51 protein-coding genes, 1 tRNA gene and 4 pseudogenes (2 of these 56 running past the window's edge) are annotated in these 57216 nt (G+C 65.8%); 39 read left to right on the top strand and 17 right to left on the bottom strand.

The genetic code is table 11. The annotated features are described in order from the left end of the window. The 4 genes and pseudogenes from QP164_RS13590 to QP164_RS13575 all read left to right on the top strand — a co-directional run. Positions 1 to 306, top strand: a pseudogene (locus QP164_RS13590) (pyridoxine 5'-phosphate synthase); it begins 422 nt to the left of the window's first position. A gap of 176 nt (positions 307 to 482) precedes the next feature. After that, positions 483 to 916 (top strand): annotated as a pseudogene (acpS, locus tag QP164_RS13585) (holo-ACP synthase). Then, positions 913 to 1893, top strand: coding sequence for a signal peptidase I (gene lepB, locus QP164_RS13580; RefSeq protein WP_333923484.1), 981 nt, complete (start codon positions 913 to 915; stop codon positions 1891 to 1893). Before acpS ends, lepB begins: the two are co-directional and overlap by 4 nt. A 1-nt stretch (position 1894) precedes the next feature. Continuing rightward, positions 1895 to 2971: an AI-2E family transporter gene (locus tag QP164_RS13575; protein WP_333923483.1), complete on the top strand. Its 1077-nt coding sequence runs from the start codon at positions 1895 to 1897 to the stop codon at positions 2969 to 2971. A gap of 170 nt (positions 2972 to 3141) precedes the next feature. On the opposite strand, the gene QP164_RS13570 is transcribed toward QP164_RS13575, so the two are convergent. Further along, positions 3142 to 4200 carry a glycosyltransferase gene (locus QP164_RS13570; protein WP_333923482.1) on the bottom strand — a complete coding sequence of 353 codons (1059 nt, stop codon included), beginning with the start codon at positions 4198 to 4200 and terminating at the stop codon, positions 3142 to 3144. A gap of 54 nt (positions 4201 to 4254) precedes the next feature. Here QP164_RS13570 and QP164_RS13565 point away from each other — a divergent pair, with 54 nt between their 5' ends. Genes QP164_RS13565 through QP164_RS13555 form a run of 3 tightly spaced genes read left to right on the top strand, consistent with a single transcriptional unit; the run spans position 4255 to position 6978 of the window. Beyond that, positions 4255 to 5271, top strand: coding sequence for a hypothetical protein (locus tag QP164_RS13565; protein ID WP_333923481.1), 1017 nt, complete (start codon positions 4255 to 4257; stop codon positions 5269 to 5271). Next, positions 5268 to 5783, top strand: coding sequence for a DUF2141 domain-containing protein (locus tag QP164_RS13560; protein WP_333923480.1), 516 nt, complete (start codon positions 5268 to 5270; stop codon positions 5781 to 5783). The genes QP164_RS13565 and QP164_RS13560 overlap by 4 nt, the downstream gene beginning before the upstream one ends. Before the next feature lie 10 nt (positions 5784 to 5793). Beyond that, positions 5794 to 6978: a glycosyltransferase gene (locus QP164_RS13555; RefSeq protein ID WP_333923479.1), complete on the top strand. Its 1185-nt coding sequence runs from the start codon at positions 5794 to 5796 to the stop codon at positions 6976 to 6978. Here the strand turns inward: QP164_RS13555 and QP164_RS13550 are convergent. Together QP164_RS13550 and ubiG are read right to left on the bottom strand one after the other, a co-directional pair. Next, positions 6920 to 8344 (bottom strand): DUF2029 domain-containing protein, encoded by a 1425-nt coding sequence (locus tag QP164_RS13550; protein ID WP_333923478.1) that lies wholly within the window; start codon positions 8342 to 8344, stop codon positions 6920 to 6922. The two genes, QP164_RS13555 and QP164_RS13550, sit on opposite strands and share 59 nt — an antisense overlap. Positions 8345 to 8562: 218 nt before the next feature. Further along, positions 8563 to 9300: a bifunctional 2-polyprenyl-6-hydroxyphenol methylase/3-demethylubiquinol 3-O-methyltransferase UbiG gene (gene ubiG, locus QP164_RS13545; protein ID WP_333923477.1), complete on the bottom strand. Its 738-nt coding sequence runs from the start codon at positions 9298 to 9300 to the stop codon at positions 8563 to 8565. A 52-nt stretch (positions 9301 to 9352) separates the two neighbouring features. On the opposite strand from ubiG, the gene QP164_RS13540 reads away from it, so the two are divergent. From QP164_RS13540 to QP164_RS13530, 3 genes are all read left to right on the top strand, one after another. Next, positions 9353 to 10606, top strand: coding sequence for an aspartate kinase (locus QP164_RS13540; RefSeq protein ID WP_056054666.1), 1254 nt, complete (start codon positions 9353 to 9355; stop codon positions 10604 to 10606). 241 nt (positions 10607 to 10847) lie between these two features. After that, positions 10848 to 11867: an NAD(P)H-dependent flavin oxidoreductase gene (locus QP164_RS13535; RefSeq protein ID WP_333923476.1), complete on the top strand. Its 1020-nt coding sequence runs from the start codon at positions 10848 to 10850 to the stop codon at positions 11865 to 11867. 414 nt (positions 11868 to 12281) lie between these two features. Next, complete coding sequence (locus QP164_RS13530) at positions 12282 to 13040, top strand: hypothetical protein (RefSeq protein WP_333923475.1); 759 nt, start codon at positions 12282 to 12284, stop codon at positions 13038 to 13040. On the opposite strand, the gene QP164_RS13525 is transcribed toward QP164_RS13530, so the two are convergent. Beyond that, the gene (locus QP164_RS13525) at positions 13041 to 13445 is read right to left on the bottom strand and encodes a VOC family protein (RefSeq protein WP_333923474.1); all 405 of its coding nucleotides are present in this window, start codon (positions 13443 to 13445) and stop codon (positions 13041 to 13043) included. It lies immediately after the preceding gene. A 115-nt stretch (positions 13446 to 13560) separates the two neighbouring features. Here QP164_RS13525 and QP164_RS13520 point away from each other — a divergent pair, with 115 nt between their 5' ends. The 6 genes and pseudogenes from QP164_RS13520 to pal all read left to right on the top strand — a co-directional run bounded on the left by QP164_RS13520 (position 13561) and on the right by pal (position 18602). Next, entirely contained in the window at positions 13561 to 14019 is a 459-nt protein-coding gene (locus tag QP164_RS13520; protein ID WP_120301555.1) for a YbgC/FadM family acyl-CoA thioesterase, read from the top strand. Beyond that, complete coding sequence (tolQ, locus tag QP164_RS13515; protein ID WP_056053223.1) at positions 14016 to 14708, top strand: protein TolQ; 693 nt, start codon at positions 14016 to 14018, stop codon at positions 14706 to 14708. The genes QP164_RS13520 and tolQ overlap by 4 nt, the downstream gene beginning before the upstream one ends. Positions 14709 to 14889: 181 nt before the next feature. Then, complete coding sequence (gene tolR, locus QP164_RS13510; RefSeq protein WP_056053220.1) at positions 14890 to 15327, top strand: protein TolR; 438 nt, start codon at positions 14890 to 14892, stop codon at positions 15325 to 15327. A gap of 13 nt (positions 15328 to 15340) precedes the next feature. Continuing rightward, on the top strand, positions 15341 to 16414 hold the full coding sequence (locus QP164_RS13505) for a cell envelope biogenesis protein TolA (RefSeq protein ID WP_333923473.1): 1074 nt from the start codon (positions 15341 to 15343) through the stop codon (positions 16412 to 16414). Positions 16415 to 16619: 205 nt separating this feature from the next. After that, a pseudogene (gene tolB / locus QP164_RS13500) lies at positions 16620 to 18022 on the top strand (Tol-Pal system beta propeller repeat protein TolB). 52 nt (positions 18023 to 18074) lie between these two features. Further along, positions 18075 to 18602, top strand: a complete 528-nt coding sequence (pal, locus tag QP164_RS13495; RefSeq protein WP_132734603.1) for a peptidoglycan-associated lipoprotein Pal — start codon at positions 18075 to 18077, stop codon at positions 18600 to 18602. Between the two features lie 167 nt (positions 18603 to 18769). On the opposite strand, the gene QP164_RS13490 is transcribed toward pal, so the two are convergent. From QP164_RS13490 to QP164_RS13475, 4 genes are all read right to left on the bottom strand, one after another. Beyond that, positions 18770 to 19621, bottom strand: coding sequence for a S1/P1 nuclease (locus tag QP164_RS13490; protein ID WP_333923472.1), 852 nt, complete (start codon positions 19619 to 19621; stop codon positions 18770 to 18772). Beyond that, a complete protein-coding gene (locus QP164_RS13485) occupies positions 19618 to 20538 on the bottom strand; it encodes an isoaspartyl peptidase/L-asparaginase family protein (protein WP_333923471.1) in 921 nt (306 codons plus the stop codon). Before QP164_RS13485 ends, QP164_RS13490 begins: the two co-directional genes overlap by 4 nt. Continuing rightward, entirely contained in the window at positions 20535 to 21674 is a 1140-nt protein-coding gene (locus tag QP164_RS13480) for an acyltransferase family protein (protein ID WP_333923470.1), read from the bottom strand. The genes QP164_RS13485 and QP164_RS13480 overlap by 4 nt, the downstream gene beginning before the upstream one ends. A 68-nt stretch (positions 21675 to 21742) precedes the next feature. Further along, entirely contained in the window at positions 21743 to 22264 is a 522-nt protein-coding gene (locus QP164_RS13475; protein WP_132734594.1) for a DUF1993 domain-containing protein, read from the bottom strand. A gap of 115 nt (positions 22265 to 22379) precedes the next feature. On the opposite strand from QP164_RS13475, the gene ispG reads away from it, so the two are divergent. The 5 genes from ispG to QP164_RS13450 are packed head-to-tail and all read left to right on the top strand — an operon-like array spanning position 22380 to position 25586. Further along, positions 22380 to 23516, top strand: coding sequence for a flavodoxin-dependent (E)-4-hydroxy-3-methylbut-2-enyl-diphosphate synthase (gene ispG / locus QP164_RS13470; protein WP_333923469.1), 1137 nt, complete (start codon positions 22380 to 22382; stop codon positions 23514 to 23516). Positions 23517 to 23552: 36 nt separating this feature from the next. Continuing rightward, on the top strand, positions 23553 to 23840 hold the full coding sequence (locus QP164_RS13465; RefSeq protein WP_333923468.1) for an AbrB/MazE/SpoVT family DNA-binding domain-containing protein: 288 nt from the start codon (positions 23553 to 23555) through the stop codon (positions 23838 to 23840). After that, a complete protein-coding gene (locus QP164_RS13460; RefSeq protein ID WP_333923467.1) occupies positions 23837 to 24217 on the top strand; it encodes a type II toxin-antitoxin system VapC family toxin in 381 nt (126 codons plus the stop codon). Before QP164_RS13465 ends, QP164_RS13460 begins: the two co-directional genes overlap by 4 nt. After that, on the top strand, positions 24214 to 25113 hold the full coding sequence (locus tag QP164_RS13455; RefSeq protein ID WP_333923466.1) for a DMT family transporter: 900 nt from the start codon (positions 24214 to 24216) through the stop codon (positions 25111 to 25113). The genes QP164_RS13460 and QP164_RS13455 overlap by 4 nt, the downstream gene beginning before the upstream one ends. Next, complete coding sequence (locus tag QP164_RS13450; protein WP_333923465.1) at positions 25110 to 25586, top strand: GNAT family N-acetyltransferase; 477 nt, start codon at positions 25110 to 25112, stop codon at positions 25584 to 25586. Before QP164_RS13455 ends, QP164_RS13450 begins: the two co-directional genes overlap by 4 nt. 36 nt (positions 25587 to 25622) lie before the next feature. Here the strand turns inward: QP164_RS13450 and QP164_RS13445 are convergent, their stop codons facing one another. The 4 genes and pseudogenes from QP164_RS13445 to QP164_RS13425 form a co-directional block, all read right to left on the bottom strand. Beyond that, positions 25623 to 26285, bottom strand: coding sequence for a TIGR02466 family protein (locus QP164_RS13445; protein ID WP_333923464.1), 663 nt, complete (start codon positions 26283 to 26285; stop codon positions 25623 to 25625). Positions 26286 to 26289: 4 nt separating this feature from the next. Then, a complete protein-coding gene (gene ppa, locus QP164_RS13440; protein ID WP_132895682.1) occupies positions 26290 to 26868 on the bottom strand; it encodes an inorganic diphosphatase in 579 nt (192 codons plus the stop codon). 76 nt (positions 26869 to 26944) lie between these two features. Next, positions 26945 to 28857: pseudogene (locus QP164_RS19875) on the bottom strand (M61 family metallopeptidase). A 132-nt stretch (positions 28858 to 28989) separates the two neighbouring features. Beyond that, a complete protein-coding gene (locus QP164_RS13425) occupies positions 28990 to 29925 on the bottom strand; it encodes a DUF808 domain-containing protein (RefSeq protein ID WP_333923463.1) in 936 nt (311 codons plus the stop codon). Between the two features lie 133 nt (positions 29926 to 30058). Between QP164_RS13425 and QP164_RS13420 the strand changes: the two genes are divergently transcribed. From QP164_RS13420 to QP164_RS13405, 4 genes are all read left to right on the top strand, one after another. Then, positions 30059 to 31069, top strand: coding sequence for an adenosine deaminase (locus QP164_RS13420; protein WP_333923462.1), 1011 nt, complete (start codon positions 30059 to 30061; stop codon positions 31067 to 31069). Continuing rightward, on the top strand, positions 31069 to 32034 hold the full coding sequence (locus tag QP164_RS13415; RefSeq protein WP_435368382.1) for a bile acid:sodium symporter family protein: 966 nt from the start codon (positions 31069 to 31071) through the stop codon (positions 32032 to 32034). Before QP164_RS13420 ends, QP164_RS13415 begins: the two co-directional genes overlap by 1 nt. Positions 32035 to 32121: 87 nt before the next feature. Continuing rightward, entirely contained in the window at positions 32122 to 34281 is a 2160-nt protein-coding gene (locus QP164_RS13410; protein WP_333923460.1) for a histidine kinase dimerization/phosphoacceptor domain -containing protein, read from the top strand. Positions 34282 to 34379: 98 nt separating this feature from the next. Continuing rightward, positions 34380 to 35582 carry an MFS transporter gene (locus QP164_RS13405; RefSeq protein ID WP_333923459.1) on the top strand — a complete coding sequence of 401 codons (1203 nt, stop codon included), beginning with the start codon at positions 34380 to 34382 and terminating at the stop codon, positions 35580 to 35582. Between the two features lie 318 nt (positions 35583 to 35900). On the opposite strand, the gene QP164_RS13400 is transcribed toward QP164_RS13405, so the two are convergent. After that, a complete protein-coding gene (locus QP164_RS13400; protein ID WP_132895677.1) occupies positions 35901 to 37232 on the bottom strand; it encodes an MFS transporter in 1332 nt (443 codons plus the stop codon). A gap of 217 nt (positions 37233 to 37449) precedes the next feature. On the opposite strand from QP164_RS13400, the gene QP164_RS13395 reads away from it, so the two are divergent. From QP164_RS13395 to QP164_RS13345, 11 genes are all read left to right on the top strand, one after another. Continuing rightward, positions 37450 to 38481 (top strand): COX aromatic rich motif-containing protein, encoded by a 1032-nt coding sequence (locus QP164_RS13395; protein WP_443027443.1) that lies wholly within the window; start codon positions 37450 to 37452, stop codon positions 38479 to 38481. 168 nt (positions 38482 to 38649) lie between these two features. Next, on the top strand, positions 38650 to 40650 hold the full coding sequence (gene cyoB / locus QP164_RS13390) for a cytochrome o ubiquinol oxidase subunit I (RefSeq protein ID WP_333923458.1): 2001 nt from the start codon (positions 38650 to 38652) through the stop codon (positions 40648 to 40650). A gap of 4 nt (positions 40651 to 40654) precedes the next feature. Then, positions 40655 to 41293, top strand: a complete 639-nt coding sequence (gene cyoC, locus QP164_RS13385; protein WP_248524002.1) for a cytochrome o ubiquinol oxidase subunit III — start codon at positions 40655 to 40657, stop codon at positions 41291 to 41293. Next, positions 41290 to 41664, top strand: a complete 375-nt coding sequence (gene cyoD / locus QP164_RS13380) for a cytochrome o ubiquinol oxidase subunit IV (RefSeq protein ID WP_332756165.1) — start codon at positions 41290 to 41292, stop codon at positions 41662 to 41664. The genes cyoC and cyoD overlap by 4 nt, the downstream gene beginning before the upstream one ends. Continuing rightward, positions 41661 to 42386 carry an SURF1 family protein gene (locus QP164_RS13375; RefSeq protein WP_333923457.1) on the top strand — a complete coding sequence of 242 codons (726 nt, stop codon included), beginning with the start codon at positions 41661 to 41663 and terminating at the stop codon, positions 42384 to 42386. The genes cyoD and QP164_RS13375 overlap by 4 nt, the downstream gene beginning before the upstream one ends. Then, complete coding sequence (locus QP164_RS13370; RefSeq protein ID WP_435368376.1) at positions 42383 to 43696, top strand: ATP-binding protein; 1314 nt, start codon at positions 42383 to 42385, stop codon at positions 43694 to 43696. The genes QP164_RS13375 and QP164_RS13370 overlap by 4 nt, the downstream gene beginning before the upstream one ends. 187 nt (positions 43697 to 43883) lie before the next feature. After that, positions 43884 to 44417 (top strand): response regulator transcription factor, encoded by a 534-nt coding sequence (locus QP164_RS13365; RefSeq protein WP_056490014.1) that lies wholly within the window; start codon positions 43884 to 43886, stop codon positions 44415 to 44417. A gap of 36 nt (positions 44418 to 44453) precedes the next feature. Beyond that, on the top strand, positions 44454 to 45521 hold the full coding sequence (locus QP164_RS13360; RefSeq protein ID WP_333923456.1) for a spore photoproduct lyase family protein: 1068 nt from the start codon (positions 44454 to 44456) through the stop codon (positions 45519 to 45521). A gap of 76 nt (positions 45522 to 45597) precedes the next feature. Beyond that, positions 45598 to 46392: a DODA-type extradiol aromatic ring-opening family dioxygenase gene (locus QP164_RS13355; protein WP_333923455.1), complete on the top strand. Its 795-nt coding sequence runs from the start codon at positions 45598 to 45600 to the stop codon at positions 46390 to 46392. A gap of 10 nt (positions 46393 to 46402) precedes the next feature. Beyond that, the gene (locus QP164_RS13350) at positions 46403 to 46966 is read left to right on the top strand and encodes an NADPH-dependent FMN reductase (protein WP_333923454.1); all 564 of its coding nucleotides are present in this window, start codon (positions 46403 to 46405) and stop codon (positions 46964 to 46966) included. A gap of 10 nt (positions 46967 to 46976) precedes the next feature. Next, positions 46977 to 47831, top strand: coding sequence for a pirin family protein (locus QP164_RS13345; protein WP_333923453.1), 855 nt, complete (start codon positions 46977 to 46979; stop codon positions 47829 to 47831). Here QP164_RS13345 and QP164_RS13340 read toward each other — a convergent pair. Continuing rightward, positions 47828 to 48697, bottom strand: coding sequence for a peptidylprolyl isomerase (locus tag QP164_RS13340; protein ID WP_333923452.1), 870 nt, complete (start codon positions 48695 to 48697; stop codon positions 47828 to 47830). The genes QP164_RS13345 and QP164_RS13340 overlap by 4 nt on opposite strands. 88 nt (positions 48698 to 48785) lie before the next feature. On the opposite strand from QP164_RS13340, the gene QP164_RS13335 reads away from it, so the two are divergent. After that, a tRNA-Ser gene (locus QP164_RS13335) sits at positions 48786 to 48876 on the top strand. Positions 48877 to 49285: 409 nt separating this feature from the next. Here the strand turns inward: QP164_RS13335 and QP164_RS13330 are convergent. The 3 genes from QP164_RS13330 to QP164_RS13320 form a co-directional block, all read right to left on the bottom strand. After that, on the bottom strand, positions 49286 to 50311 hold the full coding sequence (locus tag QP164_RS13330) for a TIGR03032 family protein (RefSeq protein ID WP_333923451.1): 1026 nt from the start codon (positions 50309 to 50311) through the stop codon (positions 49286 to 49288). 191 nt (positions 50312 to 50502) lie between these two features. Beyond that, positions 50503 to 55236, bottom strand: coding sequence for a beta strand repeat-containing protein (locus tag QP164_RS13325; protein WP_333923450.1), 4734 nt, complete (start codon positions 55234 to 55236; stop codon positions 50503 to 50505). 117 nt (positions 55237 to 55353) lie between these two features. After that, entirely contained in the window at positions 55354 to 55596 is a 243-nt protein-coding gene (locus QP164_RS13320) for a hypothetical protein (RefSeq protein ID WP_165911347.1), read from the bottom strand. Between QP164_RS13320 and QP164_RS13315 the strand changes: the two genes are divergently transcribed. After that, positions 55595 to 56584 carry a TonB family protein gene (locus QP164_RS13315; RefSeq protein ID WP_333923449.1) on the top strand — a complete coding sequence of 330 codons (990 nt, stop codon included), beginning with the start codon at positions 55595 to 55597 and terminating at the stop codon, positions 56582 to 56584. The two genes, QP164_RS13320 and QP164_RS13315, sit on opposite strands and share 2 nt — an antisense overlap. Before the next feature lie 321 nt (positions 56585 to 56905). Continuing rightward, on the top strand, positions 56906 to 57216 hold the 5' portion of the coding sequence (locus QP164_RS13310; RefSeq protein ID WP_333923448.1) for a hypothetical protein. The gene runs 115 nt beyond the window's last position; the window shows 311 of its 426 coding nt (coding positions 1–311); its start codon is at positions 56906 to 56908; its stop codon lies beyond the right edge, outside the window.

The raw sequence follows: 57216 nt of genomic DNA, 5'->3' as shown, positions 1-57216 counted from the left end.
ATCGAGGCGGCGGTGCGGCTCAAGGTGCCGGTCATCGAACTGCATACCGGATTGTATGCGGAACTGTCGGGCGAGGCGCGGACGGTGGAGTTGCGGCGGCTGACAGACGCGGCGGCGCTGGCGGCGAAGAACGGCATCGAGGTGCACGCGGGGCATGGGCTGACCTACGACAACGTCGCGCCGATCGCGGCTATCCGGCAGGTTCGGGAGCTGAATATCGGTCACTTCCTTGTCGGGGAAGCTTTGTTCGTCGGGCTTGGCGAGGCGGTTCGGCTGATGCGCGAGGCTATGGATGCGGCGCGGTAGTAAGGCAGTTTTGTTCGCGCAGAGGCGCAGAGGCGCGGAGCAGAAGAGGGGCTAGCCCGTGGCTGGATTCTCTCGCTGCCTCACTCGATCTTGCCGCCCTTGCGGCCCTCATACTCTCCGCGCCTCTGCGCCTCTGCGCGCAAATCTAATTTTGTCTTCCGACTCCAGGCCGTATCATGATCATCGGGCTCGGGTCCGACCTGTGTAACATCGAGCGGATCGCGGCGTCGATCGAGCGGTTCGGGGATCGGTTCGAGCAGCGCGTGTTTACCGATGTCGAACGGGCGAAAGCGGCGCGGCGGCCCTTTACCAAGGCGGGCACGCTGGCGAAGCGGTTCGCTGCCAAGGAGGCGTTTTCCAAGGCCGTCGGCACCGGGTTTCGCGCAGGTGTGTTCATGCGCGACATCGGCGTGGTCAACGCGCCCAGCGGCGCGCCGACATTGGCGTTGACCGGGGCGCCAAAGCGAGGCTTGACGCGTTGACCCCCGAAGGCCACGCCGCGCGCGTGCATTTGACGATGACCGATGATCATCCGTGGGCGCAGGCCTTCGTGATCATCGAAGCTATACCTCTGATATCCCCGGACATGCGCCAGGATACGAATCGATGAAGGACGCGGCGTTGGACGGCAACGAGTTCCAGGAAAAGCCCCTCGCGCAGACCTCGGCGGTCGATCCCGCGCCCTCGGTCACCACGACCCCCGAAACGACCCGCCGCCGCGGCACCGATTGGTGGGGCGAGGTGAAGGGGATATTCTGGCTGATCCTGGTCGTGCTCGGCTTCCACAGCTTCATCGCCAAGCCCTTCTATATCCCTAGCGAATCGATGCTCCCGGGCCTCCGCATCGGTGACCGGCTGGTGGTGACCAAGTTCGCGTATGGCTGGTCGTTCGTGTCGCCGACGATTCCCGACCCGATCGCGATCTTCAAGGGCGTCGTGCTGCGTCAGCAGGAAGAGAGCTGGAGCGTGCAATTGCCGTTCATCCACGGCCGCCTGTTCGGCTCGCTGCCGACGCGCGGCGACGTGGTGATCGTGACGCCGCCGGGGACGCACAACGACTATATCAAGCGCGTCATCGGGCTGCCCGGCGACAGACTGGCCGTGCGCGGCGGGATCGTGTTCCTGAACGGCGTCGCGGTGAAGCGCGGCCCCTTGCACGACACGTTGATCCCGGTCGACACCAACAGCCCGTGCAGCGAGATCGACTATCCCGGCGCGCGCGAGACGCTGCCCGACGGTCGCGAGATGTGCCGCCTGCCGACCTATACCGAAACGCTGCCCAACGGCCGCCGTTACGAGACGATCGATCTGGAATCGGACAGCCAAGGCGACAATTTCGCGGAGATCACGATTCCCGCGAACCACGTCTTCCTGATGGGCGACAACCGCGATCGCTCGGCCGACAGCCGGTTCGCGCTGAGCCAGCTGGGGCTCGGCGGGCCGGTGCCGTACGAGAATCTCGGCGGCCGTGCGGAGTTCATCACCTTCAGCCTCGACGGCGATGCGACGTTCAATCCGCTGAGCTGGTGGAGTTCGCTGCGCCCGGATCGCTCGGGCACCTCGCTCCATCCCGCCAAGGCGAACTGAGATGGCCGAGACGATGACCGTCGACGAACTGAGCCCGGTCGAGATGCGCGATCCGTTCCTGCGCAAGGAACTGAAGCGCGCGATGATCTGGCTGGGCTTGGCCTGCGTAATCGCGTTGCTGATCGTGCTGGTGCAGCCGTTGCTGATCATCTTTGCCGGTGTCGTGTTCGCGGCGTTGCTCGATGGCGGCGTGCGGCTGCTCGGGCGGGTGCTGCCGATCGGGCGCGGCTGGCGGTTGCTGATCGTCGTGCTGCTGACGTTCGCGTTCCTGGTCGGGACGTTCATCCTTACGGGCGTGCAGGTGACCGAGCAGGTTATGCAGCTCCGCTCGACGCTCGAATCGCAGGCCAATCGCTTCACCAGCTATCTGACGTCGCAGGGGCTGATGCCGGGGGCGTCTGACGTCAACGGAATCGTCAAGCAGGCGCTGGGCTCGGTCGGGCGGGTGACGTCGTGGGTCGGCAGCGCGATCGGTGCGATCACCAGCATGTTCATGATCCTGATCCTCGGGCTGTTTATCGCGATGGACCCCGGCACCTATTCGCGCGGGCTCCAGTGGATGGTGCCGGTTGACCTGCGCCCCGAGTTCGCCAGGACCTTGCTCAAGATGGGGGCGACGTTGCGGCGGCTGCTCGCCGGGCGTCTACTCGGGATGGCGGTCGAGGGTGTCGCGAGCGGCATCGCGCTGGCGGTAGGTGGCGTGCCGATGGCGATGCTGCTCGGCATCATCGCGGGCATCCTCGCGTTCATCCCGAACGTCGGTGCGATCGTGACCGGCGTCCTGATGGTCGCGGTCGGGTTCAGCGCGGGCGTGGACACGGGGTATTGGGCGATCGGGACGTATTTGATCGTGCAGACGATCGACGGCTATGTGATCGTGCCGATGGTCGCCAAGCGCACGGTGGACCTGCCGCCGGCGCTGACTTTGGGCGCGCAGATCATGGCGAGCGCGCTGTTCGGGATTCTTGGGTTGGCGCTGGCCGATCCGATGACCGCGATGATCAAGACCGCGCTCGAGCGGCGGTCGGAGCGGGAAGAGGAAAAGGCCGAGTCGGGTGAGGGTGAGGCTACGGCCTGATCCAGTTTAGCGCGCCCTCCAACCTAATCCGAGTCCAAGCTCCCATTCCGTCATCCCCGCGGACGCAGGGACCCATACTGGCAAACCTCGGAGGATATGGGTCCCCGCTTCCGCGGGGATGACGGAAGGTAGGGGCCGGACCGCCAATGAGGCGGGGAAGACGTAAGGCGCTACCGCCTTACCAATTGGTCGTAGAGCGCGAGATAGCGGTCGGCCGAGTCCGCACCGGGCTGCGGGACCGGTTCCGGCCGTTGCGCAGAGGGCGCCAGCCATGCATCCAACGCTGCGATCAGCCCGGCCGCATCGTCCCGCGCAACGATCGTACCGCGATCCGCGCGGTCGATGATCTCCGCCACCGCAGCGCTCGAATCGGTCGAAACCACCGGCGTTCCAACCGACAGCGCCTCACGCAACACGCCGGGCACACCTTCATAGTCCGAGGTCAGCACGACCACCTGCGCGCGGGCCATCACCGGCAGCGGGTCGGTGCTGTGCCCGAGCAAGCGAACACGGTCCCCCAAACCCAGCGCGCGAATCTGCGTTTCGAGCGCCCCCCGCTCGTCGCCTTCGCCGAGGATCATCAGCGGGATGGTCCGGTCCACCAGCAGCGGAAGCGCGGCGATCAGGCGGTCCCAGCGTTTCTGCGGTTCGAGCCGCCCCACGCCGAGGATGTAGCGCGCGGGCAAATCCGGCGTCTCCCCCGGGATCGGCACCGCCGGCGGGTTCGGGATGATGCTCGTGCGGCCGACCATGCGCGTCGCCCGCGCCGCCTCGTCCGCCGTTGCCGGAGTCATCGCGACGAGGTGATCCAGGAAGCTGCCATGGCGCGCGAGCCAGAGCTGGTGCGCCGCGTGCATCAGCCGGCCGTGATCGGCGCGCGCAGGGGCATTGGACATCTTGGCGACGATCGGCGGGCAAGCCTTGCCGAGCCGAAGCCGGGTCCACGCCGCGATGCCGGTATAGAAATTGCCCGGGCAGAAGATCACGTCCGGGACGAGCTGTCGCACGACCTTGGGTAACGCCAGCAACCGCGAGGGTGAAACGATCTCAAGCCCCTCCGGCAGTTCCGCCGCCAGCGGCCCGGCAATATCCTCGATCGCCAGCGTCACGCGCCGCCCCGCCGCCAGCCAGCCGCGCGCGAGCCGCAGCTGCGCGCGCTCGACCCCGCCGCCGCGCAGATCCTCGGCATAGGTCAGGATGTGCCGGGCGAGCGGCGGCGGGGACGTCACTGAAATATGGCGGTCATCATAATGCGCGATTGGTAGAGCGGAGATCGCGACCGAATGAAACCGACTTTGCGTGCACGCGTGCCGACGGGCGGCTATTGGGCCGATCGAGGGGCGACGGAATGGCTTGAGGACCGGCGATTGAACACGCGTGCGAACACTGCCGATACCGAGGGCTATGCCGATATCGCCCGTGCCGGCCTGGAGCCGCTGAAGACGATCGGCAGCCGCTGGCCGGCGATCATCGGCGCGGTTCTCACGCTGGCGATGATCGCCGGGCTGGGACGCGAATTGCTGGGGCATGGGCTGGCGGGACTCACGCGCTCGGTGCCGAGCGATCCGCGCTTCTATCTGTGTTTTGCGCTGCTCTACATGTCGCCGCCGACCGGGGATTACGTCATCTTCCGCCGCCTGTGGGGCATCCCTCTCGGCGGCCTCGTCGCGCTGATCAAGAAGCGGATCGCGAACGAGGTCGTGTTCGGATACTCCGGCGACGCGTATTTCTATGCCTGGGCGCGGGCGAAGGCGCGGATGGTGGCGTCGCCGTTCGGTGCAGTGAAGGACGTCACGATCCTGTCGGCGATCGCGGGCAACGCGGTGACATTGCTGCTGGTGGCGATCGCCTTGCCGCTCGGCCGGCATCTGCTGACGCACGACCAGTTCCGGACGGTGCTGGCATCGGCGGGCGTGACGTTGGCAATTTCGTTGCCGTTCCTGATCTTCTCGCGCCGCGTATTCTCGTTGCCGAGGGCGAAGCTGTGGTGGGTGTTCGGGATCCACTGTATCCGGCTGCTGTGCGGATCGGTGCTGATCGCGTTCGCGTGGCATTTCGCATTGCCGGGCGTGCCGATGGGGATGTGGCTGTTCCTCGCCGCCGGACGCCTGCTCGTATCGCGCCTGCCGCTGGTGCCGAACAAGGACCTGTTGTTCGCCAATATCGCGATCCTGTTGATCGGGCAGGATCAGGCGCTGTCGGAATTGATCGCGTTTACGGCGGCGGCGACCTTGCTGGTGCATGTCGGGCTGATCGTGCTGTTCGGCATCCACGCGGCACTCGATCGGTTTCGTGCATGATTCGGTATGGGTTGGCTCTGGTTGCTTCGGTCGTTTCGGGGGGATCGGCGGGCGCGCAGGTTCTGGGCAGCGATGCGGCGGCGTGCCGGCCGGGGGAAGGGCCGGCGATAGCGGTCGAGATCACCGGGCTGAAAAATCACACGGGAGAGTTGAAGTTGGAACTCTATCCGGGCGAGGAAGCGGATTTTCTCGAGGACGACCGCGTGCTGCTCGCGGCGGGCAAAACGTTTCGGCGGGTCGTGGTGCCGACGCCGCCGACCGGGTCGCCGATCCTGTGCATCCGGGCGCCGCGGCCGGGCCGCTATGCGCTGTTGCTGACGCATAATCGCGACGGGAAGAACAAGTTCAGCTTCTGGTCGGATGGCGCCGGATTTGCGAGCAATGCAAAGCTCGGGCGGTCGCGGCCCAAGGTCGAGCAGGCGCTGGTCGAAGTCGGCGCGGGCGTCACGTCGGTGCGGATTACCGTGCAGTATCTGCGCGGGCTCGGCGGGTTCGGGCCTGTCACGCCATGAGAATGATCCCGTGAGAATCGTCGACGTCAACGAGTTCTACTCGCCGACCGGCGGCGGCGTGCGGACCTATGTCGATCGGAAGATGGGGATCATGGCCGACATGGGCCATGAGTTGATCGTCGTTGCGCCGGGCAAGGAGAACCGCGTCGAGGAACGGCCGGGCGGCGGGCAGATCCTCTACCTCAAGTCGCCGGGCATGCCATTCGATCGTAATTACGGGTTGTTCTGGGACCGGGCGGCGATCCACCGCGTGCTCGACGATCTCGATCCGGACGTGGTCGAGTGCTGCTCGCCGTGGCGGCCCGCATGGTTCGTCGGCGACTGGCAGGGCCGCGCGGTGAAGTCGTTCTTCATGCACAACGACAATATCGCCGCCTATGCGCAGCGCTGGTTCGCGGGGGTGGCCAGCCATGACCAGATCGAGCGCGGGTTCGCCTGGTATTCTCGGTACATGAACCGCTTCCTCGAGAAATACGACGTCGTCGTCACCAACGGCCCGGCGCTGGAAAAGCGATTGCGCGCGCGAGGGGTGCGGATCGATGCGGCGATGCCGCTGGGGATCGAGCGCGGGCATTTCTCGCCGGAGCTGCGCGATACGCGGTTGCGCGGGGCGTTGCTGCAGCAGTGCGGGTTGCCGGAGGACGGCATGCTGCTGCTCGGGCTTGGTCGGCATCACGGCGAGAAACGCTGGCCCTTGGTGGTCGATGCAGTGGCGCGGGCGGGAGCGACTTTGCCGGTTGGGCTGGTCCTGATCGGTGCGGGTGCGCAGACCAAGGCGATTCAGCGGCGGATCGGCGGGTCGCCGCATATCCGGATGTTCGCGCCGGTCTATGATCGCGAGCGGCTCGCGCGGATCATGGCGAGCTGCGATGCGTTGATCCACGGGTCGGAGGCGGAGCCGTTCGGCCTGGTCGCGTCGGAGGCGATGGCATCGGGCCTGCCGCTGATCGTGCCGGATACGGGCGGGTGCGCGGAAGTCGCGGACCACCATGCGAGCGAGCTTTACGCGGCGCGCGATGCGGAGAGTGCGGCGGCGGCGATCGGGCGGTTGTTCGCGCGCGACCCCGCGTTGCTGCGGCGCGCGGCGGCGGTGGCGGCGCGGCACGTCCGCAGCGACCGCGAGCATGCGGTCGAGCTCATGGACTATTATGCGGGGCTGGTCGCGGCGAAGCAGGCGCGCGGGCTGGCGGCGTGAACGCGGTGAAGCGCGTGCCGGGGATCGGGATCGGCTCGTAACCGGCGTCGCGTGCGGCGGTGGCGAGGGCTTTGTCGAGGCTGGCATCGCCGCTTGTCGCGGGGCCTTCGCCTCCGGTTAGGATCGTCGATCCGTCGAGTTTCATGCGCGCTCGCGAGATCAGGTGGAGCGCGTGTTCTTGAGTTGCGACGAGCAGCTTGGTGCTGCGGAAATAGAAGGGGCCGGTCGCGAAGGCGGGATCAGGCTGGCGGTTCGCTGCAGGGAGGATTTGTGGGGATAGCGTCGCGATCGGTCCTGCGAGTCCGTGTTGGTCGAGGACGCGGCCGACCGCTCGGCCTTCGCGGAGGGCCTGTGTGAGCGACAGGCCATCCGAATCTGCCAGCGCTGCGATGGAGGGGGCGATGCTGGCGGCGGCGAATACGGCGAACGCGATTCGCCACGCGCGGCTTGGGGGCGGGATCAGCGATAGGCGGACGAACAGGGCTGGCAGGGCTGGGAGGAGATATTGCCGCCAGGTTGGAAACGGCAGGAGTGCGGCGATCAGGCCGGCGAGGATCAGCCAGTCGAGCAGGTCTACCGTGCGGCGGCGCCATGCGTCGCGCGCGACCAGCGCGAGCGCGGGCAGGGCTGCGCCGAGCGCGAGGAACTTGAGCGTGTCGATTGCTTTTGCGGAAAGCGACATCTTCCACGGGCGCAGCGCGTAATATTCGGCGGGGCCGCGCGCCGGGAAGGTGAAAGTGCCGAACACGAAACCGGCCGGGCTGGTGGCATAGGTCCAGGCGACGAAGGCGATAACCGGGAGCGTGCCGAGCAGGACCGCGGCGGGGCGATGGCGGCGGTCGACCAGCGCGTAGAGGCCGTAGGCGAGCGCGGGAAACGCATAGGAGATCTTCGCGGCGGCGGCGCTGGCGAGGAGGAGGCCGGCGAGCGCGGCGGTTTTGCGCGTGGTGGCGGGGCGGACGATCAGGGGGAGGGCTGCGGCGAGCAGGGCTGCGGGGAGCGCGTCGTTACGAGCTGTGCCGATGCTGAAGAGGAGGATGTCGCAGGTTGCGAACAGCGCGGCGCAGGTCAGGGCAGCTTTGGGTTTGGCGCCGAGGGTGCGGGCGGCGGTGTGGACACAGGCTATCGTTGCGATGCCGAGCAGGGCGTTGAGGATGCGTAGGGCTGGCCAGGTCCAGCTGCCGGCTAGAAATGCGACGGGCGCGAAGAGATAGGGTTGGAGAGGGGTCTGTAGGTACGCGAAGTCCCGGTAGGGGAGGAGGCCGTGGGCGGTCAGCGCGGCGGCGGCGACGTATTGGCTTTCGTCGTGGTCTACCGGGCGGAGAAGGGCGAGGGTGGTGAAGAGGATCGCCAACGCTGCCAGCATCAGAAGTATGTTCACCCGCAAAGGCGGGTGCCCAGTCTGGGCACCCGCCTTTGCGGGTGAACAATTTTGGGGAGTGCTTCGGCTCGTCATTCGGCCCCACCCCGGCGGAGGCCGGGGCCCAGTTGGGGGACGGTGATGATTAGCGATCGCGCTCCGTTACCCCGGCCTTCCCAACTGGGCCCCGGCCTTCGCCGGGGAGGTGGCGTGTGGGCCACGAGTCAGGCTTTTACCGCGGTCAGGAAGTAATCGAGGCTCGTCGAGTCACTCAGTGTGAAGCCAGTCGCGGGCGAGAAGCTCAGCCCCCGCGTATCCGTCACGCGGAGACCCGCGTCTTTCAGCAGCGCGGTCAGTTCCTCGGGCGTCAGGAACTTGTTCCAGTCATGCGTACCCTTTGGAATAACCCCAGCACCCTCCGCCACCGTGATCATCGCGAGCCGCGACAACGGCGTCCGGTTGGGCGTCGAAAGAATCAGCAACCCGCCCTCCGCCAACGTCCGCGCGAGACCGCGCACGAAGCCGGCAGGGTCACTGACATGCTCGATCACCTCAAGGCTGGTGACGAGGTCGAACTGCCCGACCAGTCCCTCGACGCCCCCCGCGCGGTAGTCGATCGCCAAGCCGCTCTGCGCCGCGTGGATCTCCGCGACCGCGATATTCTCGGGTGCCGCATCGATCCCCGTAACCTCTGCACCGAGCCGGGCGAGCGGTTCACACAGCAACCCCGCGCCGCAACCGACATCGAGCGCTGTCTTCCCCTCCAGCGGGGTGAAGGTCGAACCATCCCCCCAATGCGCGTCGACCTGCTCGCGAATATAGCGCAACCTCGGCGGGTTGAGCTTGTGGAGCGGCGCGGACGAGCCTTTAGGATCCCACCAGTCCTTCGCCATCGTGCCGAAATGCGCGGCCTCGCGCGGATCGATTGTTGCGCCGTTTACGGTGTCACTTGCCAGTATCATGCGCGCTACCTATCAGGGCCGCCGCTTCGACCCAAAGGGATTTGCGCTGCCAATGGCCCGTATCGTGATGAAATTCGGCGGGACGTCGATGGCTGGGATCGAGCGTATCCGCAACGTCGCCGCGCGCGTGAAGCGCGAAGTCGACGCCGGCAACCAGGTCGCCGTCGTCGTCTCCGCGATGGCCGGCGAGACCGATCGGCTGGTCGGCTTCTGCCGCGAGGCGTCGTCGCTGTACGACGCGAAGGAATATGACGTCGTCGTCTCGGCCGGCGAGCAGATCACGAGCGGCCTGCTCGCGATCGCGCTCCAGGCGGCGGGCTGCAAGGCGCGTTCGTGGCTTGGCTGGCAGTTGCCGATCAACACGTCCGACGCGCACGGATCGGCGCGGATCGGCGAGATCGATACGGCCGCGCTCGATGCGAGCCTCGCCGACGGTGTCGTCGCCGTGATCCCCGGTTTCCAGGGCGTCGCGGACGGCCAGCGCGTCACGACGCTCGGTCGCGGCGGCTCGGATACGTCGGCGGTGGCGATGGCAGCGGCGATGAAGGCCGACCGCTGCGACATCTATACCGACGTCGACGGCGTCTACACGACCGACCCCCGGATCGTGCCGCGCGCGCGGAAGCTGAGCAAGGTCACGTACGAAGAGATGCTGGAACTCGCCAGCGTCGGTGCCAAGGTGTTGCAGACGCGCTCTGTCGGCCTGGCGATGAAAGAGAATGTGCGCGTGCGCGTATTGTCCTCGTTCGAGGATGGCGACACCAATGACGGACACCGCGGCACGTTGATCGTGGGCGAAGAGGAAATCGACGATATGGAACGCCAGCTCATCACCGGCATCGCGCACGACAAGAACGAGGCGAAGATCACCCTGACGCAGGTCAGCGATCGGCCCGGCTCGGTCGCGGCGATCTTCGCGCCGCTCGCGGATGCCGGGATCAACGTCGACATGATCGTGCAGAACGTCGCGCATTCGACCGGCTCGACCGACGTGACGTTCACGGTGCCGGCGGCCGATCTGGCGCGCTCGCTCGACGTGCTCGACAAGGCGAAGGACGCGATCGGCTATGCGACGATCGTTCACGACACGCGCGTCGCCAAGGTCTCCGTGGTCGGCGTCGGCATGCGCAGCCACGCGGGCGTCGCCTCGACGATGTTCACGACGCTCGGCGAACGCGGGATCAACATCCAGGCGATCGCGACGTCGGAGATCAAGGTCAGCGTGCTGATCGAAGAGGATTATACCGAGCTGGCGGTGCGTGTTCTGCACACGGCTTACGGGCTTGATGCTGAGGATGCGGCTTGAGTCACAACCCCGTCCTCGACGTGGTCACCCCAGCCCGAGGCGTCACCGCAACTCACGCCGTCATCCCCACCCGTGCCGTCACCCCAGCGAAAGCTGGGGTCTCCCGCGGCAAGGGCGCACGCTATCACCGGGAGATCCCAGCTTTCGCTGGAATGACGGACGTTGTTGCGTTGACGGACGTGGTTGTGATGACGGATGTGGTTACGAAGATGCGCAAGATTGCGACGACGGGGATGGATGCATGACGATCGGTACTGAGCGGCTGGCCCGCCGGATGGCGCGTGGCGCCGCATTTCTGGGCAGCGAGGTCGCGATTCTCGGCGGCGCGATGTCCTGGGTGAGCGAGCGTCATCTCGTCTCGGCGATCTCGAACGCGGGCGGGTTCGGCGTGATCGCGTGCGGGGCGATGACGCCCGCGCTGCTCGATACCGAGATCGCCGCGACCAAGGCTCTCACGACCAAGCGTTTCGGCGTGAACCTGATCACGATGCACCCCGACCTGTTCGAGCTGATCGCGGTCTGCGCCAAGCACAAGGTCGGACATGTCGTGCTCGCCGGTGGCCTGCCGCCCAAGGGCAGCATTGAGGCGATCAAGGAAACCGGCGCGAAACTGATCGCGTTCTCGCCCGCGCTGGCGCTCGCGAAGAAGCTGATCCGCAGCGGCGTCGATGCGCTGGTGATCGAGGGGATGGAGGCCGGCGGCCATATCGGTCCGGTCTCGACCAGCGTGCTGGCGCAGGAGATGCTGCCCGAGATCGCCGAACAGGTGCCGGTGTTCGTTGCGGGCGGGATCGGTCGCGGCGAGGCGATCGCGGGGTATCTCGACATGGGTGCGGCGGGCGTCCAGCTCGGCACGCTGTTCGTGTGCGCGACCGAATCGATCGCGCATGCCAATTTCAAGAAGGCGTTCATCCGCGCGTCGGCGCGCGATGCGATCGCCAGCGTGCAGATCGATGCGCGGCTTCCGGTCATTCCGGTGCGCGCGCTGAAGAACGCGTCGAGCGAGTTGTTCACGGCGAAGCAGCGCGAGGTTGCCGGGCATCTCGATGGTGGTGTCGTCGAGATGGCCGAGGCGCAGTTGCAGATCGAGCATTACTGGGCGGGCGCGCTGCGTCGTGCGGTGATCGACGGCGACGTTGAGCATGGCTCGGTGATGGCGGGCCAGTCGGTCGGCATGGTCAAGCGCGAGGAGCCGGTCGCGGACATCATCGGCGGCTTGATGGCGCAGGCGGCAGCGGCGCTCGAGGCACGCGCGGTTTGACACACTTCTGATCCTCCCCCGGCGGGGAGGTGGCAGCCCGCTTGGGCTGACGGAGGGGTGATCCGCTATCGAGAGGGCATCACCCCTCCGTCTGGCAAGCGCCAGCCACCTCCCCTTGCAGGGGAGGATTGCAGAGCACGCGTGTAATACGCTTGGTCATGCCTCGCTCCTAGACATTCATCAGCACCACCCCGGCGAAGGCCGGGGCCCAATTAGGGACGTTGCTGATCCACGTGGCGTTCCGTTACTGCTACCTTTCCAATTGGGCCCCGGCCTCCGCCGGGGTGGACCAGTCGAGCGCGACCACCCCCAACGCCGTCCCCTCTCCACTCGCCGCAAAGCGCGTACGGCTTACGTCTCGTTAACCTAATCCCGGCAAGAGTGTCCCGTCGGGGGACGTTACGAGGTGTTGTGATGAGTCGTCGGTTTGCTTTGCTGTCCGTTACCGCGCTGGGCCTGCTGGCCGGCTGCACGTCGAAGCCGCGGACCGTGGCGCAGGTCGCGCCGCCTGTGATCATGGTGCAGGTGCCCGCGCCGACGATGCCGAAGGGCGCGTCGCCGACCATCGTCATTCCGGTCGCGCTGGCCGACGGCACCTATCCCACGCCGAATCGCAACCTGACGACCTCGGCAAAGGTCTGGCATCTCCGCGCCGCGCTCAACGTCGCCGCGCTCGCCTGCCGCGGGCCGCAGGAATTAACGATCGTCGCGGGCTATAACGCGCTGCTCTCGGCCCAGAAGCCGGTGCTCGCCAAGGCCGAGGCGACCTATGCCAGCGAGTACAAGTCGGGCGGTGGCGACTGGCAGGATCGCTACGACGATCTGATGACGCGTCTGTACAACTTCTTCTCGCAGTCGCCCGCGCGCGACGAATTCTGCGCGGCGGCGCAGACGGTTCTCGCGCAGAGCACCGGTCTGACCGCCGAGGCGTTGCCCGCGTTCGCCGCTCAGAACCTGCCCGTGCTCGAGCGGCCGTTCACCGATTTCTACCGCGCGGTCGACGCGTGGCGTGGCCGCGCCGTGCGTCCGGTTCAGCCACAACTGGCCGTCTCGCGCCAATATGCGTCGAACATGACCGTGCAGACGATCACCCAGGCGCGGCTCCAGCCGATTTCGCAGCCGGTGCCGCCGGCGCAGCCCCGCTTGAAGCTGGACCCGAGCGTCTTCCAGTAATCAGGTCTTGATGGGCGATCCGATCGACCAGCTATGGCCGAACGGATCGCGCACCTGACCGTAGCGATCACCCCAGAACTGGTCGGCGACGGGCATCGTCACGATCGCGCCCGCTGCCACCGCGCGGTCCATCCAGGCATCGGTATCGTCGACCTGCAAGTGCAGCGTGATACCGGTGGGTTCGGGCTCTGCGTGCCCGCGCCATTCGGGAAACTCGTCGCACAGCATCAGCCAGCCATCGTTGATCCGCAGGCTCGCCTGCATCAGCCGGACGCCGTCCTCCGCGACGTTCGTCTCGACCAGCGTGGCGGCGAACGCGGCTTCGTAGAACGCCAGCGCTTCGCGGCCGCGCTTTTCGCGGATGATGAGGAACGGTGTGATTCCGCTGGTGGGACGATCGGCCATGCGAGTCTCCTGCGTTTGAAGCCGGCACGCTAGGCGCGTCGCGCGGCACCGGCCAGCGCGAACGGCGAAGGCAAAGCTTGGCTTCATGGCAAAGACTGGGTTAACAGCCGCGGGAATGGCTGAGGTTTCAGATCGTCCGGCGGAAGGCCGCTTCGAAGGGCGCGAGCACCGGTTTCCGGTGCGCGTCTATTTCGAGGACACCGATCTGTCGGGCGCGGTCTATCACGCCAATTACCTGCGCTACATGGAGCGCGCACGCTCCGACATGCTGCGGCTCGGCGGGATCGACCAGCGCGCGACGTTCGAGGCGGGCGAGGGCTCCTACGCGATCGCCAGCGTCGCCATCCGCTACGCCGCGCCGGCGAAGCTCGACGACGCCTTGCTGGTCGTCTCGCGGATACGCCGTGTCCGCTCGGCCGGGGTCACCATTCATCAAAGGGTCATGCGCGACGGGCTTGTCTTGGCCGAGGCGGACGTGGTGGCGGCATTGGTCGCTCCCAATGGCCGCCCACGCCGCCAGCCGCGCGCCTGGATCGATATCTACGAACGCCTTGTCTGGCAGGGGGAAGCATGAATCCGGTGTTGACTATGGATAGCGCGACGCTGTCGCCGATCCACTTGTTCCTCCAGGCCGACTGGGTGGTGAAGGGCGTGATGATCGGGCTGCTGCTCGCCAGCATCTGGACCTGGGCTCTGATCGTCGCGTTCTGGCGGCGGATCGGCAAGACGCGCAAGGGCATGACGCGGTTCGAGCGCGATTTCTGGAAGGCCGAGGATATCGACGTCTTCTACAAGGCGGAGGGCGAGAACGACCTGCCGTCGGCGCGCGTGTTCGCGGCCGGCGTGACCGAGTGGCGGCGCTCGACCGCGGGTGGCACGATCGACAAGAGCGGCACGCGCGAGCGGCTGGCGACGACGATGGGCGCAGCCGTCGCAGGCGAGATCGACAAGCTGTCGGATCGGCTGAACGTGCTGGCAACGGTCGGCTCGGTCGCGCCGTTCGTAGGGCTGTTCGGGACGGTCTGGGGCATCATGCGAAGCTTCACCAGCATTGCGGCGGCGCAGAACACGTCGCTCGCGGTGGTCGCGCCGGGAATCGCGGAGGCACTGTTCGCGACCGCGATCGGCCTGTTTGCGGCGATCCCCGCGGTGATCGCGTACAACCGGTTCTCGCACGGCATCAACCGGATCGAGGCGAGCCTCAACCGGTTCGCCGACGGTTTCCACACGACCCTCTCGCGCCAATTGGACGGCTCGCGATGAGCGCGACGCAGATCCTCCCCGGCACGGGGAGGGGGACCGCGACGCGCAGCGGCGTGGTGGAGGGGTTCTCCACGTCGCACGGCGTCCGTGGGACGAGGCCACCAACGTAGCGCAACGCATGACGTACGCCCCCACCACCAGCTTCGCTGGTCCCCCTCCCCGCGTGCGGGGAGGATTTTAAGTGGCGATGAACCTTCCTTCGTCGCGGGGCCGCGGTCGTCGCGCGCCGATGGCGGATATCAACGTCACGCCGCTGGTCGACGTGATGCTGGTGCTGCTGATCATCTTCATGGTGACCGCGCCGCTGATGACCGCGGGCGTACCGGTGAACCTCCCCGACGCGCGCGCGAAGGCGCTCGACCAGGAGCAGAAGCCCGTCGAGATCTCGATGGATGGCACCGGCGCGCTGTTCATCGACAAGGATCAGGTGACGGACGATGCGCTGCCGGTTCGGCTTGCCGCGATCGCCGCCAGCCGTGCGGTCGGCGACGAGCCTCAGGTGCTGCTGCGTGCGGATCGGAAGCTCGATTACGGCCGCGTGATGCGCGTGATGGGCGAACTCAACCGAGCCGGGCTGAACCGAGTCGCTCTGGTCACCGTCGAGGGTAATCAGAACTGATGGCGCTGGCCTGATGGATCGTTCGGAGAAGATCGGCCTTGGCGTTGCCGTCGTCGGGCATGTCGTGCTGTTCGGCCTGTTGTCGCTCGGCTTTCTGAGCGCGCCCGAACCGCCGAAGATCCAGCAGCAGCCGATCGACGTGAGCCTGGTGCCCGACGTCGCGCTGGAGGCGACCGCGCCGCAATCGACCGAAGCGCCCGCGCAATCGATCGCGCCGGACGAGGGCGCGCCCGAGGATGCGGCGCCGCCCGCTCCGCAAGAGGCCGAACCCGAGCCGAAGCCCGATCCGACACCGCCTGCGCCGCAGCCCAAGCCCGCGCCGCCGAAACCGGCGCCCAAGCCGCAGCCTGCACCGGAGCCCGTGGCCAAGCCGCAGCCCAAACCCAAGCCCGCGCCACCAAAGCCCGCCGCCAAGCCGGCCCCGGTCGCGAAGCCTGTCGTGAAGCCGCAGCCCAAGCCCGAAAAGGCGCCGCCGACCAAGTCTGCTCCGGCGAAGGCAGCGCCGGCAAAGGCCGCGCCGAGCAAGGCTACGGCCAAGCCGAGCACTGCGCCGGCGAAGACGTCGTCCACTACTGGCAAGACGTCGTCCGCGTCGTCGGCCAAGCCTGCGAAACCGTCCTCGACCAAGGGCAGCGGCTCGACCGCGGAGGCAAAGACCTCGCGTCCGCGTGGCTCGCGGCTCGGCGACAATTTCCTGAAGGGGCTGTCGGCCGATCCGTCGCCGAGCAAGTCGGAAGCCCCCAAGGCGGCCAAGCTCGGCGCGCAGGCGGCGGCCAACATCGGTTCGGCGATCCTGCGGCAGGTACAGCCTTGCGCCAACCGGCAGGTCACGCCTGGACCCGGCGCGGAGCGGATACGCGTGACGATCAACCTGAAGCTCAACCGCGACGGCACGCTGAAGTCGCGGCCGACGATCACCGGTCATGCCGGTGTCGACGACGACAACCGGCGCTATGTCGACCGCGTCGACGATCTGGCGATCGCGACCTTCGTCGGGTGTTCGCCGTTACGCGGTTTGCCCGACGACCTGTATGACGTGCAGAACGGCTGGAGCAATTTCAGCCTGCGCTACAAACTTCCCGGCTGAGGATGTCCGTTATGACTCGATCGATCCTGGGGTTTTCCCTTCGCGCCAGACCGTCCCGGTTGCAGGTGACCACTTGTCGCACGGTAACCACCCCGGCGAAGGCCGGGGCCCAATTGGGAAGGTCGATGTAATGATGCGCAACGTTCCCTCAGCGGCGTCCCCCAATTGGGCCCCGGCCTCCGCCGGGGTGGTGTTAGGTCGGCGTATGACTCGATCGGTTCTTGCTTCGGTTGGGCTGCTCGCGTTCGTCTCCGGCAGTGCAGCGTATGCGCAAGACGCACCAGCGCCGGCACCGCAACAGGCTCCCGCCGATCCTGCAGCGCAGGCAGCGGCCGGCGATCAGTCCGGCGGACTCGTGGTCGACGTCACCGGCGGCATTTCCGCACCGATGCCGATCGCGATTCCCGTGATGCCGACCGCTGCGGTGGTGTCGACGCCCGCAGGCTCGACCGACGTGCTCGGTCGCCAGCTCGCCGACATCGTCACCAACGATCTCCGCAATTCCGGTCTGTTCACGCCGCTGTCGCCTGGCCAACTCCGCCCGATCACCTTCCCCGAAGTCACAGCACCCGGGTTCGATTACTGGGGCAGCACCGGCGCGCAAGCGCTGGTTCAGGGCTTCATCCGAGCGAACGGCGACGGCAACCTGACCGTCGGCTGCTACCTCTACGACGTATCGTCGAAGGCCGAACTGACCCGCACCGGATTCGTCGTACCGCCCTCGGACTGGCGTCGCGCAGGGCACAAGTGCGCCGACATGGTCTACACCCGCCTCACCGGCGAAGGCGCGTATTTCGACAGCCGCGTCGTCTACGTGTCCGAGACCGGACCCAAGGGCCACCGGATCAAGCGGCTCGCGATCATGGATCAGGACGGCGCCAATCACCGCTTCCTGACCAACGGCCAGTCGATCGTGCTGACGCCGCGGTTCGCACCGAACCAGCAGTCGATCGTCTATATGAGCTATCTCAACAATCGCCCGGCGATCTATGTCTACGATATCGGCTCGGGCAAACAGCGGCTGGTGGTGGCGAACGCGAACCTGACGTTTGCGCCACGCTTCTCGCCGGACGGTCGCAACATCCTGTTCTCGATGGCGCAGGGGGGAATACCGACGTCTACCGCGTGTCGGCGCAGGGCGGGACGCCGCAGCGGCTGACCAACTCGCCGGGCATCGATACCGGCGGCAGTTACTCGCCCGACGGGTCGAAGATCGTGTTCGAGAGCGATCGCTCGGGCGGGCAGCAGATCTACGTGATGAACGCGGACGGCTCGAACCAGCAGCGGATCAGCTTCGGCGGCGGACGCTATGCGACGCCGGTGTGGAGCCCGCGCGGCGACCTGATCGCGTTCACCAAGCTCGGTGGCGGCTTCCGGATCGGCATCATGAGCCCGAGCGGCGGCGGCGAGAAGCTGCTCACCAACGACTGGCAGGACGAGGGCCCGAGCTGGTCGCCGAACGGTCGCGTGATCAATTTTTACCGATCGGGACGCGGCAGCGGCGGCAAGGCGGACCTCTGGTCGGTCGACCTCACGGGCGTGAACGAGCGGAAAATCCCGACGCCGCTCGACGGCTCCGATCCGGCATGGGGCCCCCTGCGGCCCTGAACCTGCTATGGGGGCGCTAACGGGAAACGTGATTTTCTACGGGAGACTATCTATGTCGAAGCTTTCCAACATCTTGCTTGCGTGCACCGCGCTGATCGCCGTTTCGGGTTGCGCGAAGAAGCGTCCCGCGGTGCTGCCGCCCGCACCGGTCGACAACAACGCTGCGGTCGATCCCAATGCGGGGATGAACAACGGCAATGTCGGCGGCGCGATCGTGCCGGGGTCGGATGCCGACTTCCAGCGCTCGGTCAGCTCGAACACGGTGAATTTCGGGCTCGACATGTACGACATCGATCCGACCGCACGCGCGATCCTCGACAGCCAGGCGCAGTGGCTCGCCAAGTTCCCGAACCAGCGCATCACGATCGAAGGCCATGCCGACGAGCGTGGCACGCGCGAGTATAACCTCGCGCTCGGCGATCGTCGGGCGAACGCGACCAAGAACTATCTGGCGGCGAAGGGCGTGTCGTCGTCGCGGATGACGACGATCAGCTACGGCAAGGAGCGCCCGGTGGCGATGGGTTCGGACGACCAGAGCTGGGCGGCGAACCGCCGCGCGGTCACGGTGGTGCTGAACTAATCTTACTTGGTCCCTCTCCCCTCCGGGGAGAGGGAAGGAGGAGCCGCTTGGCGACGGAAGGGTGAGGGGCTGTTGGGATTCACGTCCCGAGCCTCAAGCCCCTCACCCTCCCACGCGCAAGAGCGCGCGGGTCCCTCCCTCTCCCCTGAGGGGAGAGGGTAAGCGATTTAGCCCAATGCCTTGTCAAGCAGTTTTGCCAACCGAATACCCCCGCGGCGGATTTCTTCGCGCGACACCGGGACCATCTTCGCGATCGTGGCGTCGTCCATCTTCACCCGCGCCGGCACCGCACCACACGCGTCGCCGCCAAGCGCGGCCGCATACGCCTCATGCGAGGCTTCCCAGCTCTCCCGGCTCCAGTCGACGACCGTCCCCGCCCCGATCTTAGCCCGCTCGGCCGCAGGATACCGCCTTACCAGCGACGGCGGGGTCGAGATTGCGCGCTCGGCCAGCGGTCCGTCCCAGATCGAATGCAGGTTGAACCGCGCAGGGCCGTAGATCCCGTAGTCCGCCTTCACGTCGTTGCCGCCCTTGTCGTGGCGGTCGCCGGCATGCAGCGGCTGGTGGAGATCGCCGACGAAGTGGATCAGGAACGCCAGTGCCTGGACGCGGTCCTTCGGCAAAGTGGCGCGGTCACGGAGCAGTTTCACGTCGCGGTCGATCTGGACCGAGACGCAATTGCCGTCTTTGCACGACTCGGTGACGTCGAACGGCGCGCAGACGTCGGCGTCCTGGAAATGCCAGTTATACGCAAAGCCGAAACGCGATTTGCCGTCGGCGGTCTTGAGCGGCTTGATGCAGTCCGCCCAGACGCTCGCCTGCTCGATCGTACCAGCCGGGCATTCGGGCGTTTCGAGCAAAGCCTGTTGCGAGAGCAGCCGGCGGATCGCGGCCTTGGTCTTCGGCGTGACGTTGGCATAGGCGATCTGCGCGACGGTCTGGTGGCCGTATTCCCAGAATGCGGTGGCGGGGGAGGCGAGGCCGAGCGAGGCAATCGCGGCGAGGAGAAAGCGCTTCATGCCGGCTCGTTAGCGTAGATCGCGACCGTTCGGCTACCCGCAGACGAGGCCGTCCCGCGGTACATGCCGACGGTGTTGAAACCCCACGCCATGTCGCCGTCCGGTCCCGCGACGATCACGCCGCCGGTGCCGCCGAGCGCCTTTACTTCGGCCAGCACCGCGTCGGCGGCGATCTGGAGCGATTCGCCAGACAGACGGACGCGCGCGGCGATCTCGTGGCCGACGCCGACGCGGAGGAAGAACTCGCCCGAGCCGGTGCACGATACCGCGCAGGCGCGATCGTCGGCGAAGGTCCCCGCGCCGATCACCGGCGTATCGCCGATCCGGCCCCAGCGCTTGCCGGTGACGCCGCCGGTCGAGGTGGCGGCGGCGACATGGCCGTGCGTATCGCACGCGACCGCGCCGACCGTGCCGTATTTCATGTCGACGTCGAATCCGCCGCCATCGTCCTGGAACTCGGCGAACTGGCGGCGCCGTTCGTCGGTCGCGAACCAGTCGGCATCCGCTTGCGGCAATTTCCGATCGCGGGAGAACGCGTCGGCGCCCTTGCCGGCAAGAAACACGTGGCGCCCGTCGTCGAGGATCGCGCGCGCGAGGCCGACGGGGTTGCGCGTAGCGGTCGCTGCGGCGACCGCGCCCGCGGCTCGCGTGCGGCCGTCCATGATCGCGGCGTCGAGTTCCAGCGTGCCGTCGTGCGTGAAGACCGCGCCGCGCGCCGAGTTGAAGTGCGGGTCGTCCTCCAGCACGCGGACCGCCGCCTCGACTGCATCGAGCGCACTGCCGCCGTCCGCGAGCACTCTCGACCCTGCGTCGAGCGCACGCGACAGGCCCGCTCTCGCACCCGCATCCTGCTCGGGCGAGACCATCTCGCTGTCGAGTTTGCCGGCGCCGCCGTGGATGACGAGGGTCCAGGTCATGCTGAGTCTTTCGAGGGTAGGGCGCGGAGGCCGATGAGGGGGCGGAGCGGCGCGATGCTGCGGCCGATCCAGTAGAAGGCGATGCAACCGATCGTCGTCGCGGCGAGCAGGCAGGCGAACTCCGCCCAGCCGGGCAGGCCGGCGGGGAGCAGCGCGTACATGACAAGGACGATGATCGTCTGGTGGATCAAGTAGAACGGGAACACCGCTTCGGTCAGCACCGGGCGCCAGCGATGGTCGCGGTTCCAGTGGCGTTCGGCGATCCCGATCAGCGCGACGATCGCGCCCCATTGCTCGAGCGCATGCGCGACGCCGTAGCCGGGATAGATCCAGCGCGGCGCGACGATGTCGCCGGGCCATTCGAGCTCGATCGCCAGGATCGCGCCATAGCCGAGCAGCGCGGCGATCGCGCCGACCTTCCACCAGCGGGTGATCGCGGCCATTACGGGCTCGGAGCGGGCGAGGCCGAAGCCGAACAGGAACGCGGGGAAATAGGTCACGTGCGCGACCCAGTCGCCGTACAGCGCCTGGGTTTCGGCGGCCATTTGGAACCACCAGCCATGGACGAAGACGAGCCACGCGACCGGGAGGACGAACACCGCCCAGCTGCCGAAGACCCAGTCGAACGCGCGTTGGAGCCAATCGCCGCGGACGACGATCAGGCCGAGCGTCAGCGCGGTGGTGTAGGCCCAGAGATAGACCACGAACCAGAGATGGTTCCAGGTCGGCAGCGTGAGCCCGGCGAGCTTGCCGAAGCGGAAATAGTCATGGCTCCAGAACGTCAGATAGCTGCCGGTATAGGCGTGCTTCGTAACCAGCTCGACCCAGGGCTGTGGCGGGACGATCACCGCGATGCCGAACAGCAGCGGTACAAGCAACCGGTTGCAACGATTGGCAAAGAACCCGCCTGTGCCGCTCGACCGGGCGAGCAGCGCGCGGCTGGCATAGCCCGAGACGACGAACAGCAGCGTCAGGCGCCACGCGTTGCTGGCGAGCATCGGCAGTCGCACCCAGTCCTCGACATGGAGCGACTTCACATGGAAGTTCCACGGCACGAAGACCATGCCGATATGGTAGAGGATCAGCAGCGCGAACGCCCCGATCCGCAGCCAGTCCATGCCATAATGCCGCGTCATCGCGCGGCCCTACGGGGCGGGGGCCGGTGCCGCAAGCGTCGGGCGGCTAAGGCGTTCCCCGCGCCGGTTCACGCCTTCATGCGCGGCGTGCCCATGAAGTCGCGCTTGCCAATGGGTACGCCCTGCGCGCGGAGAATCGCGTAGGCGGTGCTGGCGTGGAAGTAGAAGTTGGGCTGCGAGAACGAGAGCAGGAAGTTCGCGCCGGTGAACGGCATGACGAACGTGCCGAACTCGAAGGTCGTGTCGTTGTCGGCGAGCGCATCGAACGTCTCCCGGTCGATCGCCTCAAGCTTGGCGATCGCGTCGCGTATCACGCTGTGGAGACCCGCGAAGTCGGTCGGCCAAGCCGATCGATCGGGCGAGAAGGTGCCGCAGCGGACGCCTTCGATCCCGCCGACCGAATGCGCTGCACACGACTTCACCTGATAGCCAAACGGCAGCATGTCGTCGGCGAGCTTCGCATCGATCAGCGTCGCGGGTTCGATACCCTTCTCGGCCGCGAACGCTTCCGCCTTGTCGAGCAGCGCGTCGACCGCACGCAGAATCTGGAGGTTCGAGGGAATCGTCGCATCGTACAGGGACAGGGTCATCGCGTTCGCTCCTAAAGCCGTGCGCCGCTATGGCCGACGATCGCTACTCCGGCCAGCGATGTTCCGTTCCAGCGCGCAAGTCGCTATATAGGCCTCGAACTCCCGAGGAATCCCCATGTCCCTTCGTCCCTGGCGCGATATCACCCGCCGCAAGAGCCGCCAGATCATGGTCGGCAACGTCCCCGTCGGCGGCGATGCGCCGGTCACGGTGCAGACGATGACCAACACGCCGACCGACGACGTCCGCGCGACGGTCGACCAGATCCGGCGCTGCGAAGACGCGGGCGTCGACATCATCCGCGTCAGCTGCCCCGACGTCGAATCGACGGCCGCGCTGAAGCAGATCGTCCGCGCCAGCCGCGTGCCGATCGTCGCGGACATCCACTTCCACTACAAGCGCGCGCTCGAAGCGGCCGATGCGGGCGCGGCGTGCCTGCGGATCAATCCGGGCAATATCGGCTCAGCATCGCGCGTGAAGGAGGTCGTCGATGCAGCCAAGTCCAACGGCTGCGCGATTCGGATCGGCGTCAACGGCGGCTCGCTCGAGCGGCACCTGCTCGAGAAATACGGCGAGCCTTGCCCCGATGCGCTGGTCGAGTCGGCGATGGATCACATCAAGCTGCTGCAGGACCACGACTTTCACGAGTTCAAGGTCGCGGTGAAGGCGTCCGACCTGTTTCTCGCGGTCGCGGCGTATCAGCAGCTCGCGGAGCAGGTCGATTGCCCGCTGCATCTCGGCATCACCGAGGCGGGCGGGTTCGTCGGCGGCACGGTGAAGTCGGCGATCGGGATGGGCAGCCTGCTCTGGTACGGGATCGGCGACACCATCCGCGTGTCGCTCTCCGCCGAGCCAGAGGAGGAAGTCCGCGTCGGCTTCGAGATCCTCAAGTCGCTCGGCATCCGCAACCGCGGTGTCCGCGTCGTGTCGTGCCCGTCGTGTGCACGTCAGGGCTTCGACGTAATCCGCACGGTGCAGGCGCTGGAGGAACGGCTCCAGCACATCCGCACGCCGATGTCGCTGTCGGTGCTCGGCTGCGTCGTGAACGGCCCCGGCGAAGCGCGCGAGACCGACATCGGCATCACCGGCGGCGGCAACGGCAAGCACATGGTGTATCTGTCGGGCGTCACCGACCACCATGTCCAGGATGCCGACATGGTCGACCACATCGTCCGGCTGGTCGAGGCGAAAGCCGCCGAGATCGAGGCTACGGATGAGGCGATGGCTGCACTGGTGCCGGTGGCGGCGGAATAAGCGGCGTGGTAGGGTCACACCTCGCTGGAGGTGATCATGACCTATCACGCTAAAGTCGTCAGTGGGCAGATCGCCCTGCCTCTCGAACTGCGTCGCGATGCGGGGATCGAAGATGGCGATTCGCTGGTCATCGAACTCAACCCGGACGGCGGCCTGACGATGAAGACCTACGCGCAGGTCGTCCGCGAGGTGCAGTCCGAATTCCGATCGATGGCAAAGCCTGCCGATCGTAATCTGGTGGACGAATTGTTGGCGGAACGTCGCGCCGATGCGGTCCGCGAGAACACGGAGATCGAGGACTGGCGGACGCGGCACACCGCGTGACCGTCGTTTTCGACGCGTCCACCCTATTGGCGATTCTGAAGAACGAGCCCGGCGCTGATGTCGCGATCGAGCATGCGCGCGGCGCGATGCTGTCTAGCGTCAATCTGGTCGAGGTGCGCAGCAAGCTGTTCGAGATCGTGTCCGATGTCGAGGCGGTGATCGCGAACCTTGATCGGCTTGAGATCGTGATCATGCCCTTCACTGTAACCCAGGCGAAGATTGCCGCGGATCTGTGGCCGGTCGTCAAAGGCAAGAACGTGTCGATTGCCGACCGGGTCTGCCTGGCCTTGGCGATCGATCAGGCCGCGACCTTGTGGACTGCGGACAAGGATTGGGTGACGCTCGGCCTCGATGTGGATATCCGCCTGTTCCGATGACCTCGCGCACCGTTTCGCCTGCCCTGGCCTTCACGATCGCCGCGCTGGGCATCGGACTGTTCTCCATGATGGACGCGGTGATGAAGTCGCTCGTGCTGGCGATCGGCGTCTATAACGCGCTGCTGTGGCGGCAGATGATCAGCGTCGGCCTCGGTGCGGTCGCGTGGAAGCTCGGGAACAGCGGTCGGCCGAGCGGGCGGGCGCTCAAGCTGCATCTAGCGCGCGGGTTGGTGACGACGGCGATGGCGGTGCTGTTCTTCTGGGGGCTTGCGCGGGTGCCGATGGCGCAGGCGATTTCGCTGACCTACATCGCGCCGATTCTCGCCTTGTTGCTCGCGGCCGTCACGCTGGGTGAGCGGGTGGGATGGAAGACGTTGGTCGCGTCGATCGCGGCGCTTGGCGGCGTGCTGGTGGTGATGATCGGGCAGGGGCGCGAGGTGCCGGGGCCCGAGACGTTTCACGGGACGCTAGCGATCCTCGGCTCGGCGGTGCTGTATGCGGTGAACCTGGTGATCGCGCGGCTGCAGAGCCAGGCGGCGCGGCCGGGCGAGATCGCGTTCTTCCAGGCGCTCGTGATCACCGCGACATTGGCGCTCGCGGCGCCCTGGCTCGCGGTGGTGCCCGAGGCGGTGCAATGGCCCAAGCTCGTGCTGGCCGCGGGGCTCGCGACCGCGTCGCTGTGGCTGCTCGGCTGGGCCTATGCGCACGGCGACACCGGGTTCCTCGCGACCACCGAATACACCTCGTTCGTCTATGCCGCCGGCCTGGGTTTCCTGGTGTTCGGCGAGCGGGTATCGGCGTTCACGCTGGCAGGCGCGGCGATCATCGTCGTCGCGTGCCTGTACGCGGCGCGGCGGCGTGACATCGCGCAGACATCGATCGAGGCTAGTGCATGATCCATATCCGTTCCGCGACTCCGGCCGATGTCGGCACGATCCTGCGCTTCGTCCGCGAACTCGCCGCGTTCGAGCGCGAGCCGGATGCAGTCGAGGCCACCGAGCCGATGCTGGCGGAGGCACTGTTCGGGGAGCGGCCTGCCGCGGAGGCTCTGATCGCGGAGAATGCCGATGGCCCGCTCGGGTTCGCGCTGTTCTTCCACAATTTCTCGACCTGGACGGGCAAGCGCGGGCTGTATCTCGAGGATCTGTACGTGACGCCGGACGCGCGCGGGCAGGGGGTCGGTGGCGCGCTGCTGTCGCATCTCGCCGGCGTAGCGCTCGATCGCGGCTGCGCGCGGTTCGAATGGTCGGTGCTCGACTGGAATGCCGATGCGATCGCGTTCTACCGGAAGGTTGGCGCGGTCGGGATGGAGGACTGGACGATCCAGCGGATGACCGGGGATGCCCTGGTGAAGCTGGCCGGGCGGTAGGACTAGGGCGGATCGCGGGTTAATCTGCCTGCTATCTCACCCCTTCACGTCGATGTTCATCGCGATCGAGATGCGGTCGCCGGTGCCGAGATGGGGGCGGACGCCGTGGCGGAGCCAGGCGGGGAACAGGACCAGATCACCCGCCTCGGTCGGCAGGCGGCGCTCGACCGGTTGCGGCTGGCCGTCTATCCCGAGCAGCCGAAAGCCGGGCAGGCGCATGAACGGCACCGGAAAGCGCGGGTCCTCGAAGAACAGCTCGCCGCCCGCTTTGCCTTCCGAGGGCGGGACTCCCATGTCGATATAATAGACCGCGGCCCACAGCACGCCGGGATGCGCGTGGCTCATGTTGAGCGCGCCGGGCGGGGAGACGTTCGCCCACATCTTGACGGTCCATTCGACCGTCGCCGCATCGCGCCCATCGAAATGCGACGCGCGCTTCGCCATCTTCACCGCGGTATCGGCGAGCGCCGCTGCTGCCGGTCCACCCCAGTCGAGCATGTCGGTGGCGGAATGCCAGCCACCGACATTGGACCGTGCGAGGCTGGGCGCGGCGGCGTGACGATCGAGGATCGCCGACCGGAGCGCGGCGTTCAGCGCATCCGCATCGGCCAGCCGCCCGTGCAGTATCGGCGTCTCGTATAGTCCGATCTGCGCCGCGCGGACGCGGATGCCATCGAACGCACGAGACGCCGTTGTCATGCGATCAGCGCCCTGCGGTGTCGTCCGCGTTCATCGGCTCTTCGCCCTTGGCCTTCTCGGCGTTGTAGCGCTCGATCGCCTCGATCGTCACGCGCTTGGCTTCGTCGGCGTCGCCCCACTTGCCGACGCGGACCCACTTCGTCTTCTCCAGGTCCTTGTAGTGCGTGAAGAAGTGCTCGATCTGCTCGAACACGATTTCCGGCATGTCGCCACGCTCGCCGATGTTCGCATAATACGGGAACACCGCGTCGACCGGCACGCAGACGAGCTTCTCGTCGCCGCCGGCTTCGTCCTCGAGGTTCAGCACCGCGATCGGACGCGCACGGACGACGCAGCCTGGGATGAACGGCGAGCGCGCGATGACCAGCGCATCGAGCGGATCGCCGTCGGGGCTCAGCGTGTGCGGCACGAAGCCATAGTTCGCGGGATAGCGCATCGGCGTGTGCAGGATGCGATCGACGAACAGCGCGCCGCTGGCCTTGTCGAACTCGTACTTCACGGGCTCGCCGCCGGTCGGGACTTCGATGATGACGTTGAGGTCTTCGGGCGGGTTCTTGCCGGTCGGGATGAGATCAATACGCATGGCGGTCCTTTCAGAATATGACGGTGCCGGCGCTCCTCGTCTGGGGAGCGACCGGCACCGGTAAGTCAGTGGCTGGTCAGCGCGGCGTCAGCAGCTTGTCGAGCCCACCGTCACCTGTACCGACCTTCTGAAGCCGCGGATAGCGCGGGCCGTCGTGGTAATCGAGCGAGATGTCACGGAATCGGTCGTTGTTCTTTACAGTGAGACGAATCGGTAGCTTCGTCCCCTGCGCGGCGACGATCGCCGCCTTGATCCGGTCCGCCGAATAGGCCTCGCTGTTGACCGCCTCGATCTCGGTGCCGACGTCGAGACCCGCCTTGAATGCCGGGCTGTCCCAGATCGACGAGGTGACGACGCCGTCCTTGTTGATCACCATGCCGAGCGAATAGCTGACATCGGTGCCGCGCGTCTTCTCCGCCTGCTTCAGATACGGGCTCTGCTCGGGGCCGTAGACCAGCTTGTAGCCGTTCATCGCAAAGCCGTTGATCGGCGCGGGCTTGCCCGTCTCGGTCAGCCGCGTGTTTAGGAACGTCGCCCAGTCATAGGGGACGATCCCGTTCAGCGTCTTCGCGACGTCGGCGAAGGTGTAGGTCAGCTCGCCGTAATCGCCGTCGCGGACGCCGAAGAAGGCGCGCGCGAAATCGTCGATCGACTTGGTGCCGTTCGACTTCTGGCGGAGCATCGCGTCGACCTCCATCCAGACCATCAGGCCCTCGTTGTAGTAATCCTCCGACCGCTGCCAGCTCGTCCACCCCTTGGGCTTGCGCGCCGAGATGACGGGATCATTCGTCGTGTCGATCAGCGGACGCCACTGGCGGCCCGGCGCGGTGTCGTAAATACCGAGGATCGAGGCATAGCCGTCGAGCGTGTCCTGCTTGCTGACCAGCCCCGAGCGCGCCTGGAGCACATAGCCCCAGAACTGCGTCTGGCCCTCGTAGACCCACAACAGCGAATCGCGCATCGGCGTGCGGAAATCGGGCGTCCACAGGTCGGCGCCGCGGCGGAACTTGCCGTCCCAGCTATGCGTGTATTCATGCGGCAACAGGTTCCGCGCGGCGGCCCCCGTCTCCCATTCGGTGAAATAGCCGGGACGGACGCCGTTCTCGGAACTGCGATGATGCTCCAAGCCGATCCCGCCGAGCTGATCGGTGATGGACAGCAGAAATTCGTAATGATCGTAATGCTGCGCGCCGAACGTCTTCACCGCCTGGTCGACGAGGCGCTTGTGCGCATCGATCTGCTCGGGCTTGGCGGCGAGCTGGTCAGGGCTGTCGGCGAAGACGTTGAGATCGACGCGGGGGAGAGCGGCCAGACCTTGCCGTATTTGCCCGCCAGCGTCGGCGAGATCGACGAGAATCTCGTAGTTGGTCGTGTCGTAGCTGTAGGTCGAGCCCGATACCTTCGCCGGCACCGCGCCCGCCGCGGTCCAGCCGGTCGGGTAGGTGACGGTCATCTTGATCGGGATCTGGCGGGTGAAATAGCCGGCCGGATAGAGGCTGACGAGATTCGGCTCGAGGCTGATCATCGTCGGGGTCATCACCACGCGGCCCTGGTCGCCCTTGGTCGCGGAGATGAACTGGAACTCGGCCACCACCGACTTCGCGCCAGTCGGCACGTCGATATGGAACGCGAACACGTCGACGGGATCGCGCGTCCAGGGGAGGATCTTGCCGTTCGCGCGGATCACGAGGCCTGCGAGCTTCTCGATCTCGCCGCGGGGGAATGCGCGCCGGGCAGCCACTTCGGATACAGCAGCGCCATCGGCCCGGACTTGGCGACCGGGATCGTCTGCTTGACGCGGAAGATGCCGCGCTCGGTATCGGTCGCATCGACGTCGAGCAGCAGCGTGCCCGGATAGGGCGTGTCGACCGCGTCGGGGATCGTGTCCACGAACGGTACCGGCTGTGGCGCAGTATTGCCGGCGGGAACCTGCGCCACCGCAGGAACAGCGGACGCGAGCAGGGATGCGACGAGAAGCTTGCGGATCAAAGGAAGGGCCTTCCGGCTGAGAGACGATGACACGAGGTGTAATCGCGATAAAGGGCAGCCGTCCAGTCCTTTACCGAGATGGGAAGGTGCGCCCCATCACGACACGGTCCGCAGCGATCGGCACTCCGTCCTTCAGTGTGCTTTGGGCTTTTTCACCGCATGCAGACCCAGCGCGATCGCGCCGCCGAGGATGAGCCCGACGATCCCCGAAAAGAACGCGTTCATCACCCAGTTCACGGCGCCCTTGGCGAACGGCACCGCATGCGATGCCGCCTCCGCCGTGTCGTGGATCCAGTGCGGCAGCGTCGTGAACCCGAACTCCTCGATCCCGTGAACGATGATCTGGCCACCGACCCAGACCATCGCCGCCGTCCCGATCACCGACAGCGCCGCCATCACGATCGGCATGCCCTTCACCAGCCCACGCCCGATCGCCTGCACCACCGCGCTGCTGCGCTGCGCCAGATGCAGCCCGATATCGTCCATCTTCACGATCAGCGCGACCACGCCGTAGACGCCGATCGTGATGACGATCCCGACCAGCGCCAGGACGATCGCCTGCTCCCAGATCGGCTTGGTCGCCACATCCGACAGCGCGATCACCATGATCTCGGCGGACAGGATGAAGTCGGTGCGGATCGCGCCCGAGACCTTCTGCGCTTCGAGCGTCGCCGCATCGACGGGCGCCTCGACGACCTCCTCGGCATGCCCGCCACCGAACGCTTCGAGGATCTTCTCCGCGCCCTCGAAGCACAGATACGTACCGCCGAGCATCAGCAACGGCGTCAGCAACCACGGCGCGAATGCGCTCAGCGCGAGCGCGGCGGGCAGGATGAAGACCAGCTTGTTGCGGAACGAGCCGAGCGCGATCTTCCAGATCATCGGCAGTTCGCGCTTGGGCTCGAACCCGACCATGTAGCGCGGCGTCACCGCGGCATCGTCGACCACCACGCCGATCGCCTTGCTGCCCGCCTTGCCGGTGGTCGCGGCGATATCGTCGAGGCTGGCGGCGGCGAGCTTGGTGATCCCGGCAATGTCGTCGAGCAGTGCGACCAATCCTGTCGGCATCGATGGTGTCCTTCGCGTAAGTATCGGCGCTCGGTAACGTGACAGGATTGTCATGCAACGGCTTTCGCACTTGCGGTAGTGCGCGGCGGGCGGAATGGTTGCAGCCGACGCGACCCAAGCGACAGGACGGATCATGACAGACGACTTCATCACGAACCTGCCGAAGGCCGAACTCCACCTCCATATCGAGGGCAGCCTGGAACCCGAACTCATGTTCGCACTGGCCGAGCGCAACAAGGTCGCGATCCCATTCAAGAGCGTCGAGGATGTCCGCGCGGCCTACAGTTTCACCAATTTGCAGACGTTCCTCGACATCTATTACGCCGGTGCCGCGGTGCTCCAGACCGAGGAGGATTTCCGCGATCTGGCGGTCGCCTATTTCGACCGGGTCGCGCAGGACGGCGTCGTCCATGCCGAGATCTTCTTCGACCCGCAGACGCACACGCACCGCGGCATCCCCTTCGATGTCGTCGCGCGCGGGCTGTTCGCCGGCATCGACGAGGCGCAGGCCAAGCACGGCATGTCGGTCGGCCTGATCATGAGCTTCCTCCGCCATCTCGACGAGGAGGACGCGTTCAAGACCTTTGCGCAGGCCGAGCCGTGGCTCGACCAGTTCATCGGCGTCGGGCTCGATTCCTCCGAGGTCGGCCATCCGCCGTCGAAGTTCGCGCGCGTGTTCGCGGCGTCGGCGGACGCCGGGCTGATGCTGTGCGCGCATGCCGGCGAGGAGGGCCCGCCCGCCTATATCCACGAGGCGCTCGACATCCTCCAGGTCGACCGGATCGACCACGGCAATCGCGCGCTGGAGGACCCGGCGCTGGTCGCTCGGCTTGCACGCGATGCGATGACGCTCACCGTGTGCCCGTTGTCGAACGTCGCGTTGCGCAACGTCGATAGGCTGGAGAACCATCCGATCGACCGGATGCTCGATCTCGGCTTGCGCGCGACGATCCATTCGGACGATCCGGCCTATTTCGGCGGCTATATCGGCGAGAATTTCCGGCAGACGGCGCGTGCGAAGAACCTGTCGCGCGAGCAGGTCGTGACGCTCGCGCGCAACAGCTTCCTCGGCAGTTTCTTGGATGACGACGCGCTCAGCGGCCATCTCGCGACGCTCGACGCCTATGTGAAGGCGCATCCGTGATCAGGCGGTTCCTCTCCGTCTTCGAGCCGTTCATCCTGATGCTGCTCGGCACCGTCGTGCTGGCGAGCCTGCTGCCGGCACGCGGTGAGATGGCGACGATCGTCGGCTATGCGGCGGATATCGGCATCGTCCTGCTGTTCTTCCTCCACGGCGCGAAGCTGTCGCGCGATGCGATTCTGTCGGGGCTGCGCAACTGGAAGCTGCATCTGGCGGTGCTCGCCATCACCTTCGTCGCATTCCCGCTGTTCGGGCTGGGGCTGACTGCGTTGCCGTTCGTGACCGGGCCGCTCGCCGCCGGCCTCCTGTTCCTGACGCTGCTCCCCTCGACCGTGCAGTCGTCGATCGCCTTCACCGCGATTGCGCGCGGCAATGTCGCGGCGGCGGTGTGCAGCGCGTCCTTCTCCAACCTGCTCGGCATCCTCGTGACGCCGGCGCTGGTCGCGCTGCTGATGAACACTTCGGGCAGCGGCGGGATCTCGATCGAGAGTATCGAGGCGATCGTGCTGCAACTGCTGGTACCGTTCGTCGCCGGGCATCTGTTGCGGCCGTGGATCGGCGCGTGGGTGACGCGCAAGAAGAGCCTGCTGACGGTGGTCGATCGCGGTTCGATCCTGCTGGTCGTCTACAGCGCGTTCGGTGCCGCGGTGGTGGAAGGCCTCTGGACCAAATTGTCGATCGGCGACCTGATCCTGGTCGGACTGCTGTGCGCCGCGCTGCTCGCCTTCGTGCTCGGGCTGACGTTTGCCGTTGCCCGCCTGATGAAGCTGCCCCGCGAGGATGCGATCGTGCTGCAATTCTGCGGGTCGAAGAAGAGCCTTGCGTCGGGCGTGCCGATGGCCGGCGTGCTGTTCCCGCCCGCGCAGGTCGGCGTGATCCTGCTCCCGCTGATGCTGTTCCACCAATTGCAGCTGATCGCCTGCGCGGTCATCGCGCGCCGCTATGCCGAGACCGCGCCGCCGTCCTGATCCTGATCAATAGGCTCACTGCGAGGGTATTTGCTTTGTTCCGCAATGACCGCCACAGCGGTTTTGCTGACAAGGGGGCCTTGGCCGATGACTGCGCAGAACGATGTAGACGCTACTGCGCTCGATCAGGCGCAGACCCAGGACAGCGGGCTGGACCTGACCGCGTGCGACCGCGAGCCGATCCACATTCCGGGTTCGATCCAGCCGCACGGCCTGTTGCTGGTCGCCGATCCGGCGTCGCTGAAGATCGTCGCGGGGGCGGGTAATATCGAGGGTCGGCTGGCGGCAGAGTGGCTCGGCGCAGACCTCTCCCAACTCCTCGCGCAGGCCGTGCCGATGGACGACGTGGGGCCAGGGGGGATGGTCGGCGATCCGGTGATGGGATCGGCCGAACGCTTCGAGGTGACGATCCACCGCAGCGGCGACTATCTGCTGGCCGAGCTCGAACCCGTTGATGCCGCACCGATGACCGCCACGCAGATGCTCGGTCGTCTCAACCCGATGATCACGATGTTCGAGCGCGCGACCGATCTGAGCACGCTGTGCGACCGCGCCGCGATCGCGTTCCGCCAGCTTACCGGGTTCGACCGCGTCATGATCTATCGCTTCCTCGACGACGACGCTGGGCGCGTCGTGGCGGAGGACAAGGCGGTCGGTCTCGGCACGTTCCTTAACCATCATTTCCCGGCATCGGATATTCCGCAGCAGGCGCGCGCGCTGTACGTTCGCAACCGCACGCGGACCATCCCGATGATCGCCTATACGCCCGCGGTGCTGCGGCCCGCCGGCTTCGAAACGCTCGATCTCAGCGACGTGACGGTGCGGAGCGTGTCGCCGATCCACCTGCGCTATCTCGCCAACATGGAGGTCGCCGCGTCGGCGTCGATTTCGATCGTCAAGGATGGGCTGCTGTGGGGCCTGATCGCCTGCCATCATGCTACGCCGCGGGGATTGAGCCCCGACATCCGCGCCGCGTCGGCGACGCTGGCCAGCGGGCTCGCGCGTCAGATCCGTGCGAAGGAAGAGGCCGAGATCTACCGCGAACGCCTGCGGTTGCGCGGCGCCGAGGATGCGGTGATCGCCAAGCTCGCCACCGAACCGGCGCCGCGCAGCATCGTCGTGGCGCTGCGCGACGACCTGCGGCGGATGCTCGACGCCGACGGGTTCGCGTTCGTGCAGGGGACGATCGTCGACACCGACGGGGTCTGCCTGGCGCATGACGAGATTCGCGACCTCGCCGCCTGGGTCTGCGCGCGCAGCGGGATCGAGCCGCTGGCGACGCACGAGCTTCCCGCGTTGCTGCCGCGTGCGGAGGCCTATCGCGCCTGCGCTAGCGGCGTGCTCGCGATGCCGCTGATCGACGATGGTGCGATGCTGTTCTGGTTCCGCGCCGAACAGGCCGAGGAGGTCGAGTGGGCGGGCAATCCGCATAAGGCGGTCTCGCTCGATCCGACCGCGGTGCTTACCCCGCGCACCTCGTTCGAGTCCTGGACGCAGATCGTGTCCGGACGGTCGCGGCGCTGGACGCTCGAGGAGATCGAGGCCGCGCACCGCCTGCGCCGTGCGTTTCACGACGCGCATATCAACCAGCGGCTCCGCCTGCTCAATGCCGATATGCAGCGTACGCTCGCCGACAAGGATGTGTTGATCGCGCAGAAGGACGTCCTGATGAAGGAGGTTAATCACCGCGTCCAGAACAGCCTCCAGCTGGTCGCCGCGTTCCTGTCGCTCCAGGCCAAGGCGTCCGACGATGCCAAGGTGAAGGAGCATCTCGCCGAAGCGCAGGCGCGGCTTTCCGCGGTCGCGCTGGTGCACCGCAGGCTATACCGCGACGATCAGGTCGAGTCGGTCGATCTGTCGCGCTATCTCGAGGAGCTGGCCGGCGACATGAAGACCTCGCTCGGCGCAGACTGGGCGGCGCACATGCGGCTCGATCTCGCGCCGATCCTGGTGCCGACCGATCGCGCCGTGAATATCGGGCTGGTGCTGACCGAGCTCGTCATCAACGCCAGCAAATATGCCTATGGCGGGCGTCCGGGCCCAATCCTGATCGCGCTCGAACAGCATCGCAACCGTCTTCGCCTGATCGTCGCGGACGAGGGTTCGGGCAAGGTCGGCACACGAGAGGGCTTCGGCAGCCGGATGATGAATGCGATCGTCGCCGGGCTGTCGGGCACGATCGAGCATGACGACAACATGCCCGGGCTGCGGGTGATCATGACCGCGCCGATCGAGGGCGCGGTCTGACCAGGCCGCGTGTCTGCGAACATGGGCTTGGGTGCGGCTGACATTTGATCGGGTGTCCGCGGGTTGAAGCTTTATGCTGCACCTGCGAAATAAACCGCATGATCGATACCGACCAACCCATCTCGCTTGCCCCGCCCGTTACCCCGCCGATCAACGCGCGGTTGGCGCTGCTCGCGCTTGCCGTGGGTGGCTTCGCGATCGGGACCACCGAGTTCGCCGCGATGAGCCTGTTGCCGCAGTTCGCGCGCGGACTCGGGATCGACGAACCGACCGCGGGGCATGTCATCAGCGCCTATGCGCTCGGCGTAGTCGTCGGTGCGCCGACGATCGCGGTGCTGGCCGCGAAGATCGAGCGGCGGGTGCTGCTGATCGGGTTGATGACGTTTCTCGGGATCGCCAACGGGCTGTCCGCGCTCGCGCCGACCTATCACCTGATGCTGTTCGCCCGGTTCCTGAGCGGTCTGCCGCACGGCGCCTATTTCGGCGTCGGGTCGCTCGTCGCGGCGTCGATGGTGCCGCGCGAGAAGCGGTCGCGCGCGGTCTCGCGGATGATGCTGGGGCTGACGATCGCGACGATCGCGGGCGTGCCGCTGGCGAACGGGATTGGCCAGTGGTTCGGCTGGCGCTGGGGCTTCGGGATCGTCGCGATCATCGCCGCGGTGACGGTGGCGATGCTGCTGAAGTTCGCGCCGGTCCTGCGGCCCGCGAACGATGCGAGTCCGCTCGGCGAACTGGCAGCGCTGCGTAACGGACAGGTGTGGCTGACGCTGGCGATCGGCGCGGTCGGGTTCGGTGGGATCTTCTGCGTCTACACCTATCTCGCCTCGACCTTGACCGAGGTTACCGGCGTATCGTCCGCGTTCACGCCGGTCGCGTTCGCGCTGTTCGGGGTGGGGATGACGATCGGGACGCTGGTCTGCGCAAAGGCGGCGGACGTGGCGCTGATGCCGGCGGCGGGGAGCACGTTGCTGTTCGGGGCAGGCGCGCTCGCGCTCTACGCGCCGGCGACGCCGCATCTCTGGGCGATGTTGCCGGTGGTGGTGTTGATCGGGTGCGGCGGAGGGTTGTCGACGATCCTCCAGACCCGGCTGATGGATGTTGCTGAGGAGGCGCAGACTCTGGCGGCGGCGCTCAACCATTCGGCGTTTAATACCGCCAATGCGCTGGGGCCTTGGCTTGGCGGGCTGGCGATTGCGGGCGGGTATGGGTTGCCGTCGACCGGCTGGGTCGGGACGGCGCTGGCGCTTGGCGGGTTTGCGATCTGGGCGCTGTCGTGGGGACTCGATCGCCGACGGGTCTGACTGCCCTCACCGTCATTCCAGCGTTCGCCAGCTGACGTCTCTCCCGTCGTCATCCCAGCGAAAGCTGGGATCTCCCCGTTCCGGGTCGGAGCGTCCGCCAACGACGATACCCCAGCTTTCGCTGGGGTGACGGTTTTGGAGGGGCGGCGGTTTTGGAGGGGCTCAGAGATATCCCAATTACCACCACCCCGGTGGAGGCCGGGGCCCACTTGGTAAGGTCGTGGTAACGGGCTGCTGCGCTCAGTTAACACCGTCCCCCAATTGGGCCCCGGCCTACGCCGGGGTGGTGCCGCTCGATAAGCCTGTCAGCCCGTTAGCTCACCGCGCGATGTTGCGCTTCGCCAGTTCCTTGTTCAGCCCCAGTGCGATCAGCGTGAACACCGCGCCCGAGAACAGATACGCGCCACTAGCCGCCAGACCCAGCTTGCTCGTCAGCAGCAGCGCCGCCAGTGGGGCAAACCCCGCACCGAACAGCCAGGCCAGATCGGTCGTCAGCGCCGAACCCGTATAGCGATGCTGCGGCGACAGGCTCGAGGCGATCGCGCCCGAGGACTGGCCGAACGACAGCCCGAACAGCAGGAAGCCGATCCCCATGAACAGCCGCTCGCCGACGTCGCCGCCATCGAGCAGCGACGGTGCGGCGATCGCGAACAGCGCGATCAACACCGCGATCGTGCCGAGCATCGTGCGACGCCCGAACCGGTCCGCCAGCAGACCCGACACCAGCATCGCGCCGATCCCGATGATCGCGCCGATCACCTCGACCACCAGGAAGCGCGCCGGGGCCTCGCGCGTGAACAGCACGACCCACGACAGCGGGAACACCGTCACCATGTGGAACAGCGCGAAGCTGGCGAGCGGCACGAACGACCCGAGCCAGATCGCCTTCCACTGCGACTGCACGGTCTCGACTACCGGTGCCGGCTCGAGCTCGCGCTTGGCGTACATCTCTTCGAACTCTGGCGTCACGACGAGACGCAGGCGGGCGAACAGCGCGACGACGTTGATCGCGAACGCCACGAAGAACGGATAGCGCCAGCCCCAGGCGAAGAAATCCTCGGTCGGCAGCGCAGCGACGAAGAATGCGAACAACCCGCTCGCGACCAGCAGGCCGATCGGCGCACCAAGCTGCGGCAGCATCGCGTACCAGCCGCGGTGCTTCTCGGGCGAATTAAGCGAAAGGAGCGACGCCAGACCGTCCCAGGCACCGCCGAGCGCGATGCCCTGGCCGATGCGGAGCAGCGCGAGGATCGCGACCGACCAGTTGCCGACCGAATCATAGCCGGGGATAAACCCCATAGCGACAGTCGAGGTACCAAGCAGGAACAGCGAGATCGTCAGCTTGACGCTGCGACCGTAGGCGCGATCGACCGCGATGAAGATGATCGAGCCGATCGGGCGGGCGATGAACGCCAGCGCGAATACCGCGAAGGAATAGAGCGTGCCCTGCAACCGGTCGACATACGGGAAGACGAGGGTCGGGAACACGAGCACCGAGGCGATCGCGTAGACGAAGAAGTCGAAGAATTCCGAGGTGCGGCCGATCACCACGCCGATCGCGATCACGCCGGGCGTGACGTGCTCGCCATCGCTGTGGATACTGCGAGCATCGGCTTCGAAGCTCGTCTCGGGGATCGTGTTAGCACTCATTCTTCAACTCGCTCTGCAGGGCGCTGGCCCATCATACGCTGTTCGGGCGGATGCGGGCAGGGGCAATCTATGCTACCCTTCGTGATGATAAAGCCATGCCAATGTTGCAGTGCAGCGCCCATTGGACAAATTGTCCACTGTAGTGCGGCGCAACCGAGGCGTAGGGGACCAGCATGATCGTTGAGAAAACCGTTTCCCGCGCAAAAAATGGCTGGCCGTGCTGCCGCTTGCGCTGCTCACCAGCGGCTGCGACTGGGTCGTGATGTCGCCGTCCGGCGATATCGCAGTGCAGCAGCGCGACCTCGTGCTGATCTCGACCGGGCTGATGCTGCTGATCATCGTTCCGGTGATCTGCCTGACGCTGTTCTTCGCGTTCCGCTATCGCCAGTCGAACAAGGCCGCCAAGTATGAGCCCAACTGGGATCACTCGGTTGGCCTCGAGTTGTTGATCTGGGGCATCCCGCTGCTGATCATCATCGCGCTCGGCGCGTTGACGTGGACCAGCACGCATCTGCTCGATCCGTATCGTCCGCTCGGCCGGATCAAGCCCGACGCGCCGACGCTCGCGAACAACGTGCCGGTCGGCAATCTGGTCGACAAGCAGCAGCTGGCGAACGGCGTCGGCAAGCCGCTCGAGGTGCAGGTCGTCGCGCTCGATTGGAAGTGGCTGTTCATCTATCCGGAATACGGCATCGCCACGGTCAACGAACTGGCCGCACCGGTCGATCGCCCGATCCGCTTCCAGATGACCTCGTCGTCGGTGATGAACGCGTTCTACATCCCCGCGCTGGCCGGCATGATCTATACGATGCCCGGCATGCAGACGACGCTGAACGCGGTCATCAACAAGCCCGGCAACTATGAGGGCTTCTCGTCGCACTATAGCGGCGCGGGTTTCTCGGGGATGCGCTTCCGCTTCCACGGCGTGTCCGACGCGGGCTTCGATGCCTGGGTCAACCGGGTCCGGCAGAGCGGTGGCGCGATCGGGGCGGGCGGCCTGAACCGCGCGAGCTATCTCCAGCTGGAGAAGCCGAGCGAGAAGGTCCCGGTCCGCTATTACAATGCGGTCGAGCCGAAGATCTTCACGGCGATCGTCGAGCAGTGCGTCCAGCCGGGTAAGGTCTGCATGTCGCAGATGATGCATGGCGGCAAAGGCGGGGGGACTCGCATGCCGGCATGGCGATGCCGGGCGTCAACGGCGGCAAGGGCCCGCAAGAGGCCTCCGAGCGCGTCAAGGGCGCGTTGCTGAAGGATGCCGATGAAAAGGGTAGCGGCGAACATTGGACCGCACCCGCCGATATAAAACGGGACGGCGCCAACAGCGCGCCCGGATCGGTATCGAACCGTAATCACACCATGCTGACCCCCTCCACACAGCCGGGCACGCGCCCCGTCGCGAACGGCTAGAGAAACCATCATGAACGACACTCTGTTGAAGACAATCTTCGGCCGCCTGACCCTGGAGTCGCTGCCGCTGCACGAACCGATCGTCGTCGCCACCTTTGCTATGGTGGCGATCGGCGGGCTCGGGCTCGTCGCCGCGCTGACCTACTTCAAGGTCTGGGGCTATCTGTGGAACCAGTGGTTCACCAGCGTCGATCACAAGAAGATCGGCATCATGTACATCATCCTGGCGATCGTCATGCTGCTGCGCGGGTTCTCCGACGCGATCATGATGCGCGCGCAGCAGGCGATGGCGTTCAACGGGTCCGAAGGGTACCTGACCGCGCATCACTACGACCAGGTCTTCACCGCGCACGGCGTGATCATGATCTTCTTCGTGGCGATGCCGCTGGTCACGGGCCTGATGAACTATGTCGTCCCGCTCCAGATCGGTGCGCGCGACGTGTCGTTCCCGTTCCTCAACAATTTCAGCTTCTGGATGACTGCGGCGGGTGCCGTGATCGTCATGATGTCGCTGTTCATCGGTGAGTTCGCGCGGACCGGCTGGCTCGCGATGCCGCCCCTCTCAGGGTTGGCCTATTCGCCAGACGTCGGTGTCGACTATTATATCTGGGCCTTGCAGATCGCGGGCATCGGGACGCTGCTATCCGGCGTCAATCTGATCGCGACCATCGTCAAGATGCGCGCGCCCGGCATGACCATGATGAAGATGCCGATCTTCACCTGGACCGCCTTGTGCACGAACGTCCTCGTCGTTGCCGCCTTCCCGGTGCTGACCGCAGTGCTCGCGATGCTGTCGCTCGACCGCTATATCGGTACCGCGTTCTTCACGAACGACTCGGGCGGCAACCCGATGATGTACGTCAACCTGATCTGGATCTGGGGTCACCCCGAGGTCTACATCCTAATCCTGCCGGCATTCGGCGTGTTTTCAGAAGTCACCTCGACCTTCTCGGGCAAGCGCCTCTTCGGCTACAGCTCGATGGTCTATGCGACGCTCGTCATCACGATCCTCGCCTATCTCGTCTGGCTGCACCACTTCTTCACGATGGGGTCGGGCGCGAGCGTGAACTCGTTCTTCGGGATCACCACGATGATCATCTCGATCCCGACCGGGGCCAAGATTTTCAACTGGCTGTTCACGATGTACAAGGGCCGGATCCGGTTCGAACTGCCGATGATGTGGACGATCGCCTTCATGGTGACCTTCACGATCGGCGGCATGACCGGCGTGCTTCTCGCCGTGCCGCCAGCCGACTTCGTGCTGCACAACTCGCTGTTCCTGGTCGCGCATTTCCATAACGTGATCATCGGCGGCACGCTGTTCGGCATGTTCGCAGGGATCAACTACTGGTTCCCGAAGGCGTTCGGCTTCAAGCTGGACGAGACCTGGGGCAAGATCTCGTTCTGGTGCTGGGTCCCCGGCTTCTACTTCGCCTTCATGCCGCTCTACGTGCTCGGCCTGATGGGCGTGACCCGCCGGATGCGCTATTTCGACGATCCGAACCTACAGATCTGGTTTATCATCGCCGCCTTTGGTGCAGCCATGATCGCCGCCGGCATCGGTGCCTTCCTGATGCAGATCTTCGTCAGCATCCGGAACCGCGAGAAGCTTGCCGATCTGACCGGCGATCCGTGGAACGGCCGTACGCTCGAATGGTCGACCTCGTCGCCGCCGCCGGAGTACAACTTCGCGTTCACGCCGATCGTCCACGACCTGGACGCCTGGTACGACATGAAGGAGCGCAAGGCGGTCCGTCCGGTCTCCGGCTTCAAGGCGATCCACATGCCGAGCGGCACCGGCACGGGCGTCGTGCTCGCCGGTCTCAGCGTGGCGTTCGGCTTCGCGATGATCTGGTACATCTGGTGGCTCGCAGGGCTCACCTTGGTCGGCATCTTCGCGACGACGATCTTCCACACCTTCAACTACAAGCGCGACTTCCACATCCCGGTCGAGGACGTGATCGCCAGCGAGGACGCGCGCACCCGCCAGCTCGCGACCCAGGGAGCCTGACGCGATGTCCGCAATACCCATGAAGGACGGTCTGAACGAGACGAAACCAGTCTCGTTCTACGACCTGGACGAGCACGAGCATCCCGACGGCGGCAGCACGATGCTGGGCTTCTGGATGTACCTGATGAGCGATTGTCTCATCTTCGCGGTGCTATTCGCGGCCTATGCCGTGCTCGGCAACAGCTATGCCGGCGGCCCCAGCCCGAAGGAGATCTTCGAACTGCCGCTGGTGGCGGTAAACACCGCGATGCTGCTGTTCTCGTCGATCACCTACGGCTTTGCGATGCTGTCGATGGAGGAAGGTCGCCAGCGCGTCATGCAGATGTGGCTGGTCTTCACCGGCCTGTTCGGCCTCGCGTTCCTGTCGATCGAAATGTACGAGTTCGCCACCCTCATTCATGAGGGTGCGGGCCCGACCCGCAGCGCGTTCCTGTCGTCGTTCTTCACGCTGGTCGGCACGCACGGCCTCCACGTCACGATGGGCCTGATCTGGCTCGTCACGCTGATGGTGCAGGTCCAGAAGCACGGCCTGATCGCCGCGAACAAGCGTCGCCTGATGTGCCTCAGCATGTTCTGGCATTTCCTCGACGTCATCTGGATCGGCGTCTTCACCTTCGTCTATCTGATGGGTACCCTACGATGAGCGACCCCCACGCCAACACGCATGACGCGCATGCGGATCATGACCACGCAGCTCACGGCACGCGTGGCAGCTATCTGAAGGGGTTCTTCCTCTCGGTCATCCTGACCGCGATCCCGTTCTGGGCGGTCATGACCGGCGCGTTCAAGGATCCGTCGACCGCAGCCCTCGTCGTGATGGTGTTCGCGGTCGCGCAGATCGTCGTCCACATGATCTACTTCCTGCACATGAGCGGCAAGTCGGAGGGCGGCTGGACGATGATGGCACTGATCTTCACGATCATCCTCGTCGTCATCACGCTCAGCGGATCGATCTGGGTGATGTACCACATGAACACGAACATGATGCCGATGCAGGCCGCGGCGGACATGTGAGCACGCGGGGCGCGCAACCGGGTCCTGCCGTCTACGTCGCAGGCCTGGTCGCGCTCCTGCTGTTCGCCGGGTTCATGGCGCTCGGCATCTGGCAGGTCGAGCGCCGCACCTGGAAGCTCAACCTGATCGAACAGGTCGCGGCCCGTGCACATGCTGCGCCGGTCGCCCCGCCCGGACCAGCCTCCTGGAGCGCGATCACCGCCACCAGCGACGCCTATCGCCGCATCCGGCTAGACGGCACCCTCGATAATTCGCGCGAGACTCTGGTCCGCGCAGCCACCGCACTCGGCAGCGGTTATTGGGTCGTCACGCCCTTGCGGACGGATCGCGGGTTCACCGTCCTCGTCAACCGTGGCTACGTCTCGCCCGAACAGCGCGTCGCGCATACCAAGCCGACCGGCCCGGTCACGATCACCGGTTATCTCCGCATCACCGAGCCCGGCGGCGGCTTTCTGCGTCACAACGACCCCGCCACCGGCAAATGGTATTCGCGCGATGTCGCCGCGATCGCCAGCGCGCACGGCCTGTCGAACGTCGCCCCCTATTTCGTCGACGCGGACAAGTCCGGCACCGCCGCCCCGGTCGGCGGCCTGACGATCATCGCGTTCCCGAACAACCACCTCGTCTACATGCTGACCTGGTTCGCGCTCGCCGCCATGACGATCGGCGCGTTCGTCGTGTTCGTCCGCCAGGATGCGCGCAAGCGGCAAGAGGCTGCATGACAACGGCGGGCGCACGCCAGGGCTGGCAACGCTGGCTCGCGCTCGCGACCGCGCGCACCGATGCGACCGGCAACGCCAACATGCGCCAGCTCGTCACGCTGCGCTGGATCGCCGTCGCCGGCCAGTTCGTCACGATATTGTTCGCCCGGTTCGCGCTCGGCTTCGACCTGCCGATGGTGCCGATGCTCGCGGCGCTGGCGGCGGGTGTCGGCCTCAACCTGGTCAGCATGCCGCTCTACGGGTGGCGTAAGGGGGCCAATATCCAGCTCCTCCTCGCCCTCCTGTTCGACGTCGGCCTGCTCACCACGCAGCTCTATCTCGCCGGCGGCGCGACCAACCCGTTCATCTCGCTCTACCTGCTTCACGTCGTGCTAGGCGCCGTGTTGCTCGATCGCTGGTCGAGCTGGGCGATCGTCGCCGTCACCGCCGCCTGTTTCGGCGTGCTCACGCTCTATTACCGCCCGTTGATCCTGCCCCCCGATTACAGCGGCGAGTATTTCCTGCTCTACACGATCGGCTCGCTGCTCTGCTTCATGCTGATCGCGACGCTGCTGATGCTGTTCATGACCCGCATCACCGGCAACCTGCGCGCCCGTGACACACGCCTCGCCGACCTTCGCCAGCAGGCCGCCGAGGAGGACCACATCGTCCGCATGGGGCTGCTCGCATCGGGCGCCGCACACGAACTCGGCACGCCGCTCGCATCGATCGCCGTGATCCTCGCCGACTGGCGCCGCATGCCTACGCTCGCGCAGGACGCCGACCTTCAGGCCGAGATCGTCGAGATGCAGTCCGAGGTCCAGCGCTGCAAGGCGATCGTCACCGGCATTCTCCTGTCGGCCGGCGAAGCGCGCGGCGAAGCACCCGAGATCATGCCGCTCCACCAGCTCCTCGACGGAATCGTCGACGAATGGCGCGCGGTCCACGCGGGTGTAGAGTTCGACTACACCACCCGAGTCGGCGACGATCCGCAGGTCGTCTCCGACCCCGCGCTCAAACAGGTGATCGCCAACGTGCTCGACAACGCCGCCGAAGCCTCGCCGCACTGGGTCGCGTTCCGCGGCGAACGCAGCGACGGCGATCTCGCCCTGATCGTCCGCGACCGCGGCCCTGGCTTCAGCGACGAACGCCTCGCCAGTTTCGGCAAACCCTATCAGTCGAGCAAGCGCGAACCCGGCCACGGTCTCGGCCTGTTCCTAGCCGTCAACGTCATGCGCAAACTCGGTGGTGGCGTATCCGTCGTAAACTGCGAAGGCGGCGGCGCCGAAGTCACGATCCGCATGCCCCTCTCCGCGATTGCGCTCTCGTGATGGGTACGGATCGACAGTCTGTTCGAGCTAAGGCTTCCGTCATGCCGGGCTTGTTCCGGCATCCACCGTGCCGCAAAATCGAGAGATTGCGGTTTGCAGAACCGTGGACCCCGGAACAAGTCCGGGGTGACGGAGTGGTTTGGGACAATCGTTGTCCAAACACGCGTGTCGGATCGGTGCGACCCAAATGACCGAACCCAAGCTTCTCGCCATCGTCGAGGACGACGAAACCTTCGCCCGCACACTCCGCCGCTCGTTCGAACGCCGCGGCTACGAGGTGATGCAGGCTGCCAGCCACGAGGAACTCGTCGAGCAACTCGCCGAGCGCACGCCCCGCTACGCGGTCGTCGACCTTAAGCTGGGCGGCGCCTCGGGCCTCGTCTGCGTCCAGACGCTCCACGCGCACGACCCCGAGATTCTCGTCGTCGTCCTCACCGGTTTTGCGAGCATCGCCACCGCGGTGGAGGCGATCAAGCTCGGCGCGTCGCACTATCTCGTCAAACCCTCGAACACCGACGATATCGAAGCCGCGTTCGACCGCACCGAGGGCAGCGTCGACACCGAACTCTCCGAGCGCCCGACCTCGATCAAGACGCTCGAATGGGAGCGCATCCACACCACGCTCGCCGAAACCGACTTCAACATTTCGGAGACCGCACGTCGCCTCGGCATGCATCGCCGCACGCTCGCGCGAAAGCTCGAGAAACGCCCGGTAAAATAACCGCAACGCTTGGGCAAAGGCGCGCGTTGTCGTTCGATGCCAGCGCCAAAACCCTCACGACTCTGGCAGCCGAAGCGACTGCTAGCGACCCCGTCCGCGCTGACCTGGGAGCACGGTGCCGAGATCGCCGCCCGCGCGACCGCACTCGGCGTACCCGTCACGACGCTACCGAGCGACCGCCTCAAGCTCGACTTCCCCGACGATTCCCGCCGCGCCTATGCCGAAGCCAAGGCCACGCTCGCACTGGTCGTCGCGCCACCCTCGAAGCGCAAGCTCCAGCCAATCGCTCCCAGCGCGGACTGGCGGATCGACCTCGCCGAGGGCTGCCCCGCACATTGCGGCTATTGCTACCTCGCCGGCTCGCTCAAAGGCCCGCCCATCACGCGCGTCTACGCGAACCTCCCCGAGATATTCGCCGAACTCCCCGCGCATCTCGGCCAAGGCACGGTGACATCGCGCTCGACCGCCCGCGCGCACGAAGGCACCACGTTCGAGGCCTCCTGCTACACCGACCCGCTCGGCATCGAGCACGTCACCGGATCGCTATCCGCGCTGATCGCGCATTTCGGCGCGTGGGAGGCGGACGTGCAGCTCCGCTTCACCACCAAGTTCGACGCCGTCGAGCCATTGCTGACGCTAGATCACCGCGGCCGCACCCGCATGCGCGCCTCGATCAACCCCGCTGCCTATGCGCGCTTCGAAGGCGGCACCAGCCCCGTCGCCGCGCGGCTGGTGGCGCTCCGGAAAATGGCGGACGCCGGCTACAAGATCGGCCTGACGGTCGCCCCGATCATCGCTGCGGAAGGCTGGCGCGAGGCATATGGCGACTTGCTGACAGAGGCGGGCAGGGTGCTCGCCGACGTACCCAACGTGACGATCGAGCTGATCACCCACCGCTACACCCCCGGCTCGAAGGCGGTACTCCAAACCTGGTACCCCGGCTCGTCGCTCGACCTCAGCATGGCCAACCGCACGGAGAAACGCACAAAGTTCGGCTCTGTGAAATACGTCTACGACGCCGACACGATGCGCGCGCTCCGCAGCTTCTTCCAGGACGAGATCGCCGCCAAGCTCCCGGAGGCGCGCATACTCTATTGGACGTGACCGCCGCGCCAACCGGCAACGCAGCGTTGCCATTCGCGGCCTTCCGATCGCCGCCATCGCCGCCTACTTCGAAGCCATGACAAACACCTGCCAGCCAACGCTCTTCATCCCGCACGGTGGCGGGCCCTGTTTCTTCATGGACGACCCCGCCGGCAACTGGATCGGCATGGCTGCGTACCTCCGATCGATCGTCGCCTCGCTGCCCGAAAAGCCCAAGGCGATCCTCGTCGTCTCCGGCCACTGGGAAACGCGCGGCTTTGCCTTCACCGGCGCCGCCACCCCGCCGTTGATCTACGACTATGGTGGCTTCCCCCAGCACACCTACGAGCTGCGCTACGACGCCCCCGGCGATCCCGCGCTGGCAGCCCGCGCCGTCGACCTGATCCGCGGTGCCGGAATGACCGCCAACATCGACCCCGCGCGCGGCCTCGATCACGGCGTCTTTATCCCGATGAAGGTCGCATTCCCCGACGCCGACATCCCGGTCGTCGAGATGTCGGTCGACCGCGATCTCGACCCTACGCTACACGCCGCCGCCGGCCGTGCACTCGCCCCCTTACGCGACGAAGGCGTGCTGATCGTCGGCTCGGGCATGAGCTTCCACAACATGCGCGGCTACGGCGACCCGCGTTTCACCGCACCGTCCGAAGCCTTCGACCAGTGGCTGACCGCCGCAGTCGAGTCCGAACCGACCGCCCGAGCAGAGGCGCTAGCCGGCTGGGCGGAAGCCCCCGCCGGCCGCCTCTCGCACCCCCGCGAAGAGCATCTCCTCCCGCTGATGGTCGCCGCCGGCGCCTCCGATCAGCCCGGTACGCAGGTCTACAACGAGCGCGTGCTGCAAACCGCAATCTCCGGCTACCGCTTCAATTAAAGGAATTTCCATGGCCCTTCCCGTCCTGCTCGCGATCTCCGGCAGCCTGCGCCGCGGCTCGTACAATACCGCGATCCTGACCACGCTCGGTGACGCTATCGCCGACAAGGCCGCGCTGACGGTCTTCGCGCTGAACGACGTGCCCCTCTATGATCAGGACGCCGACACCGACACGCCCCCCGCCGCCGTCGCAGCCTTGCGCGCGGCAATCGGCGCGGCCGATGGGATCGTCATCGCCAGCCCCGAATACAACCACGGCATGTCCGGCGTCCTGAAGAACGCGCTCGACTGGACCTCACGTCCGCATGGCAAGGCGACGCTCACGGGCAAGCCTGTCTTCACGCTCACCTCGTCGCCCGGCGCAGTCGGCGGCGCACGCGCCCACGCGCAACTGAACGAGACGCTGGCCTCGATCGGCGCCCGCACCGTCCTGCGCCCACAAGCCGTCGTTGGCGCCGTGCACGAGAAGATCGCCGATGGTCGCCTGACCGACCAGCGCACGCTCGATTTCCTCGTGGCCGGCATCAACGACCTGCTCGCCGACATCGCGCGGCCCACCACCGCCGACCGCTAGGCGTCCTGACATGCGCCACGTCCTCGACCAGTATCCTGCCCAGCGCGACGACATCGCCGATCTCGTGACGCGACGCCCGCTACCGGGCCCCGGCCTGCCGCAGGTCGATCCGTTCCTGTTCCTCAACCATCACGGTCCGCAGACCTATCGCCCCGGCAACAGCGGCCTCCCATTCGGCCCACATCCGCACCGCGGGTTCGAGACGGTGAGCTTCATCCTCGAAGGCGAAATGGCGCATCTCGACAGCGGCGGCCACGAAAGCGTCATCTGCGCAGGCGGTGTCCAGTGGATGACCGCCGGCTCGGGCCTGATCCACGCGGAAATCTCGCCCGCATCGTTCAAGCGCGACGGCGGCCCGCTGGAGATCCTGCAACTCTGGGTGAACCTCCCCGGCCGCCTCAAGATGACCAAGCCCGCCTATACCGGTCTCCAGCGCGAGGACATTCCCGCGATCCCGGTCGAGGGTGGCACCGTGAACCTGATCTCCGGCACGTTTGCCGGACGACAGGGCCCGTTCGAATCCCTGACCTACGTCGCGATGATGACCGTTGAGCTCGAAGCCGGCGCCCATGTCGACCTGCCAGCCCCAACCGGCCGCGCGGTCTTCTTCTACGTCGTCGCCGGCGCCCCCACGGCCAACGGCACGCCAATCAAGCCGCATCATCTCGCCACGTTCGGCAACGAGGGCGACACGATCACCGTCACGACCGAGTCCCCCGCCACGATCCTTTACGGCCACGCCGAGCCGATCGGCGAACCCGTCGTCTCCCACGGTCCCTTTGTCATGAACACCCGCGAAGAGATCGTCCGCGCGATCGAGGACTATAACGCTGGCCTGTTCGGCAAGCCGCCCGTCATTCGCTAGGGCGCCTTGCGCACCGGGGGCAGCGCGGCACAGATGTCGGCGCCCCCGGCAGGCACCGTAAAGAACGGCCCCGCCCGGTTCTCTCGCGAGGCGATCCAGGTCACGAACCGCACATTGTCCGCCCCGCGATACTCGAAACGCGGTCGCTCAGCGGCGGGCAGTTCGCTTGCGAGGCGTGCGGACACGATCGGGCTACGCTCCCCCTCGGTCTTGTAGAACCCCAGATCCCCCGTCCCGCGCGGCAACGACGATAGCCACTCGACCCCGTCGATCACGCGTCCAACCACCGCGATGTTCCGGTCGAGCGCACGCGGCGAATGGCCGATCACGGTATACAGCTCCGCGCCACTCCCCGTGCTCGGCGCCAGATCACGCGCGACGCCCACCATCCCGTAGCAATGCGGCAGCCACTCGGTCGCGCCATTGCCCGCCAGCGGCCACCCGTCGCGGCTATACCCCGCCCATTCGGCATAGGGATCGCGCTGCGCCAACCGCGCCACGGTGGTCGGCCCGGCATGCGAGTATTCCGCCGACGGATTGGCGACCACGCCAGCGACAAGCGGCTTCTTCTCGGTCGCATCGCCCCATTGCGCGACGTAATTGTCCTGCACCCGGTACACGCTAGTTCCCGTATCCCACCAATGCGCCGCGGCGAGCTTGCGGATGTTGGCGACGTGCACGGGCGCGTATCGCGGCGCCAACCGCACCGTGAAGCGATGCCCGTCGGCCAGCGTAAACACGAGCAGTTCGTCGTCCGGTACCGCCTTCCAGTCAGCCGGCAACGGATCCGAGGGAAGTGTCGCGGCGACCGGGGCTGGTGCAGCAACGGCCTGCGCGAGCGCGGCGGCGAGAAGGAGATTCAGCATGTCGGGAGACTGCCCGAGCGCGTCCTTGCACGCAATCGCTTGCGCGCACGTGAAACCCGCACTAGCAGACCCCCTTCCAGAGCAATGCGGAGCGGTGGCCGAGTGGTCGAAGGCGCTCGCCTGGAAAGTGAGTATACGTCAAAAGCGTATCGTGGGTTCGAATCCCACCCGCTCCGCCAACTTCCAGTATCAACTGGTGGCAGACTGTCGCGCAAGGAGCCGATTTGTCTCCGCGTTCCTCGTACGGTCGTGCCGCCTCGTCCGATCGTGTCGCAGCCAAGCGCTCGCTTGTTGAGCAGCTATCCAAAGTCAGCCTCGCTCAAGCGCGCGAACATCGGAACGCGGCTTCAAGGCTTTTGAAGGCCAGGACCGATCCGAGCGTGGATCGCAAGCAAACCGCCGCGGTCCGTCATATCGAGCATCCAACGACGACGGCCTTAGGTGCCTCAGCGATTGCTTCGGCATAGAGGCTGGCAAAGTGCACAATAGTACGGTCTTCGCCACATCGGAAATATACGCTGCTTTGGCTGGACGATCCGATCACTGATCATGGCCAGCAAATAGTGTATTCGAACAATCCGCCTTACTTCAGCCAAGCGGGGCAATATTGGTATCAAAGGTGATCGTGGAGCGGATTTCGACCGTGTCCGGACCGATAGACATCGGACAGACTATGCCGGGCATTGCCACCACATCGAACAGTTCGGTGATGAAGCCCTCTAGCTTTACCCATTCGACGATGTCGCCGGTCGCGAGATTGACGACGAGCACGCCGCACCACGGCTCGGCGTCGCGATCCTTCAAGGCTGCATCGAGCGCGAGGCCGGCGAACGTCCCGTTGCGAGGCTTCGACACCGTCACCAGCGCATGTCCGTTGTGGATCGACATGCCGCGCAGAAATCCCGGGCAAAACGCGATGTCGGTGCGCGCGCCGCTCTGCGGATCGATCCGGATGATCTGGCCGCGGCCGGAATCGAGCGCGAGCACCACGTCGCCATATACCCGCGGGCTATGCGGCATCGACAGCTGGTCGGTCACGACGCGGTCGGTCGCGACCTCGATCAGGACGCCACCCTGGTCACGCCGTTCGCGCCAGCCGGTCACGATGTCGCTTCGACTGACCGCGGTAACGTAGCGGGGCTTGCCGTCCGCCATCGCCATGCCGTTCAGGTGGCATCGATCCTCGGGCGCCAGTTTCGAGATGAACTTCGGCTTCCACACCGGCCGGAAACTATGGTTCAGGTCGAGGGTCGCCAGGCAACTATACTTGGTGTTGACGAAAATCACGCGGCCATCGCTGGTCGTGCCGACCTCGTGGACGTCGACATCGCCGGTCGTCTGCGCGTTGCGCGGCACGAGCACCATGTCGAACTGGCCGTTGCCGATCTCGCCGGGACGTAGCATGTTTTCCAGCCGCCAGATCTGATGCAAGGCACCCAGATACAGCCGGCCCGGTTGGTAACATAGTCCCATCGCGCGCGTGAAATACTGCTGGTTGAACGAAACCGTCCCCGCGGGCGTGACACCGACGAGGAACAACTGACCAGTCTGATACGAGGTGAAGGCGAAACCGAGCTTGTTGGTGCGCAACCAATCGGCGAAGCCACGCGACACGGTAAGGTTGGTATTGGGCTGCTTGGCTGGGCCCCCGGAACAGGTTGCGCTGTGTCCGCGCCGCCCGCAGCGGGTCCGATCGCATTGCTCATCCGCTATTCCACTCTAACATCATGGACGAAAACAAGACGGCCCGCGACTGACGCGTCGCGGGCCGATGGTCAGAACCTAACCCGTGGCAATTCCGGATACTAGAACTTGATCCGGATTCCGGCGCGGCCACCACCACCGTTATAGTCCTTGTTATACTCGCCATGCCCTTCGATGAAGCCGGTTACGCCGCCGGTGGTGACGATATTCAGACCCAAAATACCCTGCGCATAGGTGCCGAGACGATCGTTGACGATGCCCACCGTCTGACCGCCACTGGTGAAGCGCAATCCGTCCTTGCCCTCGAACTCGTGTACCGCTGCACCGCCGGCGTAGAAGACCAATGTCGAGGTTTCGCCGATCTTGCTCGAACCACCGATCCGCGCCCCAGCCTTGCCACGCAGGCCCTTATAGTCCTCGAAATCGAACTGCCCGCCGAGGACGCCGTAGCCGTCGATATCGGTCTTCGTATACGCGGCACTGACCGCGGGCTCGAAGAAGAACGCATCCGATCCGACCCGGAAGCCCGCCTCGAGCTTTCCGCCATAGGTCTTCGCCTTGGTGTCGAGGGTGAAGCCCGCGCCGGTGCCCCGGCTGTTGACCCAGGCATAATCATATTTGGCGATGCCGTTCACGAAGAACCCGCCCGCCTGGAACCCGCCATATACCGTGCCGTTGACCGCATCGATATCGAACCGGTCACCATATCCGCGGAAGTTCATCGTCGAACTCAGATACCCACCGGCGATTCCCAAGGTGAAGCCGCTCTTCTGAGTTGCGTCGCCGACAAGATCGATACCGACCTGCCCGCCGAACGCATCCTGGCGATAACCGAGATCGACGTTGTTCTGGGTCAGGCCGCTATAGGTCACCGTGCGGGTGTCATCGCGGGTGTTGACCTCTCCGAACATCTGCAGCCAGACCCGGCCGCTCGTATCGTTGGCGGGGCTGCCCCAGCGCCCGTCGCGACCCGCCGCGAGATGGGCCGTGATCGCATCACCCGACCGGTTCCAGACCGATGCCAACCCTTCGCCCAGCTTGGCCTGGCGATAGACCGTGGCGCTGGGTGCGCCGACCAGCTGATAGGCGAACGAGGTTGGATTATAGGCGAGACCGAACGAAATCAGGCCGCGATTGCGCGATCCTTCGCTGAGCATGAAGGCCGTCCCCGATGACGCCGCCGATGCTTGCACGACGGTAGCGCCGGGCAGGAGGATAGCCGGTGTGTTCGACGTCTGCAGGACGATCGCGGTCGAGCCCGACGCCGTTCCGACATTGAGCCGATCGACCGTCGCTCCAGTCGCGTTGAACGTCACGTCGAGACCCAGGGTCGCCGTACCGCTGCCGGTATAGGCGGTGCCGGGCAACGTCAGCGTGTCGCCGGCTACGCCGTTGCGTAGCTCGATCAGGCCGCTGTTAGCGAACGTCTCAAGATTGTTGATCGCGGCCGTGCGCACCGCGCCGGATGCGCCGAGCGTGACGGTCCCGGTGTTGGTAAGACCGTCCGTCCCGGCACCGAAATCGCTGTTGCCAACCAACGTGAAGGTGCCGCTATTGGTCAGGCGATCGGCATTACCGGTGAGCAACAGGCGTCCCGTGAGGCTGCCGGTGTTGGCGATGGTCGTCGCGCCCCCCGATGCCTCGATCGCGTACCCGGTGCCGCCGATGATGGCGCCGCCGTTGGTTATCGACGTACCGTTGGTCGAGGACACCGTCACGGCGTTCGTCGCGCCGCGGACGACACCGGCGCTGCCGACGTTCAGCCTGGCGAGACCGTCGAGCGCAGGCGAACCGAGCGCGATGTTGCCACCGCCGCCAGCTCCGCCGGCGATGATCGAGATTGCCGTATCCGTGGCGGATGTCACCGTTCCGGTCACCCCGACATCGGCACCGCCCCCGAAACCGAAGGCGCGGATCGCGATAGCGCCGGGGCCGGCAACCCTGACGTCACCCGCACGCACGGTCACGTCGCCGCCAAAGCTTGCCGCGCTGATCCCGTGTGCGCCCTCGCCGGTCGTGGCGACAGATCCGGCCGTCACGGCGACGCTGTAGGATGCGCCGGCGGAGATGCCGATACCCGTGCTACGTACCGTACCCGCATTCACCGTGACACCGCCCGTGGCGTAGGCGTCGATACCGCCGCTGCCTTCCCCGGTGGTCGTCACCGCGCCGGTCGCGACGGCGATCGCGCCGTAATAGCTGCGCGCCCGGATACCGGTCGAGAATGCACCGTTGGTGGTGACCGATCCGGCACCGCTGACCGCAACGTCGCCAAATACGCTCTGCACATCGATGCCATTGGCTTCGACACCGTTGGTGACGATGGCGCCGGTGTTCCGGATGGTCGCGTTGCCGCCGGCATACACGTCGATACCGGTCGCCCCATAGCCGCTGGTCCGGACGGTACCGGTGACGGCGACGGCCGCATCGCCGTACGCCTGCGCCGCGACGCCGATCGAGGCGTCTCCCGCCGTTGTTACGTTGCCGACGGCGATGTCGACGTTGCCGGCGTTCAATGCTGCCCCGAGCACGCCGTTGGAGGCATAGCCGGCGGTCGCAACGTTATCGGCGGTAATCGACACGTTGCCGAAATAGGATGCGCCGACAATGCCGGGCGAATAGCTGCCGAGCGTGCTGACCGTGCCCGCGTTGACCGCGACGTCACCGTAGATGCTGACGGCATAGACGCCTGGCGCTTCGTAGCCGGACGTGGCGATCGAGGTGCCCGTGATTTTGATATTGTCGAGCGCGATCGCGGAGACACCGAACGCTCCGTCCCCGCTCGTCTTGATCGCACCATGCGTGACGGCAATGTTGCCCCCGTTCAACGCAACGGTATCGATACCGTCGGCGCTGGCGCCGGTCGTCGTGATCGAGCCGGCGTTGATCGCGATATTGCCGCCCGTGCCGAACAGATTGGCGGTCTCGGCGTGGATGCCGTCGGCGGCATCCTGCGATGTCGTGATGCTGCCCTGCGTAACGGCGATGTTGCCGGTCAGGCTATAGGCGTCGATGCCGGTCGCGGTACTCGATACCGATCCCGTGCCGGAGATGGTGACATCGCCATAGGCCGTTGCGTAGATTCCGGCGCTATCGGCGCCGGTCGTGGCTATCGTGCCGTTATTGGCAACCGCTGCAGTGCCGTTCTGGCCGATCGCTACTATGCCGAGCGCATTGGTGCCAGCGGTCGATACGTCGCCATTGACCGTCACGGATGCGTTGTAGCCATAAGCGACGATGGCGGTCGAACCGTCGCCCGTCGTCGTGACGTCGTTGACCGCGACGGTCGCATCGCCCAGCGCCTGGCTCGAGCCGGCGTAGATCCCGGTCGAATAGGTGCCGCTCGTCGAGACAAGCCCCGTGCTGGTGACCGAAGCATTGCCGTAGATGCTGTTGGCGGAGATCGCCGTGGCGCTGTCGCCGGTGGTCGTGACGTTGCCCGCGGCGATATCGACATTGCCGTAAAGGGCGAGTCCGGTGATGCCTCGTGCGCTGTCGCCACTGGTCGCGACCGTTCCTGCGCCGTTGACCACGACGTCCCCGTATATGGCCGTTGCCGCGATCCCGGAGCTTCCCACGCCGGCGGTGGTGATCGTGCCGTTATTGGTGATCGTCGCATTACCGGGTGTGAAGACGCTGATCGCGCGCGACGCATCGCCCGCGGTCGACACGTTGCCGGTGGCGGTCACGGTGACATTGTCGCCATAGGCGTAGATGCCGCGCGATTGATCGCCCAAGGTCGCAACGTTATTCACGGTAACGGCAGCATCGCCGCCATAGGCTTTGACGAACACCGCATCCGACGCTGCGCCGGCGGTCGACACCGTGCCGGTCGACACGAAAGTCGCACCGCCTGGGCCCGTGCCGAACATGACTGCGCCGGTTGCGCCGTCGCCATTCGTCGTAATGTCACCAACGGTCAGATTGGCCGTGCTGCCCTGAACGATCGCACCATTTGCCCCGATGCCGTTCGTCGTGATGCTGCCCGCGGTGATGTCGACCGCGGCGTCCGGGCCGAACGAGACCGCCTGGATACCGTCGGAGTAATCCGCCTGCGTCGACACGGTACCCGCGTTGATCGTCACGCTACCCGCCCCCGCGGTCACGTTGATCGCATCAGATCCATAGGTGTAGAAACTGCCCCCGGTCGTGGCCACGGTACCGGCATCGATGGTCACGTCGCCGTTGCCGGCATAGGCGTTGATCCCACCGACATAATATCCTGCCGCCGTCACGGAGCCGGCGGTGATCCCGATGTTGCCAGTATAGGAACTCGCGCTGATGCCGACCGAGCTGTTGCCGGTCGTTGCGATCGAGGTCGCGTTGATCGTGACGTCGCCGCTATTGCTGACCGCGTTGATCCCGCTCGACGCCCGACCAGCTGCGGTGATGCTGTCGGTGTTGATCGTCAGGTCGCCGTAGTTCGTGTTGCCCAGAACACCGATGGCGCCCGTGCCGCTTACCGCGATCGTGGTATTGCCGAACGCGTTGAGCGTTGCCGCGCCGTCGTTAAAGCCGATGATCGCGACGCCGGGTCGTATCCCGCTGGCAATCGCGACGCCGTCGCCCAGATTGACGGTCAGGTCCTGGACCGCGAAGGTCGGATCGAGACCGGGATCCTGCGTCGGATCGACAGCCGGCGTCGTGTACGTGATCCCGTTGGGATAGGGATTGCCGCTTGCGTTGCAGGTCACGGTGCCGTTGGTCGTTGTACCGCATTCGTTCTGCGCAAATGCCGGCGTGGCAATAAGCGCGCCTGCAGCCACGCCCGCTAACGCGGTGCCAGCCAGTAGACGACGTGGGATGCGGCGCCCAACGTGCGAAAGCTTACTCATGACCACCCCTGTTATAATCTTTATTAGTGCTGGGCTTATCGGCGGCAGGGCGCGCGTCAATACGAACTCCACCGAATTTGATGTCTATTTTTGATCCGAATTCACGCTATCAAACCATTACGATAGCGACACAATCGGCGGGCAGGCTTGCCGGCGTATTTTACGGTGCGGCATTGGAGAAGCCTTGGTGGTCGAAACGATATGAAATAATAGCTGACGCTTCTGCTCGACGGAGAGGAAGAAAATGGCCGTTGTCGTAAGTGCCGCACCCGTGACGGGGCAGAGGATTGAGATCGTCACCTTTGTGCCGAGCCAGATAATGTGCGCTGAGACCCCCATGCCCGGGACCGGCGTGGTCATGTCACTGCCGGTCGTCGTCAACCGCTACGGGCCAGCGATTCAAAGCGCACCCGCATTGGTGCTTCGCTACGACTTCGTAATCGACGCGGACGGCCGTACGCGCACGATCCGGCGTACCGCCACGGCATCTACCCCGGGCTATTATGTCAACACGAGCGATATCGCTCCGTCGCTGGCGGTCTCTCGTTTCCCGGCGGGGGACCCGCGATCCAAATGTTCGATCACCTACACTGGCTTGACGGTGCCTATCGACGCCGCACCGCTGCAGGTGCTGTACGAACTCGCGAGCCGACCGGAGACGGAAGGTACCGTCGGGACCGTGTACGATCGACTCCGTCCCGTTGGCTCCGATTGCAGGCGAGGCCCTGGCCAGTATCGTCGCCTCAACCTACCGGCGTTCGAGAAGATTGCGCGGCCTCCGGGTGCCGCATCGTGGGTGTTTCTCGCCTACGATGTTGATCGAGCCGGGAAGCCGAACACCGTTCGCGTGCTCGGTAGCTCTGGCAACCAAGCGCTGGACCGCGCTGGCGCGAGTGCGCTGTCGAACAACCGCTACGAACCAGGAATTGGCTTCACCGGCTGTACGTATCATTTCAACGGCGCTGAACCGTCGGAGCGTACTGCCCCGGAACTTCCTGCCGATGCGCCTCGTGACACCGGGGAGCAGCCAGGGTGCGTGGTCGATCCGACCTCGATCTCTGCACTTCTCGACGGCAGCGCTTATCCGTCAGCGTTCGCGCGTCGGCGTATCAAGGGCGTGGCGGTAGTCGGCTACGATACCGCCCCCTGGGGAGCGATCGGCAACGTCCGCATCCTGGCATCCGAGCCGGACGAGGCGTTTGGTGAGGCGGCGCGATCTGTTCTCTCGAGCGCGCGGGTCAGCGAAAGTGCAACTGGTCGTCGTGGCTGCATTCGACGTATCAGGTTCGAGCTGTCGCCGGTCGGCGTAGCTCGACAACTGCCCTACAGGCCAGTGATGCACAGATAACATCAGACGAATTTAGGCCACATTATTACCTGTTGGTCCGACCCACCGTTCCAAATCAAAGGTGCCAGCTGGGAAGCCATGCCTCTCTAAGGTCGATTCCAAAGGCGGCAGTGGCCAATGCCGGCTATCGCCACGGCCTTCCCGAGAACCACAGTCCGCTTTCCTCTCCATTGCGACGTTCATGCTGGAAAATCGCACCTGCATAGCGATTAGCGCGGAGATGACTGAGTGTCCAAAGTCGGGAAGCGGGGAAGGTGATGGCGCACCCTCTGCGGTTGTCTTAGTCCTATACCCCCGCAGGCGGCTACCGAGGAGAGAGCAATGGATGAGTTTGCGCGCATGATGCGCATGGATGGTGTTCGTCCTCTCGATCAACCAAAGCAAATAACCAGTCGTGATGCTAAACAGCCGCGTGAGACGCCCAGTCAAAGCGTCGTTGCACCACCGGCGATGGAACCCGTTGGTTACGCGTGGGCGACTGGTCCTCGTGCGCGCAGTGCGCTCGAGACGGCGCTTGAGCGCTTGGCCAACGAGATTCGTACTGGACGGCGTGGTTGGGCAACCGGCATTTGTCAGGATGGCAGGACGGTCACCTTGCCCGCTTCGTCAGGAGCGGCGGCGCTGCTCGGCAC

The organism is Sphingomonas sp. LR59 (assembly GCF_036855945.1).
In the GTDB taxonomy this organism is placed as follows: domain Bacteria; phylum Pseudomonadota; class Alphaproteobacteria; order Sphingomonadales; family Sphingomonadaceae; genus Sphingomonas.
The sequence above is the reverse complement of the archived record's forward strand: the minus strand, read 5'-3'. Positions and strand labels throughout refer to the sequence as shown.

Coding starts and splice junctions, on each gene's coding strand:
- tolQ (WP_056053223.1), top strand. CDS start 14,016: ATGAATCCGGTGTTGACTATGGATAGCGCGACGCTGTCGCCGATCCAC.
- QP164_RS13485 (WP_333923471.1), bottom strand. CDS start 20,538: ATGACCTGGACCCTCGTCATCCACGGCGGCGCCGGCAAACTCGACAGC.
- QP164_RS13400 (WP_132895677.1), bottom strand. CDS start 37,232: ATGAGTGCTAACACGATCCCCGAGACGAGCTTCGAAGCCGATGCTCGC.
- QP164_RS13320 (WP_165911347.1), bottom strand. CDS start 55,596: ATGACCACGCCGGTCCCGGGCATGGGGGTCTCAGCGCACATTATCTGG.
- QP164_RS13410 (WP_333923460.1), top strand. CDS start 32,122: ATGACTGCGCAGAACGATGTAGACGCTACTGCGCTCGATCAGGCGCAG.
- QP164_RS13345 (WP_333923453.1), top strand. CDS start 46,977: ATGCGCCACGTCCTCGACCAGTATCCTGCCCAGCGCGACGACATCGCC.
- QP164_RS13405 (WP_333923459.1), top strand. CDS start 34,380: ATGATCGATACCGACCAACCCATCTCGCTTGCCCCGCCCGTTACCCCG.
- QP164_RS13540 (WP_056054666.1), top strand. CDS start 9,353: ATGGCCCGTATCGTGATGAAATTCGGCGGGACGTCGATGGCTGGGATC.
- cyoD (WP_332756165.1), top strand. CDS start 41,290: ATGAGCGACCCCCACGCCAACACGCATGACGCGCATGCGGATCATGAC.
- QP164_RS13530 (WP_333923475.1), top strand. CDS start 12,282: ATGAGTCGTCGGTTTGCTTTGCTGTCCGTTACCGCGCTGGGCCTGCTG.
- QP164_RS13365 (WP_056490014.1), top strand. CDS start 43,884: ATGACCGAACCCAAGCTTCTCGCCATCGTCGAGGACGACGAAACCTTC.
- QP164_RS13340 (WP_333923452.1), bottom strand. CDS start 48,697: ATGCTGAATCTCCTTCTCGCCGCCGCGCTCGCGCAGGCCGTTGCTGCA.
- QP164_RS13450 (WP_333923465.1), top strand. CDS start 25,110: ATGATCCATATCCGTTCCGCGACTCCGGCCGATGTCGGCACGATCCTG.
- QP164_RS13455 (WP_333923466.1), top strand. CDS start 24,214: ATGACCTCGCGCACCGTTTCGCCTGCCCTGGCCTTCACGATCGCCGCG.
- QP164_RS13505 (WP_333923473.1), top strand. CDS start 15,341: ATGGATCGTTCGGAGAAGATCGGCCTTGGCGTTGCCGTCGTCGGGCAT.
- QP164_RS13560 (WP_333923480.1), top strand. CDS start 5,268: ATGATTCGGTATGGGTTGGCTCTGGTTGCTTCGGTCGTTTCGGGGGGA.
- ubiG (WP_333923477.1), bottom strand. CDS start 9,300: ATGATACTGGCAAGTGACACCGTAAACGGCGCAACAATCGATCCGCGC.
- cyoC (WP_248524002.1), top strand. CDS start 40,655: ATGTCCGCAATACCCATGAAGGACGGTCTGAACGAGACGAAACCAGTC.
- QP164_RS13525 (WP_333923474.1), bottom strand. CDS start 13,445: ATGGCCGATCGTCCCACCAGCGGAATCACACCGTTCCTCATCATCCGC.
- QP164_RS13480 (WP_333923470.1), bottom strand. CDS start 21,674: ATGACGCGGCATTATGGCATGGACTGGCTGCGGATCGGGGCGTTCGCG.
- QP164_RS13355 (WP_333923455.1), top strand. CDS start 45,598: ATGACAAACACCTGCCAGCCAACGCTCTTCATCCCGCACGGTGGCGGG.
- cyoB (WP_333923458.1), top strand. CDS start 38,650: ATGAACGACACTCTGTTGAAGACAATCTTCGGCCGCCTGACCCTGGAG.
- QP164_RS13520 (WP_120301555.1), top strand. CDS start 13,561: ATGGCTGAGGTTTCAGATCGTCCGGCGGAAGGCCGCTTCGAAGGGCGC.
- QP164_RS13360 (WP_333923456.1), top strand. CDS start 44,454: ATGCCAGCGCCAAAACCCTCACGACTCTGGCAGCCGAAGCGACTGCTA.
- QP164_RS13465 (WP_333923468.1), top strand. CDS start 23,553: ATGACCTATCACGCTAAAGTCGTCAGTGGGCAGATCGCCCTGCCTCTC.
- QP164_RS13445 (WP_333923464.1), bottom strand. CDS start 26,285: ATGACAACGGCGTCTCGTGCGTTCGATGGCATCCGCGTCCGCGCGGCG.
- QP164_RS13565 (WP_333923481.1), top strand. CDS start 4,255: ATGAAACCGACTTTGCGTGCACGCGTGCCGACGGGCGGCTATTGGGCC.
- ppa (WP_132895682.1), bottom strand. CDS start 26,868: ATGCGTATTGATCTCATCCCGACCGGCAAGAACCCGCCCGAAGACCTC.
- QP164_RS13490 (WP_333923472.1), bottom strand. CDS start 19,621: ATGAAGCGCTTTCTCCTCGCCGCGATTGCCTCGCTCGGCCTCGCCTCC.
- QP164_RS13535 (WP_333923476.1), top strand. CDS start 10,848: ATGACGATCGGTACTGAGCGGCTGGCCCGCCGGATGGCGCGTGGCGCC.
- QP164_RS13575 (WP_333923483.1), top strand. CDS start 1,895: ATGGCCGAGACGATGACCGTCGACGAACTGAGCCCGGTCGAGATGCGC.
- QP164_RS13325 (WP_333923450.1), bottom strand. CDS start 55,236: ATGAGTAAGCTTTCGCACGTTGGGCGCCGCATCCCACGTCGTCTACTG.
- QP164_RS13425 (WP_333923463.1), bottom strand. CDS start 29,925: ATGCCGACAGGATTGGTCGCACTGCTCGACGACATTGCCGGGATCACC.
- QP164_RS13315 (WP_333923449.1), top strand. CDS start 55,595: ATGTCACTGCCGGTCGTCGTCAACCGCTACGGGCCAGCGATTCAAAGC.
- QP164_RS13475 (WP_132734594.1), bottom strand. CDS start 22,264: ATGACCCTGTCCCTGTACGATGCGACGATTCCCTCGAACCTCCAGATT.
- lepB (WP_333923484.1), top strand. CDS start 913: ATGAAGGACGCGGCGTTGGACGGCAACGAGTTCCAGGAAAAGCCCCTC.
- QP164_RS13370 (WP_435368376.1), top strand. CDS start 42,383: ATGACAACGGCGGGCGCACGCCAGGGCTGGCAACGCTGGCTCGCGCTC.
- QP164_RS13350 (WP_333923454.1), top strand. CDS start 46,403: ATGGCCCTTCCCGTCCTGCTCGCGATCTCCGGCAGCCTGCGCCGCGGC.
- ispG (WP_333923469.1), top strand. CDS start 22,380: ATGTCCCTTCGTCCCTGGCGCGATATCACCCGCCGCAAGAGCCGCCAG.
- QP164_RS13550 (WP_333923478.1), bottom strand. CDS start 8,344: ATGCTGGCAGCGTTGGCGATCCTCTTCACCACCCTCGCCCTTCTCCGC.
- QP164_RS13420 (WP_333923462.1), top strand. CDS start 30,059: ATGACAGACGACTTCATCACGAACCTGCCGAAGGCCGAACTCCACCTC.
- pal (WP_132734603.1), top strand. CDS start 18,075: ATGTCGAAGCTTTCCAACATCTTGCTTGCGTGCACCGCGCTGATCGCC.